This window comes from Solwaraspora sp. WMMD1047, assembly GCF_029626155.1.
In the GTDB taxonomy this organism is placed as follows: Bacteria; Actinomycetota; Actinomycetes; order Mycobacteriales; family Micromonosporaceae; genus WMMD1047.
This window is the reverse complement of sequence record NZ_JARUBL010000001.1, coordinates 2340883-2397458: the sequence shown is the minus strand read 5'-3', so window position 1 is coordinate 2397458 and position 56576 is coordinate 2340883. Positions and strand designations below refer to the sequence as shown.

Sequence of the window (56576 nt, the reverse complement as noted above, 5' to 3'; positions counted from 1 at the left end):
GATCCGGTCGACGAGCGGCCCGTCGGCGATGTCGCCCCGGTAGAAGATCCGGTCCCGGGCGAACTCCGCCCGGCCGGTGCAGAGGTTGTCCAGCACCACCGGTTCGAGTCCGTCGTCCAGGCAGGCGGAGGCGATCGTGCTCCCGATGAAGCCCGCGCCACCCGCGACCAGAACCTTCACGCCCTACCTCCACGCCGTTGCCGTTGCCGTTGCCGCTGCCGGCCGGTTGCCGTTGTCGGGGTCAAGGTACCGCGCCGGTCGGCCGCGCCTACGCGGGTACGGCTCGCCTGCGTACCCGCGAGGTTGTGGCCCGGACCACAGCGGGGCCGGCACCATCGGTAGTTACCGGCTAGTAGCATTGGGGGACCACGCCCACGCCGGCAAGGAGGCTCACCAGTGCCCCGTGAAGTCCGCGACGTCGTCTTCGTCGACGGTGTCCGTACCCCGTTCGGCAAGGCGGGCGGCATGTACGCCAACACCCGCGCCGACGACCTGGTCATCCGCTGCATCCGCGAACTGCTGCGCCGCAACCCGCAGCTGCCGCCGGAGCGGGTCGACGAGGTGGCGATCGCCGCCACCACCCAGATCGGGGACCAGGGCCTGACCATCGGCCGCACCGCCGCCCTGCTCTCCGGCCTGCCCAAGACCGTCCCCGGCTACTCGATCGACCGGATGTGCGCCGGTGCGATGACCGCCGTCACCAGCGTGGCCGGCGGGATCGCCATGGGCGCCTACGACGTCGCGATCGCCGGCGGCGTCGAGCACATGGGCCGGCACCCGATGGGCGAGGGCGTCGACCCGAACCCGCGCATCCTGGCCGAGAAGCTCGTCGACCCGTCCGCCCTGGTGATGGGCTCGACCGCGGAGAACCTGCACGACCGGGTCCCGCACATCACCAAGGAGCGCACCGACGCGTTCGCGCTCGCTTCTCAACAGAAGACCGCCAAGGCGTACGCCAACGGCAAGCTGCAGGAGGACCTGGTCACCGTCGCGGTGCGCGACCCGGAGACCGGCTGGGGCCTGGCGACCGTGGACGAGGCACCCCGGGACACCTCGCTGGAGAAGCTGGCCACCCTCAAGACCCCGTTCCGCCCGCACGGCAAGGTCACCGCCGGCAACGCCGCCGGGCTCAACGACGGCGCCACCGCCAGCCTGCTGGCGGCCGAGGAGGTGGCCCGCGAGCTGGGGCTGCCGGTCGGCATGCGGCTGGTCTCGTACGGCTTCGTCGGGGTGGAGCCGGAGGTGATGGGGATCGGCCCGATCCCCTCGACGGAGAAGGCGCTGCGCATCGCGGGGCTGACCATCGACGACATCGGGCTGTTCGAGCTGAACGAGGCGTTCGCCGTGCAGGTGCTCGCCTTCCTCGACCACTTCGGCCTTGCCGACGACGACCCCCGGGTCAACCAGTGGGGCGGCGCGATCGCCATCGGGCATCCGCTCGCCTCGTCCGGCGTGCGGCTGATGACGCAGCTGTGCCGGCAGTTCGCCGAGCACCCCGAGGTCCGCTACGGGCTGACCGCGATGTGCATCGGCATCGGCATGGGCGGCACCGTGATCTGGGAGAACCCGAACTGGGAGGGCGACAAATGAGTGACCAGCACCCCGGTGAGGTGGTCACCAAGGCGCTGCTGCGGCAGGTCGCCGTGCCCGGGCTGGACCGGCCGGCGGCGCTGATCACGCTCGACAACGGCCTGGACCACAAGAAGCCGAACACCCTCGGCCCGGCCGGGCTGGCCAGCCTCGACGCCGCCATCACCGAGGCGCTCGCCGCCGACCCGGCGTTCATCGCGGTCACCGGCAAGCCGTACATCTTCTGCGTCGGCGCCGACCTGACCGGCCTGCCGCTGCTGGCCGACCGGGAGCAGGCGCTGGAGATCGGGCGGCTCGGCCACCGGGTCTTCGCCCGGCTCAAGGACAGCCAGATCCCGACGTTCGCCTTCGTCAACGGCGCGGCGATGGGCGGCGGCCTGGAGCTGGCGCTGCACTGCCACTACCGGACGCTGTCCGGCGGGGCGGCGGCGCTGGCCCTGCCCGAGGTGTTCCTGGGGCTGATCCCCGGCTGGGGCGGCACCCAACTGCTGCCGAACCTGATCGGCATCCCGGCCGCCGCCCAGGTGATCATCCAGAACCCGCTGACGCAGAACAAGATGCTCAAGCCGAAGCAGGCAGCGGAGATGGGCATCGCCGACGTGCTGCTGGAGCCGGCCGACTTCCTGGAGCGGTCGCTGGAGTGGGCGGCCGGCGTGGTCCGCGGCCAGGTCACGGTGACCCGACCCGAGGTCGACAAGGAGATGTGGGACGGGGTGCTCTACTTCGCCAAGCAGACCCTCGACCAGCGGCTGCACGGCGCGGTGCCGTCCGCGTACCAGGCGTTGGAGCTGTTGGGCCTGGCCCGGGACGCGGATTTCGCCGCCGGCACGGCGGCCGAGGACGCGGCGCTCGCGGATCTGATCTTCAGCGAGGAGCTGCGCAGCGGCCTGTACGCCTTCGACCTGGTGCAGCGGCGGGCCAAGCGGCCGGCCGGCGCACCCGACAAGGGGCTGGCCCGGCCCGTCACCAAGGTCGGCATCGTCGGCGCCGGTCTGATGGCCTCGCAGCTCGCGCTGCTCTTCGCCCGCCGGCTGCAGGTGCCGGTGGTGCTCACCGACCTGGACCAGGGCCGGGTCGACAAGGGCGTCGGGTACGTGCACGCCGAGATCGACAAGGCGGTCGGCAAGGGCCGGATGGACGCCGGCACCGCCGCCACGCTGCGCGCCCTGGTCAGCGGCTCGGTCGACAAGGGTGCCTTCGCCGACGCCGACTTCGTGATCGAGGCGGTCTTCGAGGACCTCGGCGTCAAGAAGCAGGTCTGGGCCGAGCTGGAGAAGATCGTCTCCCCGGAGGCGATCCTGGCCACCAACACCTCGTCGCTGTCGGTGACCGAGATGGCCGCCGACCTGGAGCACCCGGAGCGGCTGGTCGGCTTCCACTTCTTCAACCCGGTCGCGGTGCTGCCGCTGCTGGAGATCGTCCGGGGTGGCCGCACCGACGACGCCACCCTGGCCACCGCGTTCGCGGTCGGCAAGGAGCTGCGCAAGTCGTGCGTGCTGGTCGCCGACGCCCCGGCGTTCGTGGTGAACCGGCTGCTGACCCGCTTCCTCGGCGAGATCCTCACCGCGATCGACGCCGGCACCCCGCCGGAGGTCGCCGACAGCGCACTGGACCCGCTCGGCCTGCCGATGCGCCCGCTCGCGCTGCTGCAGCTGGTCGGGCCGGCGGTCGCTTACCACGTGGGCGGGACCCTGCACGCCGCGTTCCCGGACCGGTACGCGGTGAGCGAGAACCTGAAGCGGATCGCCGACTCCGGCAAGCCGCTGCTGGTCGACGACCAGCTCAACCCCGAGGTGGCCGAGCTGCTCGTCGTCGGTGACGCGCCGCTGACCGCCGAGGAGGTACGCGCAAAGGCGCTGGACGCGCTGGCCCAGGAGACGCGGTTGATGCTGGACCAGGGGGTGGTCGCCGACCCGCGCGACATCGACCTCTGCCTGATCCTGGGTGCCGGTTGGCCGTTCCACCTGGGCGGGATCACCCCGTACCTGGACCGGACCGGCACCGCCGAGAAGGTCACCGGCCGGCGTTTCCTGCCCCCGGGCGTGGCCAGTCTGCCCGGCTGACCGGGGCCGCACGCGGTAACGGGGGCGGGGCTGAGCCCCGCCCCCGTGGTGTACCTGGCGCGGCCCGCCACCGTTCCCGCCCGGTCCCGGATCCGCTACCGTCCACGGAATGTCGGACGTCGATGTCGCCGAACCGCCCCGCGCGCGTTGGCTGGACCGGCGCCGCGATCTGGCCTGGTGGCTGCTGACGCCGCTGGCCACGCTGATTGTCACCCCGGTGCTGGTCTGCGTCGCCACGATGGCCGCACCGTTTGTCGGCGACATCGACCGGCCACCGACCCTCTGCGCGGACGCCCTGGCCGACAACACCTGCGAGGAGACCACGCTGGCGATGTTCGGTGCCCACGGGGTGTTCTTCGTGGTGGCGTGGGCGTTGCTCTGGTTGGTGCCGTGGTGGCGTGGACTGCGCGTACCCCGGCTCCTGCTGGCGGTCGTCGCGGCCGGCGCGCTGGTGGCCGTGCCGTTCCGGATGGCCGGCTGACGACCCGGCTTCTCGGGACTTACGGCACTGTGTCCGGCGTCCGGAAGGAGCGATCCTCGCCATGAGACACAAGGTCGAAGTGCCCGAGCTCGGGGGATCCGATGGCGCGATGGACGTACTCAGACGATGAACTGCGGACCATGTACGCGGGCGGGCGCGGGAACGCGACGGCCCGCCGGTTCGCGCGTTTCTGGGCGGTCGTGCTCGGCGCCGGCCTCTCCTCCCGGCGCTGGGTGACCCTTGAGGTGGTCGGACGGCGCCGCGTTCGAGGCGATCGCCGCCGACTATCCCGTCTTCCGGGTCGAACCCGCCGGAACTTAGGGCCGGGGGTGCGGCGGCTAACCTGCTGTCGTGACGAGTGCCGAGCTGGATGAGTTGATCGTGGCGGACGCCGAGGCGCTGCGCGAGTGGCTGTCGACCAACCACGCCACCTCGCCGGGCGTCTGGCTCGCCCTGACCAAGAAGGGCGGCACGGTCACCACGCTGACCTGGCAACAGGCGGTCGACGAGGCGCTCTGCTTCGGCTGGATCGACGGGCAGGCGCGCAAGCGGGACGAGCAGAGCTCCTGGATCCGGTTCACCCCACGCCGGGCGCGCAGCTCCTGGTCACAGCGGAACGTCGCCCACGTCGCCCGGCTGGAGGAGCAGGGGCGGATGCAGCCGGCGGGCCGGGCGGCGGTGGAGGCCGCGAAGGCGGACGGCCGGTGGGCCGCGGCCTACGCCCCGCCCTCGGAAGCGGAGGTCCCGGAGGATCTCCTCGCCGCGATCGCCGCCGACCCCGCCGCGCAGGCCATGTTCGACGTGCTGACCAAGACCAACCGGTTCGCCCTCATCCACCGGATCAACGCCGTCAAGCGGGCCGAGACCCGGGAGCGGAAGATCGGCGAGTTCGTCGCGATGCTGGCCCGGCAGGAGACGTTCTATCCGCAGAAGGCCCGGCCGGCGGAACCGCCGCCGTCCTGAGTGTGCGCACCGAGCAGGGGGACCACATGCGCGTCGTACGCGTCATCGCCGACCTTCGGGTTCCGGACGTCGAGGCGGCTCGGGGCTTCTACACGGGCTTTCTCGGGCTGGCGGACGAGGAGTTCAACCTGGGCTGGGTGGCCCGATACACCGCTCCCGAGAGTGGGGCGGTCGTCCAGCTCGTGACCCGCGACGCGACGGCGCCCGAGGACCCGGTCATCTCCGTGCAGGTGGATGACGTGGACGCCGCCTACGAGGAGGCGCGGAAGCTCGGCTACGACATCGTGCATCCGCTGACCACCGAGGCGTGGGGCGTACGCCGCTTCTTCGTCCGGGCACCGGACGGCAACGTGCTCAACGTCGCGCAGCACCGGGGCTGAACGCGTGCTTCCTGCCGGACTTTCAGGAGCGCCAGGTCCGGCGGCTGCTCCGCACGGGCTGCCCGTGCCCAAGATCGGCGCCGAGCCGGCATGAAGTCCACGTCGAACCGACAATCGCGGAGTGCGATATGACTCTCCGGCATAATTATGCCTCGGTGGTATATTGCCCATTCGGCATATTGTGTCGAGTCGACGCTGCGCATGACGGTGTGAAGGTCAGAGCACGGCAACGAGGCGGAAGCGCTCCAGCACGGCTGGCGTGTCGTCGTTCACGATGAAGTTCGGGTTGCCCAGCCATCCCCGGTAGTCCGTTCCGTGCCAGAAATTTTCGTGCCCTGCCCGCCAGGCGGCCACTGATTCGTGGCCTTCGCCTTCGTCGCGGGCGTGGTCGAGATCGACGTCGCCGAGTCGGCTGACCCGCACCTCGGTCAGTTCGACTACCGCGACCCGCCGGCCTGCGGAGTCGACCACAGCCGCCTGGGTTCCCACGACCGGTAGCGGTTCGCCGTCGATCTCGTAGTCCTGGAGCAGACCGGTGGTGGTGGACTTGGTCCCGTCCAGCACGGCAGCGACCAGCTTGTCGCGCAGCGGGCCTGGGAAGGCGAACTCGAAGGTGGGCAGGTCGGTGGTCATCGGACGAGGGTAGCGCTGCAGGATCTCGACCCTGACATGCCGAGGTGGCCGCCGACAGTCAGACGTCACCCCCGCTTCTGCCACGTCATAGCGCGCCCACCTCACTGTTCTGCCGATGAGAGCACGTCGGTGGATGGATGATCTATCCTGATCAGCGTCGTAGTCTAGTTGGTTTTACTTGATCTATCTAGCGGACTAGGCTAGAGTCCATGAAGCGGGTCGACCTCATCAAGAAGATCGGTGCAGCGGCAGCCAAGGCGGGCAAAGAATTCGTGCTGCTTCGGGAAGGCGGTAGTCACTCGATCTTCAGGTGCGGCGGCGAGAAGATCGTCATACCCCGACACAGGGAAATCAACGAACATACCGCGCGAGGCATCATGAGCGACCTCGATGACCAACTTGGGGAGGACTGGTGGAAATGACGACCTACTCCGTGTCCTGCCGGCGGGTCGGCAACTGGTGGGCCATCAGCGTGCCCGAACTCAAAGGCGTCCACACCCAGGCCCGCCGGCTCGACCAGGTCGCCGCCATGGCTCGCGAGGCGATCGCGTTGCTGCTCGAGATCGACCCGGCCGCAATCAGCATCGAGGTACACCCAGAGCTTCCCGGAACAGTCGTGGCAGCACTGGACGCCCGGCGGACCGCTCGGGACGCCGACGAGAAGGCCGAACAAGCGACCACGACAGCCGTACGGGCACTCCTGGGCGACGGATACACCGTCCGAGATGCGGGTGCCCTGCTGGGACTGTCGCCCCAACGCATCTCACAGATCGCCGCCCAGAACACCACACGTCCCACGTCAAGCGCGGCGTAACACTGCCGGATACAAACTGCCGAACCTCACCGTTCTGCCGCACGGCGGGCGCGGAGGGGCAGTTCAGTCGAACCAGTTGAACAGCAGGTCACCGAGCCGGCTTGGCTGGTGGTAGGAGACATCCCGGCGCTCTTCTTCGGTAAGGAGTTGCAGGTGTCGCTCGTGGAGTGGCTGGTTCAGCTCTGCCGTGGTGGCGACCCGCAGCCCTGCGCGGCGGTAGATCTCCCAGCCGGGGACGTCAACGAACACTGAGTGGATCATGTGGGGATCTTGCTGTTCGGCTCCAGCGACCAGGAAGACAGCAGAGGTGAAGAGGATGCTCAGCGGCTTGTCATCACGCAGTCGCACACCGACCCGGTAGTGGTTTCGGCCCACCGTCGGCTCCTCCACCGACGCCGTCACCACACCGTCGAGCGCCCTGGTGCTGTCATACACCATTGCCAGCCAGGCTGCACCGGCCGTCCGATCCAGGTGCGGTTTGGTAACTCCCGCTGCAGCAGTCGAATGATCTCCACGCAGAGATCATCCGGCATCGCGGCGCAGACGGCGAACCTCAGGAGAGGACGCCTCCACGTGCGTCGAACCCAGCCCTTCCTGCCCGCATCTGCCGCGATGTGCTCTTCAGTGTGGGCGACGGCGGTGCTGGTCACCAGTGGCGTGGTGCGGCGCCCGGTACAGCATGGCGTCGGTGGCTGGCGCCACAGGCTCGGTCGAGGACGAGCTTCTCCTCGGCGGAGTTGTGACGCCGCGGGCTGTTGAAACGGTCAGCAGCTTTTCCGGCGGACCGCCTGCCATGCCGCACCGAGCAGCGTGAGTATCCGGTACAGCGCGTACATTGCCCACAGGGTGGCCAGGACTACGCAGGTGAAGACAATCGCGCTTCCCAGGTAGCGGGTGGTCTCCAGCATCCAGCCACCAGCCAGCACGACCGAGCCCACGACGACGGCCCAGGCCAGGATGCGGCCGGCTTTGGTCAACGACATCCACAGGCGGGCGCTCTCGGCACCGCCTGACACCGGCGGGTCGCCGGCTGGGGACTGCAGGGCGAGGCTGTCGATGTCTCGGGCGGCGGCCCGATCGGCCTCCTGTGGCGACTCCCGCAGCACTGCTGACAGTGCGAGCAGGTCGGCGTGGTCGCGAAGCCGTCCGGTCCGTGGATCGCCGAGCAGCATCACGGCGTGCGGGAATCCGAGCAGCCACGCCTTGCCGTGGCCTCGTTTCGCCCCCGGTGGCAACACCACCGCGTTACCGCCGTGCATGTCGTACCGGAAGGTGCTGTCACCGATCACGTGGATCAGTTCCGTGCCGGCGATCGTCATCTCGGTGTCGACCAGGCCGGTGGCATTGCTGAACAAAGTGACGAACTGAGCGTAGGCGGCGACGACCGCGAGCAGGCCCAGGACCGCGACCACAGCGCCGAGCAGTTCGTACAGTCCCGCCGCGAAGCCGGTGAGCAGCAGCGCGGGGACGACGGCGAACAGGTACCAGCCGACGAACAGCAGGAAGCGCCGCCGGTTCAACCAGCGCTGCGTCCGCACACCCTGTGCACCAGGTGGGAAGGCAGGGAGCACCGGTCCGCCGTTGAGCCGTTGCCGGGCGTCCTCGCTCATCAGCATCACGTTGAGGTGGTGGACCCGTACCTCAAGGCGGTCGCCGGCCAGGCTCGCCAGGTCGCGGACGAACTGCTCCTCCTCGATCTTCGGTTCGGACAGGTCGAACAGCCGTACCGCCGGTCGTCCATCCACGGTGGCTTGCAGGTCACTGGGCGCGTCCAGGCTGACGCTCGGGTCCGGTATCAGGTAGAGCGCGGGAACCGGCCGGCGGTGATTCCGCCCATCCGTCTCCCGGTTCTTGATCACGACCGCTGAGATCTCGGCCCATCGCAGGTCACGTCGGTATCGGCCGATCCGCACCGCCCAGCCGTTCCGGTCGACATCGACCTGAAACCGCTGCAACGCGTACTGGAGTAAGAGGCCGGCCACGAGCAGGACGATCAGCGTCAGCACGCCAATGTAGAGCCGCCCGGACACCGAGCCGCCACCAGTGAATTGCAGGCTCACCAGGTAACCGATGAACCACACCATCAGCGCCGCGAAACCCCCGAAGAACAGGCGGGAGCTGACCGAGCGGCGCAGATTCACCGGCTCATCATCATCGAACCGGGCAACTCTCGACGTCGTCAGCGGCCAGCTGGGTCGCCGGTCCGGCAAAGCCGCTATGCCGTCACGAACCGGAACTGACGACCATGGCATCCCGCAGACCGGTGGTGAAGCTCGTCCAGGAGTACGGCGAGAAGCGCAGCACCGGACCCACCGGGTCCTTCGAGTCCCGCACCCCGACCACGTCGGCCAGCTCTGCGACCTCGACACAGTTGGAGCCGCTTGCGCTGCTGCGCCTGCTCTTCCGCCACACGGCACGGCCGAGGTCAGGGGTGATCATGTGGCACTCCACGTGGCTAGCTGGGATACCCGTCCACCACCTGGGTCAAGAAGTCAGCAGACCTGTCGGGGTCGAGCGCCTTCGCCCGCAGGTGGTCGAACATGAGTCTATGTCGCGCCACCTGCTCGTCCTCTTCCAGCAGCGCGGTGGTCGCGTCGTTGTCGACGTAGACGATCGTCGGGTCGAGCACCGGGTCGGCGTAGTCGAGGATCGTGAACGGTCCGCCCATCGCGGCGTGCGCTCCGGCGGTGAACGGCAGGATCTGGATCTCGATCGTCGGGTGAGCGCAGGCATCGATCAGTCGAGCCACCTGCGCTGTCATGACGGCGGGGCCGCCTACGATCCGTAGAGGCTCGAAGGTGCTGATCGCGGACGCCTCGGCACCGAAGCCGACATAGTCGTCAGGCAGCACATCGCCGTACGCGTTCCACCAGCCCTTCAGCCGGGCCTGGCGGGCGAGCGTGCCCAGCGCCTCGCGGTCCTCGGCCGATGCCCGGTAGATCGTCAGCAGATCGTGGACGTTCTGCTGGGTGATTCGCTCGTCACGCTACTCGGCGTGCTGGCCAGGGTGACTGCCCCGCACGCGATCGGGGACATCGGCCGGCGGGTGGGGCGGTGGGTCATGAGCCGGGGCTGCGAGATGTTGCTGTTCAGCATCAACGACGCGCTCCCGTTCGGGCAGGTGTGCCGCTCCCTGGCGGGTGCCGTCTACGCCCGATTCATCCGCATGGGCCGATGATCGAGCGGCTCGCCGGGCCTCCTTCGTCGCCGGATCGGGCCACCGTGCGTCCACGGTCGCGTTCAGCTCGGCACCGAGCAGCACGGCCAGGGCGGTGAGGAAGAAGAACAGCAGGACCGCGATGGGTGCGGCCATCGGCCCGGTGTCGCCGCGCAGACCGGACGACATGTACGCGCGGAACGCGACGCTGCCGCCCACCCAGACCAGCAGGGCGAGCACCGCCCCGGGAAAGTCCCGCCGCCAGCGGGTACGGGTCGGCACCGACACGTGATACAGCGAGGTCAGGGCGACCAGCGACAGGACGCAGAGCACCGGCCAGTAGCCGATGGTGACCAACCACTCCAGGTCCGGGCCGGGCAGTCCGGCCAGCAGGCGGGCCAGCAGGTCCGGGCCGAGGACGAGCAGTGGCAGCAGGACCGCGCCGATCACCAGGGCAGCCAGATAGAGGCCGAGGGCGAGCAGCCGGGTACGCCAGAAACTGCGTAGCCCACCCATGTCGTAGGCCAGGGTGATGGCGGAGACGTAATTACTGAGTGCAGCCGACCCGCTCCACAGGGCCAGCAGAAGCCCGACCGAGAGCAGACCGGTGTTCTCCTCCAGCAGCGCCGCGACGATCAGCGGCTCGACGACGTCCCGCATCGTCTGCTCGGTGAAGATGCCGTCCGCCCAGTTGAGCAGCGCGGTGGACACCTGGTCGGACGTGTCCACGCCGATCGCTTCGCCCAGTTCGCCGCTGAGGAGCAGGAGCGCCAGCAGCAGCGGGGGCAGCGAGAGTATGGTCCAGAAGCTGGCCTCGGCGGCGAGGCCGTGGATCCGGTCGGCGATCGCGGCGCGGACGGTCTGCATGGCCAGGTCGGCGCCGGTCCGGACATGGTCCCGGGTCTCCCGGCGCAGTCTCTGCCCAACCGCGTCCGGCCACCTCATCGGGGTTTCGTTCCCGCCGACTCCGGACGCCAAACTCCCTGCTCCTGCACGGTACGGCTAACGCCGACGCATCACCGCGACGACGGTGCGGTTGGCCATGGTGAAGCTGGCAAGTTCCCAGCCGATCTGGCCGAGCATCTCGACCGCGCTCATCACCAGCGGAATCTGGCTGTCCGGGGTACCAAGCTTGGCGACCTGCAACACCGCGAGATGCCGGTAGGGATAGGCGGACGGGTCGAATTTCCGGTCGACCACGTCGCGCGCGGTGACGGTCAACGTCTGGCGGATGTCGGTGCTCATGCCCGGCACGGTAACAAGCAGTCCAGGGTGCGGCGTGCCGGTCGGTGGGAACCATCGGCCGGCTCTGATGCCGTCGGCGTAACATCGAAGGGTGTCTCCGGCGCGCTGCATTGAGGACGAAGTCCGCGCCGTATCGCCCGTCAGCGAGGATGGTGAGGCCCGGATGACCTCTGGTCGAGGACAGTTGGCTGACAGGTGTTGGCCGGCGGGCACCGACTGAGACGCCGCCAGCCATGCCGCGAACCTACTATCACGACGGGTGGATCCGGATCACCACGTCGTCCGTGTGGGTCGACGGCCGGCGGTACGGCCTTGACGAGATCAACGACGTCCGCCGCCAGCGGACTGCGGTCCTGGGTCGACGGGTGTGGGTCGCGGTCGGCATCCTGGCGCTCGCCACCCTGCTACTGGCGGGGCGCCTGATCACCAGCATCGGCTGGTGGACGGCCGGCGGGGGGCGCTACCAGAGCCTACTCACCCCGGGACGGGGGAGGTTCGCGCTGGTCGCGGTCGCCGTTGTGCTCGTCGCCCTACTCGGCGTCCTGGGCGGGGCCCTGGCTCTGCACGCGGTCGAGGACATCCGGCGGCATGGTCGGCGGCTGGAGCTGTGGGCCACCATCCGGGGCTGCCGGACGTTACTGCTCAGCACCAATGATGCGGTCCGGTTCGGGCAGGTGTGCCGCTCTCTGGCGCGGGCTCTCGACGACCGACCCACCTGAGTGTGGAGCAGCCGAGGCGTGGCCGCCACAGTCGGGCCGATGTCTGGCCGACGTCGTGGTGCGGTCCGATCACCTTCGAGACGATGAAGGATCTGGCCGAAGGAGGAGTTGGCGTGCGAGAAGAGCTGCGGGTACTGGTCCACTCACCGTCGGCGGCCGTGATGGCGGGCATCGTATCCGTGCTCGGCGACGACCCGCGCCTGGCCGTCATCGACCGCGTTTCCCATCCACGGGAGCTCACCGGCCACGCCAGACGATCTACATCGGACATTGCTGTGGTGCACGGGGTGGATACCCGGCTCGTGATCGCCTGGCGTCGGCGGGCCGGCTGCCCGGTGGTGCTGGCGGTCGATGACGACTGGTGTGGGGCCGAGGTGCTGCGGGCCGCGCGGGGCGGGGTGACGGTGCAGGTTTCGGTCGACTCCGACCTGCGGCAACTGCCGGCCGCCTGCGCCGACGCGTACACCGGGCGGCCGTACCTCTCCCCCGGCCTGACCCGGGGTCTGCTGCTGCACCTCGCCGGCCGCCAGCGGACCGACCAGGTCTGTCCCGAGCTGACCGCGAAGGAGTCGCAGGCGCTGCGGCTGCTGGCGATGGGCAACTCGATGGACGACATCGGACAGCGCATGCACATCGGCACCCGGACGGTGAAGCACCACCTCGGCAACGTGTACCGCAAGCTCGACGTCGCTGGTCAGACGGAGGCGGTTGTCCTCGCGTACAGGCAGGGATTGGTCGCGTAGCCGGCCGGCGGGTGCCCCGGTGGCCGGCGGCGCGGCCGTACCCGGGTCCGTTGTGGCGGAGCGGAGCCGCCGGAAGTCTGGTTGCAGAGCCAGGATGACGACGGGGTCGTCCCGGCGTGACCAAAGAATGGAGAAGCCCATGCGGCGACTCACAGTCCTTGCGACGACTCTCGCGATGGCGGGCGGTCTCGGCCTCGCCGCCGCGTCCCCGGCGCAGGCGGCCTGCGGTCAGATGGATCTCTACCGCGATCCGAGCACCTACGTCTGGCTGAACTGGAGCTCCGGATCGACGTACACCCGGATCGAGCCGCACGGCGGCGTGCTGGGGACGCGCGCGATCATCTCGCGCTACGACTCCGGCATCCGGTACTACTACGGCAGCTTCGAGATCAACCCGCACTCGTACGGGGACGACCGCTCGTACATCTCCGCCACCAACGGCACCCACGCGGGGAACTTCTACGCCCAGGAGGGCGACTCCGGGGTGAACTCGCTCTACAACGACTACAACTACTGCAAGCCGGGCGTGTAGCCACCATGTCCCCCACCATGGTGGGCCGTACCTCTCCCCGACCGGGGAGAGGTACGGCCCGGAACCGACTCCTCCCGCTGCTCGCGCTGCTGCTGGTGGTGGCGGCCGGTTGCGCCGGCGCCGACGAGCCCACCGAGGACCCGTGGCGGCCGGAAGTACTGGCATCGCTCGACCGGGCGCAGACGCCGTTCGGCCGCGACGCGATGCGCGACGGCCTGATCACCGCCGACGAGTACGCCGCCGCGTCCCAGCGGGTCGCCGACTGCGCGCAACTGCACTCCGCCCCACTGGTGCTGGAGGACCGGTACGGGCTCACCATCTTCTCGTCGGCCGACCACAACTACGCCGAGGTGCTCGACCGGTGTGAGACCGGCGATCTCGGCACCGTGCGGTCGCTCTACGAGGCCCGCTACCAGGACCCGAACCGGGAGGGCGACGTCGTCGTCCTGCGGTGCCTCCGGGCGGCCGGCCTCATCACCGACGACCAGCTGGAGACCGCGGAGCCACTCGGCGACCTGCTCGACCGGCTGATGACCGACGACGCGCCCGAGGCGCAGCTCGGTCTGGTCGACCGCTGCCTGTACGACCCCGCGGGCAGGTCGTGGCGGTGAGGCGCTACCCGCGGCCCAGCCCGGCCAGCTCCGCGAGCATCTCGTCGGCCTCCGCCGCGCCGAGCGCGCGGTAGAGGTCGGCGGCCCGCTTGTAGTGCTCGACGGCGTCGACCTGGTCGCCGCGCGCCCGGCCGGCGACCGCCAGACCGCGGTGGGCGCGGGCCTGCTGTTCGAGGCTGCCGGCGGCGGACTCCAGGGCGGCGGCGTGCTGCACCGAGGCGACGTCCGGCCGCCCCCTGGCCCGGGCCACCTCGCCCAGTCCGTTGTACGCGCTCGCCACCCCCGCCGGGTCGCCGATCCGGCCGAAGATGGTCAGGCTCGCCTCGAAGTGGTCGGCCGCCCGGTCGGTCTGCCCGGCGGTGGTGTGGGCGACCCCCAGGCAGTCGAGGGTGGTCGCCTCGCCACGCAGGTTGCCCAGCCGTCGGTAGAGGTCCAGGGCGCGGCCCAACCGGTCGGCGGCCGCCGCCGTACGGCCGCGCAGCATCTCCACCTTGCCGAGGTTGTGCAGGGCGTTCGCCTGCCCGGTGCGGTCACCCGCCTGGGAGAAGAGGGCGAGGGCGCGGTCGAGGTGATCGGCGGCGGCCCGGGACCGGCCGCGCAGGTGCTCGGTCACGGCCAGGTTGTTCAACGCCCGCGCCTCGCCGGTCACGTCGGCGTTGTCGGCGGCCAGCGCCACCGCCTCCTGCTGGACGCGCGCGGCGCTGTCGTACCGACCGAGCCGCCGCTCGACGACGCCGAGGCTGTTCAGGGCCCGCGCCCGCCAGACGCCGTCCTGGCACAGCTCCAGCGACCGCCGGAAGCAACCGGCCGCCTCGTCGAGTTCGCCGCGCCACAGGTGCGCGGCGCCGAGCCCCAGCAGCGCCCGGGTCTCGGCGGCCCGGTCGGCGCGCAGCACGGCGGCGTCCCGCGCGTTGCCGTGGATGCGCAGCGCGTCGGCGTTGTGCCCGCCGTCCAGGTAGCGGTACAGCGCGTCCGACAGCCAGCTCGCCCGGTCGGCCCAGCCGTCCACGTCCCGGGCGGCGGCGGCCGAGGCGAGCAGACCGCGTTCGTGGTCGAGCCACCGGCGCGCCGCGTCGGGATCGTCGAACCGCAGCTCCGGCGAGCCGGCCGGCGGCGCCGGTCGGCGGGCCGACTCGGCCGGGTAGAGCACGTCCAGCGCGGCCGCCGCGGCGGCGAGGTGGAAGTCGTACAGCCGGCGCAGGGCGGCGGCGGGGCGGTCGGCCGGGTCGTCGCCGCGGTCCGCCAGGCTGGCGGCGTAGCGGCGCAGCAGGTCGTGCATGTCGTACCGGTCGCGGCCGGCCACCAGGACCAGGTGGGACCGGGCCAGCCGGCCGACGATCTCCCGCGCGGTGCCGGGGTCGACGCCGCAGAGGGCGGCCAGGGCGTACGCGTCGAAGGTCGACCCCGGATGCAGGCCGAGGAGCCGGAACGCCCGCACCGCCTCCGGCGCCAGCCGGCGCAGCGACCAGGAGATGACCGCGCCGATGCCGCCGGGCTGGGCGCCCCGGTCGAACATCGACAGTCGGCTGTGCCGGTCGCGTAGCTCCGTCACCAGGTCGTCGAGCGGCGACTCCGGCCGGGCGACGGCCAGCTCGGCGGCGATTCGCAGGGCCAACGGCAGGCCGGAGCAGAGTTGGGCGAGGTCGCGGGCGGCGTCCGGGGCCACGTCGACCCGGGGACCGATGAACCGGCGCAGGAACTGCGCCGCGTCCGACGGCGGCAGCGGGCTCAACTCGATGCGGTGGCTTCCGTAGAAGGCCACCAGGCCCGGCAGGCTGTCCCGGCTGGTGACCAGCACCCGGCAGGACGCCGTGCCGGGCAGCAGCGGCACCACCTGCTCCTCGGTGGCGGCGTTGTCCAGGACCAGCAGCAGGCGCCGGTCCGCCACCTCGGTGCGGTAGCGCGCCGTGCGCTGGGCGAGGTCGACCGGGATCTCGTCGGCGGCGACGCCGAGGCCGGTGAGCAGCGCCGTCAGCGCGTCGCCGGCGGGCATCGGCCGGGTGGGGTGGTAGCCGCGCAGGTTGAGGTAGAGCTGTCCGTCCGGGAATCCGACCCTGGCCCGGTGCGCCCAGTGGATCACCAGCGCGGACTTGCCCACTCCGGGCGGGCCGGTCACCGTCGACATGACGAGTGCGGTCGGCTGGTCGCTGATGCCGGACAGCACCGCGTCGAGCCGGTCGATCTCGCGTCGACGGCCGGTGAAGGGGAACGCGTCCGGCGGCAGCTCGGCCGGCACCTTCCGCTCGGTGCGGGGCTCCGGGTCCGTCATCGCGGGGTCCGCAGTGGCGGGGTTCGCCATCGCGCAGAAGGCGTCGCGTTCGCTGCCGCGCAGCCCGAACGCGTCGGCGAGCAGCCGCACCGTCGGCAGGCGTGGCTGCGAAACCCGGCCGGCCTCCAGCCGGCTGATGGCCCGGGCGCTCAGCCCGGTGCGGGCGGCCAACTCCTCCTGGGTCAGACCCAACCGGAGTCGATGCCGCCGTGCGACGCTGCCGATGGTGTCCGAGCCCACCCGGTACTCACGCACTCCCCGCTAGATCACCACCGATCGGCCGGGCCGGTCTGGCGGTGGATGGCAGGAGGAGTCAATCCCCCGCCCTTCTCAAGGTATAGCCGACCGGGGGTCTTGCGGCAAGGCCCACCCTGTGCCGCAGAATCGTCGGCCGAGGCCACCACCTGCGGAAACGGGGACGTGATGAGCGAGCGGTACGTGTGGGGACTGTCCGAGGTCGACCGGACGCGGGTCGCCGAGGTCGGCGGCAAGGGGGCACAGCTCGGGGAGCTGTCGCGAATCGACGGCGTCCGCGTACCGCCGGGTTTCTGCGTGACGACCGGCGCCTTCCGGCGGGTCCTGGCCGGCACCCCGGCACTCGGAGATCAGGTGGACCGGCTGTCGCACCTGGACGTGCACGACCGGCCGGCGATCGAGGTTCTCAGCGCCGAGATCCGCCGGACCATCGAAGGGGCCGCCGTTCCGGGCGACGTGTCGGCGGCGATCAGCGGCGCGCTCGAACGGCTCGGCGGGCAGGCGGCGTACGCCGTGCGGTCGAGCGCGACCGCGGAGGATCTGCCGACCGCCTCGTTCGCCGGCCAGCACGACAGCTACCTCGACGTGGTCGGCCCGGCGGCGGTCCTGCGGCAGGTCAGCCGGTGTTGGGCGTCGCTGTTCACCGAGCGGGCCGTCACCTACCGGCTGCGCAACGGCTTCGACCACCGGGCGGTCCAGCTTGCTGTGGTCGTACAGCGGATGGTTTCTCCGCGGGCGGCGGGCGTGCTCTTCACGGCCGACCCGGTGAGCGGCAACCGCCGGATCGCCGCGGTGGAGGCCAGCTTCGGGCTCGGCGAGGCGCTCGTCGCCGGCCGGGTCAACCCCGACACCTTCCGGGTACGCGACGACGAGATCGTCGCGGCGGCGGTCGACCCGGAGCGGCCGGCGCTCACCGAGGAGCAGGTGCTTCGCCTGGTGCGGCTCGGGCGCCGGATCGAGGCGCACTTCGGCCACCCGCAGGACATCGAGTGGTGCCTGGTCGACGACGACTTCCAGTTCGTCCAGAGCCGGCCGATCACCACGGGATTCCCGGTCCCCGAGGCCGGCGACGACGCGAACCATGTCTACGTCTCCGTCGGCCACCAGCAGATGATGACCGACCCGATGCGGCCGCTGGGCATCTCCATGTGGCAGCTGACGGCCATGGCGCCGATGCACGAGGCCGGCGGGCGGCTCTTCGTCGACGTCACCGGTCGGCTGACCGCACCCGCGAGCCGCGCCGCCCTGCTGGCGGTGATGGGGCGGGGCGATCCGCTGATCAGGGATGCCCTGGAAACCATCCTCGACCGCGGCGACGTCATCCCGACGATGCCGGACCCCTCCCCCGGCGGGCCACCAACCAGCGGGCCACCAACGAGCGGGCCGCCGGCGGGTGGAGCGCCCGGTCCGATCCCCACCGATCCGGGCATCGTCGACGAGTCGGTCCGGCGTAGCCAGGACTCGATCGCCGCCCTGCGGCGCGACATCGCGACGGTGACCGGGCCGGCACTCTTCGACTTCCTGCTGGCGGCGTTCGAGGAGCAGAAGCGGGTCCTCGCCGACCCGCTGAGCATGCAGGCGATCATGGCCGGGATGGACGCCACCTGGTGGCTCAACGACACGCTGTACGAGTGGCTGGGCGAGCGGAACGCGGCCGACACGCTCACCCTCTCCGCCCCCGGCAACATCACCTCGCAGATGGGGCTCGCGCTGCTCGACGTCGCGGACGTGATCCGCCCGTATCCGCAGGTGGTGGCGTTCCTGCGGAACGCCGCGGACGACGGCTTCCTGGCCGAGCTGCCGAAGCTCCCGGGCGGAGCCGAAGCCCGCGACGCCATCGCGGGCTACCTCGACCGGTACGGCATGCGCTGCGTCGGCGAGATCGACATCACCAGACCGCGGTGGAGCGAACGCCCCGGCACCCTGCTGCCGGTCATCCTCGACAACGTCCGGCTCTTCGCCCCCGGCGAGGCCGAGCGGCGCTTCGAGCGGGGCCGGCGGGCGGCGGCACGGAAGGAACGGGACGTGCTGGCCAGGCTGCGCGCGCTGCCGGACGGGGAGCGGAAGGCCACCGAGGCCAAGCGGATGATCGACCGGGTCCGGACCTTCATCGGCTACCGGGAGTACCCGAAGTACGGCATCGTCACCCGCTACCTGATCTACAAGCGGGCGCTGCTGGCCGAGGCCGACCGCCTGGTAGCGGCGGACGTGCTCGCCGACCGGGAGGACAGCTACTACCTCTCGTTCCAGGAACTGCACGACGTGGTACGCACCGGGCAGGTCGACCACCAGCTCATCGGGCGGCGGAAGGAGGCGTTCCGGTCGTACCACGCGCTCACCCCGCCCCGGGTGCTCACCTCGGACGGTGAGGCGGTCGCCGGGGCGTACCGGCGCGACGACGTGCCGGCCGGGGCGCTGGTCGGGCTGCCGGTCTCCGCCGGCACCGTCGAGGGCCGGGCGCGGGTCATCCTGGACCTGGCGCGGGCCGATCTGGCGGCCGGCGACATCCTGGTCACGGCCCACACCGACCCGAGCTGGTCGCCGCTGTTCGTCGCGATCGCGGGTCTCGTCACGGAGGTCGGCGGTCTGATGACCCACGGCGCGGTGATCGCCCGGGAGTACGGCCTGCCCGCCCTGGTGGGGGTGGAGCACGCCACCCGGCTGATCCGCGACGGGCAGCGGATCAGGTTGCACGCGACCGACGGGTACGTCGAGATCCTGTCGTGACGGCGCGCGGGTGGAAACGGTCGACGGCCGCCCCGGCCCGCGCGTGCCGGTTCAACCGTCGACGGCCGCCACCGCCCGCTGCCGGGCCAGCAGGCCGGAGACGCCGTCGGCGCTCATCGGCCGGGCCAGGTGGTAGCCCTGGCCGCGGGTGTAGCCGAGCTCGCGCAGCACGGCCACCTGCGCGGCGTTCTCCACCCCCTCCGCCACGGTTTCCAGGCCGAGCGCGCGGGCGAGCTGGATCACCGCGCGGGCCACCGCCTGTCGGGCGTCGGCGGCGGCGACCAGGCCGTCGTCGATCTCGATCCCGTCGACGAAGGACTTGTCCAGCTTCACGACGGAGGCCGGGAACGCCCGCAGCAGGCTCAGCGACGACTCGCCGGTGCCGAAGTCGTCGAGCGACAGGCGGATCCCCAACCGGTCGAGCGCGAACAGGGTCCGGGAGACCTGCTGACCGCGCAGCACCGCCGACTCGGTCACCTCGAGCACCAGCCGCTCACAGGGCAGGCCGCTGTCGGCGAGCGCGGCGGTCACGTCGGAGACGAAGTCGGGGTCGTGCAGCTGCCGCGCGGAGACGTTGAGCCCCGCCTCCGGCAGCGCGTCCGGCCCGAACTCGGCCGCCCACGCGGCGGCCTGGCGGCAGGTCTCGCGCAGCACGAACCGGCCCAGCGCGACGATCAGGCCGGTCCGTTCGGCGGCCGGAATGAACTCGGCGGGGCTGACCAGGCCGCGGGTGGGGTGCTGCCAACGGACCAGCGCCTCGACCCCGACCACCCGACTGTCGGCCAGCCGCAGGATCGGCTGGTAGACCACCCGGAGTTCGTCGTTGTCCAGGGCCCGCCGCAGCTCGCCGCCGAGCTGCATGTGGGCCAGGATCGGCTCCCCCATCCCGTCGGTGTAGCGGACGAAGCCCGCCTTGCCGCGCTGTTTCGCCGTGTACATCGCGACGTCGGCATCCCGCAGCGCCGAGTCGACGGTGGCGCCGGACCCGGCGGCGGCGATGCCGATGCTGGCCTGCACCAGCAGCCGGTGTTCGCTGATCGGGTGACCGAGCGCGGCCAGCAGTCGGCCGGCCAGCTCCTCCGGGTCGGCGGCGACGCCGGTCAGCAGGACGGCGAACTCGTCCCCGGCGACCCGCACCGGCAGGCCGGCGTCGCCGACCTCGGCCCGCAGCAGCCCGGCGACCGAGACCAGCAGCCGATCGCCGACCTCGTGCCCGAGCAGGTCGTTGACGGTCTTGAAGTCGTCCAGGTCGACCAGCAGCACGGTGGCCGGTTCCGCCGCGGCCAGCGCGGCCGCCAGCCGGTCCCGGAACAGCGCCCGGTTGGCCAGTCCGGTGAGGCCGTCGTGGCTGACCTCGTACTGCAGCCGCTCCTCCTGGAGGCGGGTGCTGCGCAGCAGCCGGGCGTTCTCCTGGAACGCGATGAACTGCCGCGCCCCCACCAGCGCGGTGACCAGCACGGCGGTGACCAGCACCACCCGGACCGGCCAGCTCACCGGCGCGCCGAACGCGACCGCGAGCAGCGGCACGTCGACCGCCAGCACGGCCAGGTAGGGCAGCAGCACCCCGCTGCGTCTGTCTTCACGGCGAACCCCGAGGCTGGCCCGCCACTGCGCCGCGACCGCCAGCGTGGCCAGGACCGGGGTCAAGGGCATCACCACCGCCTGGGCGGGGATGCCGGCGACGTACCCGAACCGCACCGCGAGCACGGCCACGATCCCGGCGGTGACCCCGCCGCTGGCCGCGATGAGGCGGAGCGCGGCCCGGTCCACCGGGCCGCCCGCGACGTACGACACCTTCGTCGCGGCGCCGAGCGCGACCAGGAAGGCGAGTCCGACCAGCGCCATCGCCTGCCGGCTCCACGGTTCGCTGGCGTCGACCATCGGGGCCAGCCCGGCGTAACACAGCAGGGTCGCGCAGCCGAGGAACGCGATCGTGCGGTCGAGCAGGACGCGCCACCGCTCGGTCCCACCGGGCTGCACGACGGGCACCCGGGCCACCGCCCAGCTGGCCAGCAGGAAGCCGGCCGCCACGCAGGCCGCCGCCGGCAACGGCATGCTGCGGGTGCGGGCCTGCGCGGCGTGGGTCAGCATGTCCACCGCCAGCCAGCCGTAGCCGATGGTGATCGCGGCGGTGGCGACGAGCAGCGCCCGCCAGAACCGCCGGGCGACCGGGTCGAGGCCGACGCTGCGGAGCAGGTGCCAGACGGCGGTGGTGACCAGCGCGCCGCCGGCCGGGACGAAGACGTATGCGATCGCCTCGGTGCCGGCGCCGACCGTGAACGACGCCGCGCACCAGGCGGTACCGAGGAGCGCGACGGCGACGGTGGCCGCCACGTACCGGCGGGCGGCGGGGCAGTCCCCCGCGCCGGCGACCTCGACCGCCGGGCCCGCCGTCGGCCGGAGCGCCTCTCCCGTCACGGCCCCGACAGTAGCCTGCCCACTGTGTACGGTGTCTCACCCGAACGTGTGGGGGACCCCGCCGAGCCGTCGATCCGACCGTCGACGGGTGCGCCGGTGGTGACCGGCGCACCCGCCGGGTGCCGGTGGCGCCTCGGGTGGTGCCGGCCCGGTCAGAACGGGCTGAGCACCAGGCCGGCCGCGCGGGGGTCGCCGTCGTGCACCAGCGACTCGAACGCGCCGACGTCGTCGAAGGCGAAGGCGTACGCCTTACCGTCGCGCATGTTGGCGTGGATGATCCGGGCGTACTGGTTTGTCGGGTTGCTGCGGTAGAAGTCGGCGGCGTTCGTGCTGGGCTGGGTGTGGATGGTGCCGAGGGTGCCCCGGTTGAGCGCCGCGCACAGCGTCCGGGAGATCGGCCCGACCACCTGGTCGTTGGGGGCGGGCAGGTCCCCGTCGCAGCCCCAGACGCTCGCCGAGGAGGGGCGGTTGAACGAGGCGACCACCTGGCCGGCGCCGTTGGTGAAGGTCATCACCCGGCCCGAGGTACGCCCGTAGTAGCGGAGGTCGGGTCGGTCGCCGAAGGGCACCACGGTCAGCGTCCGGTTGGTGTACGTGTTCCAGGCGGAGGTGATGTAGGAGTCCAGGTAGGTGGGGCTGAACAGGCCGGCACCGGCGGCCTTGCCGGGTGCCAGCACCCGCAGCACGGTGCCGCCGGCCCGGGTGTGCACGGTGCCCGCCCAGCCGGCCTGGGACCGGATCCCGTTGATGATCGCGTTGCGGCCGTTGGCGACCACGTCGCCGGTCCGCTTCGTCACCCCGTTCGAACCGGTGACGGTGACCGCGTGCGGGGCGGCGAACATGTCCACCTGGGAGCTGTTGAGCCACAGGCCGGCGTCGTTGTAGGTGAACTCGCTCCAGTCGAACAGGATGTCCCGGTTGGGGTCGCCGGCCGCCCAGGGGGCGGGCTGCACCAGGCCGGTCGGGGTGAGGAAGAACTTCAGCTTCTCGGCGAAGGAGAAGTAGACCCGGCCGGAGAAGCCGCGCGGGAACCGGATGGTGGCGGTGCCGCCGTTGGTGGGTCCGGGGATCGAGGCGTCGGGTGCCGGCGACGGCGGGATCTGCCCGCCGGTCCAGGCGATGAAGGTGCCGGCCTGGTTGACGTAGCCGAGCCGGCCGGAGGAGAGCTGTACGCCGATCACGTACAGGTGGACGGCTCCGGCCCGGCCGGAGTTGTTGGTGACGGTGACCGGCAGCAGCGCCGGGCCGACGGCCTGGGCGGCGGGCGCGGCGGCGACCAGGGCGGTCGGGACGGCGGTGGCCAGTGCGGCCGCGATGGCAAGCAGCCTTCTTCGGACGATCATGAGAACTCCTCCGCTCGGTGGTGGGCGGCCTCGACTTCGAGAGAGCGCTCTCAGCGTCCAACTGTAAACAACATTTGTCAATAGATGTACGGCGATGCGGTGACTACTTGGAGTTCGGGCCGATGCCGCCACATCTCAGCGCCGAGCCCACGCCGCCGCCCGGTGGGGGCTGAACCTTGTCGCTCCGCCGGCCACCGGACATAGCGCCGCGAGCAGGTACGCGCCCATCCAGGATGGACCGCCCGTCCTGTTGCCGCGCATACTTCCGCGGTGCCGCACCGATACGAGTACGACGTCGCCGTCACCTTCGCGGGAGAGGACCGGCAGTTCGTTCAAGCGGTTGTCCGGCAGGTCACGGACGCCGGCTACAAGGTGTTCTATGACCAGGACGAGCAGGTCGCGCTCTGGGGGGAGGAACTTACGGAGTACTTCCCGAAGGTTTACGAGCAACGCTCCCGGTACGCGGTCATGTTCGTCTCCCGGCACTACGCGGCGAAGCCGTGGACGAGGTTGGAGCGTCGCAGCGTCCTCGCCCGCGCTTTGGAGCAGCAAACGCCGTACCTCCTTCCCGTCCGGCTGGACGCCACGCAGCTTCCCGGGGTCAGGTCGACCATCAGCTACCTCGACGGGTCCGTGATCGGAGAGCACGGGGTGGCGGCGGCGATCTGCCAGAAGCTCAATGGCGGATCCGCCCAGGGCGGCGGGCTGTTCAACGGCTATGTGCCGCGCAGCGAGCACGAGGCGACGATCCTCGTCGGTGAGCGTCCCGCCGCCTGGGAGTACCTGCTCTTCTCCTACACGCTGGTCCGGGACATCGAGCGGCTCCACGAGAAGTACCTCGACTTCGGCATGGGATTCGCCCAACCCACCGAGTTCGTCAAGGACCTGGACCTTCCCGGTCTGGTGGCCCGGGAGTCGGCGATGATCCAGAGTGCTCTCCGGAACTTCTCTACGGTGCTCTCCGACCGGGTGCAGCGTTCCGCGTTCGGCGCTCCCGGCGAGGCCGGCAACCTCGACCAAATTCTCCACATGGCCAACCGGTACGTCTCCGTCTACGAGTCGTTCATCGACTGGGCCGCCAGACTTCGCGGCTACGCCACTTCGTCCGACGAGGCCCACGCCGTACTACAGGCACTGGCGCTGTTCGCCCACCAGCCCGTCGAGCGGCTGCGGAGCTTCGCGTACGAATACCGGGCCATCGCTGACACTCTGCGCGCGAGGCTTGACGCAAGCGAGAAGGTGATGCTCCAACTTGACGTTGCGCTGGACATTCCTCCGGAGTACTCGGCACGATTCGATCAGGCTTTCAAGTCGTACAAGTGGTCGGTCGGCATCTGAGCCAGAGGACCGCCAGCGTCCGGCCCGATCAGATGTTGGTGAGCCGTTCCATGCTTTCCGGGTAGCGGGCGCCCTGGACCTCGATCTTCGCCGCCGCGGCCTCGATGTCGGCCAGGTCCGCGGCGGTGAGCTCGACCTCGGCGGCGCCGATGTTCTCCGCCAGCCGATGCAGTTTGCGGGTGCCGGGTATCGGCACGATGGTGGGCCGCTGGGTGAGCAGCCAGCCGAGCGCGATCTGCGCCACCGTGGCGTCGTGCCGCCCCGCGATGGCGCCGAGCAGGTCGACAAGCGCCTGGTTGGCCTGGCGGGCGCCGCGGTCGAAGCGGGGCAGGGTGTTACGCATGTCGCCCTCGGCGAACTGGGTGTCGGGGCTGATCGCGCCGGTGAGGAAGCCCCGGCCGAGCGGGCTGAAGGGCACGAACCCGATGCGGAGTTCGTCCAGGGTCGGCAGGATCTCCTGCTCGGGGCGGCGCCACCAGAGCGAGTATTCGCTCTGCACGGCGGTGACCGGCTGCACGGCGTGCGCGCGGCGGATGGTGCCGGCGGCCGCCTCGGAGAGGCCGAAGTACCTGACCTTGCCGGCCTCGATCAGCTCCTTGACCGTGCCGGCGACCTCCTCGATCGGCACCTCGGGATCGACCCGGTGCTGGTAGAACAGGTCGATCGTCTCCACCCGCAGCCGCCGCAGTGAGGCATCGGCGACCCGCCGGATGTTCTCCGGCCGGCTGGACAGGCCGCTCTGCCGACCGTCCCCGTCGAAGGCGAAGCCGAACTTGGTGGCGATGACGACCCGGTCGCGCAGCGGTTCAAGGGCCTCGCCGACGAGTTCCTCGTTGACGAACGGGCCGTACACCTCGGCGGTGTCGAAGAAGGTGACGCCACGCTCGACCGCGGTGCGGATCAGCGTGATGCTGTCGGCGCGGTCGGGTCCGGGACCGTAGCTGTCGCTCAGGCCCATGGCGCCGAAGCCGATGGCGGACACTTCCGGTCCGGCGGTGCCGAGCCTGCGGGTGCGCATGTCGGTGGTCCTTCCACGGTCACGGGATCGGGTCGGAGTGCCACGGTACGCCGGGACACCCCACCGCACGGCGGCACTCCGACCTCCGGCCCGGCCGGTGGACTCAGTTCCCCACGCCGAGGTCGGCCATGAAGGCGGGCGGATACCGGTCCCCGCGCGCCGCCCCGGCCGGCACCGCCTTCTCGATCTCGGCGAGGTCGTCCGGGGTGAGGGTCAGCTCCAGCGCGGGCAGCGCCTCGGCCAGCCGCTCACGGGTACGGGCGCCGACCAGCGGCACGATCTCGTCGCCCTGCGCCGCTACCCAGGCGATCGCGAGCTGGGCGACCGTGCACCCCAACGCCCCGGCGACCCGGCGCAGCGCCTCCACCAGGCCGAGGTTGTGCTCCACGTTGCCGACGGCGAACCGCGGGCCGAGGCCGCGCAGGTCACCGGGGCGGTTCTCCGCCCCGGCACGCCAGTGCCCGGAGATGAGACCACGGCTCAGGACGCCGTACGCGGTCATTCCGATGCCCAGTTCCCGCAGGGTCGGCAGGACCTCCGCCTCCACCGCCCGGGACAGCAGCGAGTACTCGATCTGCAGGTCGGTGACCGGGTGCACGGCGTGCGCCCGGCGGATCGTGGCGGCGTCGACCTCCGACAGGCCGAGGTACCGCACGTACCCGGCGTCGATCATCTCCTTGATCGCGCCGACCGTCTCCTCGATCGGCACCGCCGGGTCCAGCCGGGCCGGTCGGTAGATGTCGATGTGGTCGGTGCCGAGCCGGGTCAGCGAATAGGCCAGGAAGTTCCGTACCGCTTCGGGCCGATTGTCCTGCCCACCGAACTCGTGGCCGGGCCCTCGCAGCGCCCCGAACTTGACGCTCAGCAGGTAGCTGTCCCGGTCCCGGCCACGCAATGCCTCGGCGACCAGCAGTTCGTTGTGACCCATGGCATAGAAGTCACCGGTGTCGATCAACGTGACGCCGGCGTCCAGCGCGGCGTGCACGGTCGCGATGCTCTCCGCGCGGTCGGCCGGACCGTAGGCGCCGTTCGACATGCCCATCGTGCCAAGTCCCAGCGCGGAGACGGCCGGTCCGGTCCGGCCCAGGGTTCGTGTCCGCATGACGTTCTCCTTCGTCGTCGAGGTCGCCACCCACCCTGCGCCCGCCCCAGGCGGCGCGGGAGCGGAGCGTTCATCGTGGGAGCGCCGCTCCCTGGATCGGGTCGCCCGACACGGGGCAGCATGGCGCCATGCAGCGTGACCAGCTCGCCGACTTCCTGCGCCGCCGTCGCGCGGCGATCCGCCCGACCGAGGTCGGCCTCGCGGACGGCCCACGCCGCCGGACGAAGGGTCTACGGCGGGAGGAGGTGGCCATGCTCGCCGGCATGTCGGTGGACTACGTGGTACGCCTTGAGCAGGGCCGCAGCAGTCAGCCGTCGACCCAACTGCTCGGCGCCCTGGCCCGGGCGCTACGCCTCTCCGAAGACGAGCGCGACCACCTGTTCCACCTGGCCGGCCACCAGCCGCCGCCCGCCGACGGGGTGGCCCGGTTGGCCCGCGCCGGGCTGGTGCGGATGCTCGACCTGCTCGGCGACACACCGGCGCTGGTCGTGTCCGACCTGGGGGAGATCCTCGCCCAGAACCGGATGTCCGTCCTGCTGAGCGGTGATCACACCAGGTTCTCCGGTGACCGGCGCTACACCGCGTACCGCTGGTTCACCGAGCCGGCCGCCCGGACCGTCAACCCGCCCGAGGAGCACGAGTACAACGCGCGTCGGCTCGTGGCCGACCTGCGCGCGGCCGTGGGCCGACGGTCCGGCGATCCGACCGCCGCCGCGCTCGTCGAGCGGTTGCGGGGCGCGAGCGCCGAGTTCCGGCGGCTCTGGGCCGAGCACGAGGTGGCGGTCCGCCGCGCCGACCGCAAGACCCTGCTGCAGCCGCGGGTCGGGCGGCTGCTGATGGACTGCGAAACCCTTGTCACCCCCGACCAGCGTCAACTTCTGCTGGTGCTCACGCCGGCCGACCCCGAGGCCCGCGAGCGGCTGGAACTGCTGCGGGTGCTGGGGATCGAGGAGTTCCCCGCGACACCGGCCGGGCTGGTCACCGGGCGGGGGTGAGCCGGCTCAGCGGTTGGTGCGGCGTTCCCAGGTGCTCGCGGAGCTTCGGAAATGACGGACATCCTGCCGCACCGCCGGGGTGGTCCGGGGGCCCGTCGGGGAGGATGGACACCATGACCGCTGACGCTCCCGCCGTACCCGATCCGCTGACGCCCGTCGACGAGAACTGGCAGCGCGGGCTCGCCATCGTCGCCCACCCCGACGACCTGGAGTTCGGTGCCGCCGCGGCCGTGGCCCGCTGGACGCGGCAGGGCAAGGAGATCATCTACGCGCTGCTCACCAGCGGCGAGGCCGGCATCGACGGGATGGATCCGGCCGAGGCGGGACCGCTGCGCGAGGCCGAGCAGCGGGAGTCCGCGGCGATCGTCGGGGTGCCCCGGGTCGACTTCCTCGGGCTGCCGGACGGGGTGCTGGAGTACGGCGTCGAGCTGCGCCGCGTCCTGAGCCGGGTGATCCGGACCCACCGGCCGGAGATCGTGATCACCAACAACTTCCGGGACAGCTGGGACACCGCCGGCGACGCGTTGAACATGTCGGACCACATCGTCACCGGCCGGGCGGTGCTCGACGCGGCCCGCGACGCCGGCAACCGCTGGGTGTTCCGGGAGCAGGTCGACGAGGGCCTGCCGCCGTGGAACGGCGTGCGGGAGGTGTGGGCGGCCGGTTCGCCGCGGTCGAAGCACGCGGCCGACACCACCGAGACGTTCCAGCTGGGCGTCCGGTCGCTGGAGGCGCACGCCGCCTACCTGCGCGGTCTGGGCTCCGGGGACTTCGACCCGGAGGAGTTCCTGGAGGGCTTCTCCCGGCAGACCGGCACCCGCCTGGGGGTCCGGCACGCCGCCAGCTTCGAGGTCTTCCGGCTCGGCCTGTTCTGAGGCCGACCACGGGTCAACCGCCGGGTCGGCGGTGCGGTGCCGCGGCCACGTGCCGCAGGAGGGCGTCGGAGATCTGGTGCAGTGCGGCCAACTGGTCATCGGTGAGGGCCTGCACCACGTGCCGGTGTACGGCCTCGTCGTAGTGCCGGCGGGCCTCGCCGGCCAGCCGGCGGCCCTGCTCGGTGAGGCGGACCACCGCACCCCGGCCGTCCTCCTCGCAGGTCTCGCGGACCAGCAGGCCGCGGGTCTCCATCCGGCGCAGTTGGTGGGAGAGCCGGCTCTTCTCCCACTCCAGGCCGCAGCGCAGGGCCAGGGACCGGACCAGGCCGTCGGCCTGTTCGTCGACGGCGACCAGGATCTCGAAATCGGCCTCCGACAGGCCGGTGGCCCGGGCGAGGTCGCGGCCGATCGCGCCGGTCAACCGGACCCGCATCCGCTGGAAGGCGGCCCAGGCGTCAGCCTGGGCCGGGACGAGCGGGCTGGTCGTCATGCCACCACTCTAGTTGACACATCAACCTGGTGTTAGGCTGGTTGACGAATCAACCAAGAGTGCTCCTGGAGGCGGTTCATGGCCGACACCCGGCAGCCGGCACCCGGTCACCCGGTGCTGGTGGGAATCCTGCTCCCACCCGGTGACCCGGCCGAGGCGGTGGAGCTGGCCGTGGCCAGCGAGCGGCTCGGCTACGACCTGGTGATCGTCTCCGACGACGCCGGGACGGGCGACGACGGGACGGGCGCGGACAGCTGGGCGACGCTGGCCTGGATCGCCGCCCGCACCGAGCGCATCGGGCTGGTCGCCGCCGGCCTGGACGTGACGCTGCGGCCGCCTGCCGTGCTGGCCCGGGCCGCGGCGAGCCTGGACCTGCTCGCCGGCGGCCGGGTCACCCTGGCGCTGCGGCCAACCGCCGGCGCCGCCGACGCGGTGGCGGTGCTCCGCGGCCTGTGGGACACCGCCGCGCGCAGGGCGTACCACCCGGGGTCGCACCACCGGCTGGCCGGCGCCGAACCCGGGCCGGCGCCCGCCCACGACCTCGCCGTCTGGTTCGGCGGCGCGGACCCGGCCGGCGTCGAGGTCGCCGGGAAGCTGGCCGACGGCTGGCTCGGCGCGCTGGACCCGGCCGCCCCCGAGGAGCTGGCCGGTCAGCTCAAGCTCCTCGACGAGGCCGCGACCCGGGCCGGCCGGGACCCGCGCGAGCTCCGCCGGGCGGTCACCGTCTCCGGGGTACGCGCCCAGCCCGCCGACCTGGCCGCCGTCGTGACTGAACACGCCGTCGGCGCCCTCATCCTGCGTCTGGACGGGACAGCCCCGCGCCGGCAGCAGCTCGACGAGTTCCCCGCCGGCCTGCCGCAGGCCATCCGGCAGGCCCTGCCGGCCGCACCCCGCCCGCGGCCGATGCGCCGCGCCGACGTCCGCGCCAAGCGCCGCGCCGGCATCGACTACGACGGGCTGCCGGCCTCGCTCGCCGACACCGCCGTGGAGCCCGGCGACCTCGGCTACGGCCGGGCCCGCGCCACCTACCTGCGCGGCGGCGCGCCGGGACTGGTGCTGCGCCCGCGCACGGTCGGCGAGGTGGTCGACGCGGTGGCGTTCGCCCGCCGGCACCCGCACCTGCCGCTCGGCGTGCGCAGCGGCGGACACGGCGTCAGCGGCCGGTCCACAAACGACGGCGGCCTCGTCATCGACCTGGTCGCCCTGGACCGGATCGAGATCCTCGACGAGGCGTCCCGGCTGGTCCGGATCGGGCCCGGGGCGCGCTGGAAGCAGGTCGCCACCGCGCTGGCCCCGTACGGCTGGGCGCTGAGCTCGGGCGACTACGGCGGCGTCGGGGTCGGTGGGCTGGCCACCGCCGGCGGGATCGGCTTCCTGGCCCGCAAGCACGGGCTGACCATCGACCACCTGCGCGCGGTCGAGTTGGTGCTGGCCGACGGGTCCCTGGTCCGCGCCACCGAGCGGGACAACGCCGAGCTGTTCTGGGCGGTCCGGGGCGCGGGCGCCAACTTCGGCATCGCGGTCGCCTTCGAGTTCGTCGTCGACGAGGTCGCCGACGTCGGCTGGGCGCAGCTGGCGTTCCAGGTGGCCGACCCGGCCGCGTTCCTGGTCGACTTCGGGCGGGCCGTCACCGCCGCGCCGCGCGAGACCACGCCGTTCCTGCTGATGGGTCCGACCGCCGGCCGGGGCGAGACGGTCGCCCAGGTGATGGCGATGGTCGCCTCGGACGACCCGGCGGAGGTGGTGGCGCAGCTCCAGCCCTTCGCCGAGCTCGCCCCGCTGGTGCAGCAACAGGTGGTCATCGTCGGCTACGCGGCGGTGATGAACATGTTCCCGGACACCCCGCACGCCGGGCGCGGCGAACCGGTGGCCCGCTCCGGGCTGGCCGCCGCCCTGACGCCGCAGCTCGCCGCGGCCAGCGCCGACCTGCTGGCCAGCGGAGCCGTGCACTTCTTCCAGATCCGCAGCCTGGGCGGCGCGACCACCGATGTGGGGCACGACGCGATGGCCTACAGCCACCGCGACGCCGGCTTCCAGCTCACCGCGTTGGGCGGCAACGACCAGCGGCTGGACCGGCAGTGGGCGCCGCTGCGGCCGTACCTGATCGGCAGTTATCTCAGCTTCGAGACCGGCACCGGGCCGGACCGGCTCGCCGAGGCGTTCCCGCCCGCGACCCTGGCCCGCCTCCGTAGGCTCAAGATCGAACTAGACCCCGGGAACCTGTTCCGGGACAACTTCAACCTCACCCCGGACCGCGCTCCCACCCGGAGGCAACCATGACCGACTACGGCCACGACCTGTTGTTCGGCACCTTCGTCACGCCCACCAACCAGCCGGTCGGCCACGCCGTCGAACAGGCCGTGGTGGCCGACCGCGCCGGGCTGGACCTGGTCACCTTCCAGGACCACCCGTACGTGGCGAAGTTCCACGACACCTGGACCCTGATCGGGTACGCCGCCGCGCGTACCGAACGGATCCGGCTGACCGCCAACGTGACGAGCCTGCCGCTGCGGCTCCCCGCGGTGCTCGCCCGCAGCGTCGCCACCCTCGACCTGCTCTCCGGTGGGCGGATCGAACTCGGGCTCGGCGCCGGGGCGTTCTGGGACGGCATCGCGGCGATGGGCGGGCGCCGGTTGTCCCCCGGCGAGTCGATCGCCGCCCTGGAGGAGGCGATCACCATCATCCGGGGCATCTGGGACGCCGACCAGCGCGGCGGGCTCACCGTCGAGGGCGAGCACTACGCCGTCCGGGGCGCCAAGCGCGGACCCGCGCCCGCCCATCAGCCCGCGATCTGGGTCGGCGCCTACAAGCCCCGGATCCTGCGGATGACCGGTCGCGCCGCCGACGGCTGGCTGCCGTCGGTCCAGTACCTGCCCGGCGGCGTCGCCGACCTGGCCGAGCTGAACCGGCACATCGACGAGGGCGCCCGGGCCGCCGGCCGCGACCCCGGCAGCGTACGGCGACTGCTCAACATCACCGGTGAGTTCACCGCCGCCGGGCGGGGCTTCCTGCAGGGTCCGCCGAGCCAGTGGGTGGAGCAGCTCGCCGAGGTCACCCTCACCTACGGCACCAGCGCCTACCTGCTCGCCTCCGACGACACCGCCACCACCGAGTTGTTCGCGGCCGAGGTGGCGCCCGCGGTCCGCGAACTCGTCGGCCGGTCCCGCCCCGGTCCGGGTTAGGTACAGCACGGCCGGCATCGATGTCTCCGACTGGGGTACCGTGCACAGCCATGCCTCCCGAGCTGGATGTTCCCGGCCTGCCATTCCCGCTCACCGCCGAGTTCACCTCGACCTTCGACGCCGGGGTGCTGCTGCTCTGGGGCGACGAGCGGCAGTGGGGCAAGCTCTGCTTCGAGCGCTCCCCCGCCGGCGAGCCCATGATCGTCTCGGTGATCTGTCGGGGCGTCGCGGACGACGCGAACGCCTTCGTCGTCGGCGGGCGGTCGGTGTGGCTGCGGGTCAGCCGGATCGACCGGGCGTACGCCTACCACGCCTCGGTCGACGGGAAGACCTGGCAACTGGTCCGCTACTTCCACCTCGACGACCTCACCGAGGGGCACCGGATCGGCTTCGAGGGGCAGTCACCGATCGGCGACGGCTGCGCCGTCACCTTTGCCGAGATCTCGTTCGTCCCGGACCGTCTCGCGGAGCTACGCGACGGTTCGTGACCTTGTGCGGGCTCCCGCCGGAATACGCAAAGCCTTGACGACTGTCGATGTCTGGCGCATCGTCGGGGTATGCCAGGCGAGAGGTCCACTCAGGTACGTCGGCGACTGATGTCGGTGCTGCTGGCGGCGGTCCTTCCGGCGGCAGGACTCGCCGTCCTGTTGACCGGGGTCGGCGCCGGACCTGCGACCATCGCCGCCCACGCGTTGCCCGTGGCTCCGGCGCTCATGACGGGCACCCCGAGCACCACCCCGTACCCGCCAACCGCACCCACGAACCTGACCGCGACGGCCGTCACCAGCCGCTCGGTGACGCTCACCTGGACCGCCTCGACCCGCGGCTGCTGCACCATCGTCGGCTACGACATCATCTCCTTCCGGGCCTTCTACGACGTCGGCTCGACGGCCAGCGTCGGCGACGTCACCACCGCCACCATCACCGCCGACATCCTGCCGGCCACCCAGTACCAGTTCACGGTCGTCGCCAAGGACTTCCAGGGCCGCCGCTCGGCGCTGTCGAACGAGGTCACCGTCGTCACCCCGCTTACCGACACCGGCCCGGACACCACCCCGCCACCGGCGCCGACGAACCTGACCGCCTCGGACGCGACACCGACCGAGACCGTGCTCACCTGGTCACCGCCCGCCGACGTCGCGGACGTGACCGGATACCAGGTGTACCGGTTCGACGGGGTGTTCGTCTCCACCCTGCTCGCCACCGTGACCGGCACCAGCCACCCGGTGACCCTGACGAACGGCCGCAACAACTTCTACGTCCGGGCCCGGGACGCGGCCGGCAACGTCTCCATCGCCACCAACACGCTGCGCCTGCCGGGCTCGGGTCCGACCGAGCCCCCACCGACACCGCCGCCGACCACTCCGGCGGTGGACCCGGTCTCCTGCCGGATCACCTACACCACGCAGGCGCAGTGGGCCGGCGGCTTCGTGGCCGGGCTGACCGTCCACAACACCGGGACCGCCCCCATCAGCGGCTGGCTGCTCACCTTCGCCTACCCCGACGACCAGCGGATCAGCTCGGTGTGGAACGCGACGCACGCCCAGTCGGGCGAGGCGGTGACACTGCGCGACGTCGGCTGGAACGGGGTCATCCCGGCGGGCGGCAGCGTCTCGTTCGGCCTGCTCGGCACCTGGACCGGCGCCAACCGCGCACCCACCGGCTTCATGGTGAACGACTCGGTGTGCACCGGATAGGAAACCGCAACGCCGTTACACGTCAATCTATTGCCCGGGGAAGGTCGAGTCATGCCCGATTTCCGCTCTACAGTGGCTGGTCGTCGACTGGTGCCGGCGCTGCTGGCCGCGGTCGTCGGGCCGGTCGCGGTCTTCGGATCGGTGCTGGTGGCCGTACCCGGCGCGGGCACCGGACCGGCGGCGTGGGCCGCACAGCCGCCGGCGGCCACCGCCGAGCCGAGCCCGACGCCGACACCGACGCCTGGCGACCCGCCGGGCGCCCCGACCAATCTGGTCGCCACCGAGGTCCGGACCGACTCGGTGACGATCAGCTGGACCCCCGCGACTCCCGGCTGCTGCCCCATCGCGGAATACCACCTCAGCGTCCTGCCGGCCTTCAGCGACGTCATCACCCCGTACCGGCTCGGCGGCGACGCAACCAGCCTCACCTTCCGGGCCTGGCCCACCTCCGAGTTCCGCATCTCGCTGTCGGCACGCGACACCCAGGGGACCTACTCCCCCGGCGCGACGCTGCGCGTGGTCACGCCCGCCACCGACACCGGCCCGGACACCACCCCGCCGCAGGCGCCCACCGACCTGGCCGCCCGCGACGCAAGCGGGTGGGGCGCCGAGCTGACCTGGTCGGCGGCGACCGACGACGTGGGCGTGACCGGCTACCAGGTGTACTGGTTCGACGGCTGGTACACCTCCAGGCTGCTGGCCACCGTGACCGGGACCAGCCACCGGGTCAGCCTGGCGCCGGGCCGCAACCTGTTCTACGTCCGCGCCGTGGACGCGGCCGGCAACGTCTCGCTCGCCACTCCGACGATCAGCTTCACCGGCACCGGACCGCAGACCCCGACCCCCTCGACGACCCCGGTGCAGCGGACCTGCCACGTCGACTACGCCGTCTCGGCGCAGTGGCGCGGCGGGTTCATCGCCGAGGTGACAGTCCACAACGTCGGAGCCGCGCCGGTGGACGGCTGGACGCTCGCCTTCGACCTCACCGACGGCCAGCGTGTCAGGTCGGCCTGGAACGCCCGGTACACCCAGTCCGGCGCCACGGTCACGGCCCGGGACCTGCGCTGGAACCGGCTCATCCCGGCCGGTGGCAGCGTCTCGTTCGGCATCATGGCCTCCTGGACCGGCGGCAACGCACCGCCGACCGGGTTCACCCTCAACGGCGGGGCCTGCGCGACCGGCTGACCGGGTACCAATCAACCCAGGATCACCGGGTTGGCCAGGGCCGCCATCTCGCCGTTGCGGTGGCGTACCTCGACCCGGACGAACAGCGACTCCCCGGCGGTGGTGGACCAGCGGAGCGCGCCGGCGCCGTGCCGGGGCAGGGTCGCCCGGCGCGCCTCGCCCCGGTCGGTGTGCAGGCTCACCACCCCACGGGGTACGCCGGCCACCTCCACCGCGAACACGACCGGCTCGTCCCGGGTGGCCGTCAGCCGGTCACCCGGTCCGGCCCGGCGTCCGCCGGCCGCGGCCGTCACCGACAGCTCGATGCCCGCCATCTGGGCGACCCAGCACCGGCCGGCGCGCAGACCCGCCAACACCCCGTCGGCGCTCAGCTCGTCGGCGAGCACCACGGTGTGCGGTTCACCGATCTGGTCCGCCAGGTGCACGTCACTGTTGCCGATCGCCGGGCGCCACCGTCCGCTCCGGACCGCAGCCGCCAGGCCGTCCGCCCACTCCGCCAGCGCCGCCTCGTTGTCGGCGTTCCACGGCAGGTCGGAGGCCCACCGGCCGTTCCACACCTCCACCGCGTCGAATCCCTGCTGCGGATATTCGAACCGGCCGGACGGATAGGGCGCGTACGGGTGGGCCACCACCGACAGGCCGCCCGAGCTGCGTACCCGGTCAAGCTGCCGGTCGATGCCGCCGTCGCCGGCCCGGTGACGCCAGTCGACGACGGCGCCTCGGGGCACGCCGAGCGCCAGCCAGTGGCCGGTCGCGGTGACCACCTCCTGACCGGCGATCACCAGCAGATCGTCACCGGCCGGTTCGGCCCAGACGGCGTGGCCGTCCGCCGTGTTGTGTTCGGTGGTCACGATGAAGTCCAGACCCGCCCGGCGGGCCGCGACCGCGAGTTGGTCCGCCGTCAACTCCCCGCCGGTGGAGAGCACCGTGTGGACGTGGCAGTCGCCCCGGTACCAGCCGCGCCCGCGACCGGTCACCCGGTCGGCCGGAAATCGCGGTTCGTCGCGGGTCGGTGCGGGCTCCCGGGTCGCCATCGTCGGCGGGCTACCGGACCCGATCCCCGTACCCCCGGCGTCTTGACAGTCATCGATGTCCGATGGATCGTCGAGGGATGCGGGGAATCAGCTCCATAGTGGCGAGTCGTGGTTTGTTGTCGGGCCTGCTGGCCGCCGTCGTGCTACCGGTCGCGGTGTTCGGCTCGGTGCTGGTGGCCGTACCCGGTGCCGGAGCCGGACCGACGGCGTGGTCCGCCACGAAACCACCGCCACCGACTCCGACACCACCGGCCCCGCCGCCGCCGACGTCACCGCCGACGCCCACGCCGAGCCCGACGGGCAGCGACCGGCCCACCACTCCTACCAACCTGGCCGTCGTCGCCGTCCGATCCAACTCGGTCACGCTGAGCTGGACCGCCTCGACACCCGGCTGCTGCCCCCTCCTCGGATACGACGTCGGCGTCTGGCGGGCGTTCAACGACGTCATCAGCCTGAGCCACGTCGGCGACGTCACCACCGTCGTTTTCACCAGCGGCATCCGACCGGCCTCGCAGTACACCATCCAGGTGTACGCCCGGGATGTCGACGGCCGGACCTCGTCCGCGTCGAACTCGGTCCTGGTCATGACCCCCGCCACCGACACCGGGCCGGACACCACCCCGCCGCAGACACCCGCCGACCTGGCGGCCCGCGACGTCACCGGGTCGAGCGCCGAACTGACCTGGTCGGCGGCGACCGACGACGTGGGCGTAACCGGATACCAGGTGTACCGGTTCGACGGCTGGTACACCTCGACCCTGCTGGCCACGGTGACCGGCACCAGCCACCGCGTCGACCTGGTGCTGTCCCGAAGAAACATCTTCTACGTGCGGGCCGTGGACGCGGCCGGCAACCTCTCGATCGCCACCCCGACCATCACCCTCGAGGCAACGGCCACGCCCACCCCGGCGCCCCCGACCTGCCAGGTCAGCTACGCCGTGCAGGCGCAGTGGAGGGGTGGGTTCATCGCCGAGGTGACCATCCACAACCTCGAATCCGCGCCGGTCGACGGCTGGACCCTGACCTTTGCCTACTCCGACGGCCAGCGCGTCCGGACCGCCTGGAACACCCGGCACGCCCAGTCGGGCGCCACCGTCACCGCCCGCGACCTGCGCTGGAACCGGACCATCCCGGCCGGCGGCAGCGTCTCGTTCGGCATTCTCGGCACCTGGAGGGGCGGCAACGCGCCACCGGCCGGCTTCACCCTCAACGACAAGCCCTGCGCCACGGGCTGACCCGGGCCCGCCCCGGGGCAGGTGACGGGGATCAGCTCGGTCCGCGTTCGGCGTCGCTGCGTTCGACGCAGAACTCGTTGCCGGCCGGGTCGGCGAGCACCACCCAGCCGGTGCCGTCCGGCCGGCGGTGGTCGGCGATCCGGGCGGCGCCCAGCCCGACAAGTCGCTCGACCTCCTCGTCCCGGGTCCGGTCGGTCGGCTGCACGTCGAGGTGAAGCCGGTTCTTCGTCGACTTGCCCTCCGGTACCCGCAGGAACAGCATCGACGGCCCGGCGCCCTCGGTGGCGACGATCAACACCTCGTCGTCATCCGGCTGGTCGTCCGGATGCACCGGGTAGTCGAGAACCGCTGACCAGAAGCCAGCGAGCTGGTACGGCTCAGCGCAATCGACATCGATGTGCCGGATACGTGCGGTCATCCGATGAACACCCCAATAGGACCAACTGCCGGGTACGTCGTCTGGAGCGCCAACGCTCGCAGGCGCGCCTCAGGAGCGCAACCGAAAATCGCGAGCCACGGTCGGCGCACCGCCCTCGGCAAGCCGGTACTTGTCCTCTTCGGCGAGGAGGATCAGCGCTGGCGCTCCTCCTCGGCCGAGCTGTACGCCGATGTCCCGGGCGCGGAGGTCAAGCTGCCGGCGGGGTTGGGCCACTCGCCCATGGTCGAGGACCCGACCCGGACCGCCGAACTGCGTGGTGTCTTCGCCCGTTCCGTGTTCAGCGGCGGTGCCGGCAGCGCCTAGCCCGCGGTCGCGGGCTTGATCAGCGGTGCGTCCCGCGACAGTTCCCGAAACCCGAGGCCGTGGTACAACCCGCGGGCCGCCGGGTGCGCCGGCGCGCCCAGGCAGACGACCGTCGCGTGGGTGGCCCCAACCGCCCGCGCCAGCCGCATCCCCCGCAACATCAGCGCCCTGGCCAGCCCGCGCCGCCGGTAGTCCGGATGGGTGCCGACCGGCTCGAACTCGACGGTCCGGTTCGCCTGGTCGAGCCACATGATGGTGGAGGACGCCATCGTGCCGTCCGGCGCCTGCACCAGGAGGTGCAGATCCCCGCGGTAGGCCGCCGTCCGCCGGACGTCGGAGTAGCTCCGGGCCGAGTACGTCGAGCCGGTCCAGGCGTCCACATGCGCCCGGACCGCGGCCTCCGGTCCGGCCTCGTCGGCGGTGCGGAACCGGAACCCGGCCGGCAGCGCCGGCTGTTCCACCTCGGTGAGGTCCCGCTCGTTGAGCTGGGTCCAGTCGCCGGCGTCGCCGAGCGTCGCCTGGTCGGGCAGGTAGCCGTGCGCCGCCCACCGCCGCAGCGCGACCTCCTCGGCGGACGTCGGCGACGCGGTGCGTTCGAGACCGGCCGCCACCTGGTCGTACCAGTCGATCACCTCGTCGACCAGTTCGAGGTGGTCGGGATGGACCTGGTAACTCAGCGAGGCGCCGGTGACGGCCGTGACCGGTCCGTCGGTGCGCCGCACCTGGCGCGGCAGGAAGGCCCAGCCCCAGGCGACCAGATCGGGGCCGGAGAACCACAGCCGACGCGGCCAGGTCGCGCCGTAGAGAGCGCAGCCCTGGCCCCAGACCCAGGCCAGTTCCCCGTACGAGGCGCCAGCGCTGATCTGGTCCGGGCGGAGGGCGGTGACCCGCTGCGCCAGACCCTGCATGAGCGGGATGTCCGCGGCGGTCAGGAGCTCGAAGCCCGTCATGGTGCGCCACTGTGCCAGTTCCGCACGGCGCCGACGAAACGGTTTCTCACCGGTCGCCCGCGCAGCCAGGCACGCGCAGCCACGCCACCCGCGGCCATGCACACGGAGCGCGAACGGATGTACGCGACACGCCGCAATCCGTACGGTTGTCCCGAACCGAAACCTTCGACCGCGAAGATGGGCGGCGATCGGGCCGGCAGGCCCGTGCGATCGAAGGGACCGCACGAAGGTTAAGGAGCAACCGGTGCCCCTCGCACAGCTACGCCGCGTCCGCTGGGCCGTCCGCGCCACCCTGGCGCTGGGCGTGGCCGCCTCGGTGGCGGCCAACGTTCTGCACGCCCAGGACAACCCGGTCAGCCAGGCGATCGCCGCCTGGCCGCCGCTGGCCCTGCTGCTCACGGTCGAGCTGATCTCCCGGGTACCGGTGCACCGCCGGAGCCTGGCCGCCGCCCGGTTGGCCGCGACCGCCATCATCGCCGGCATCGCCGCCTGGGTCTCCTACTGGCACATGGTCGGCGTCGCCGCCCGGTACGGCGAGACCGGCGCCTCCCCGTACCTGCTGCCGCTCTCGGTGGACGGCCTGATCGTGGTCGCGAGCATCTGCCTGGTCGAGCTGGGCGGACACATCTCCACCGCCGAGGCGGCCGCCCGCTCGGACGCGCAGGCGGCCGACCGCACGCCGGGTCCGGCGGGCATCGGGATGGCCGAGGCGCCGGCGGCCGACCCACCTGCGGCGGCGGTCGAGCGGGCTACCCCGCCGGCGCCCCGCCCGGCCGGGAACGGCCGGGCGCCCGCGAAGGTGGGCGCCGCCACGAAGGTGAACGGTTCGTCGGCGGTGGTGGAGATGGCCGGTTTCCAGCCGACCGCGACCCGGTCCGCCCGGCCGAAGCCGGCGGCCCGCCCCCGCCGGCCGGTCGCCGAGACGGCCGCGCTGGCCGCTGCCATCCAGGCGGACCGGCCGGAGGCCAGCGAGGTCGACGTCGCCCGTGAACTCGGTATCACCCCCGCCCGGCTGCGCGCCGTCCGCCGCCAGGCCCGCGACCACGAGTTGGCCGCCTGACGCCAGCCTGTTGCCGCCGCTCGCCCGGTGCCTTCACCAGGAACGTTCGTGAACGTGGCCAGGCGGCTCGGGTAGCGGGTTGGTCCGTCCGAAGGTGATCTCGTGCTGATCCGGTAACCGCCGCAGTCGCTCCCGGCCGAGTTGTGGGCCAGGTGGTCGGCGGGCTGGCGGGGGACGGCCACCCGCCCACCGAGGGTCCAGGCTGGCCATCCCCGCGTCACGGTGAGCGGTGGTCAGGGCACTAGATCATGCGGCGCCGTACCCGCCACACCACCACACCGATCAGGACCGCCGCGACGGCGACGAACAGGGCCGCCTCGATGAGCTGGAACGTCCAGAACCGGTCGGCCGGATGGTAGACCCCGAACTGCTGGATGCCCCGCGCGTGTAGGAACTGGTTGAGGTTGGTGCCGGCCCGATTGGCGGCCTCCTCCAGCTCGTGGTACTCGGTCCAGCTCAGCCTGCGCCCGGCCGCGTCTGCGTAGCCGTCTTCGATCATCCAGTCAGCGTTGCTCGGTACCGGCCGGTGACCCGCCCGGTCTTTCGAGCCGCCGGCGGGGACCGGCTCCCTGGTGGTGAGCGGGGTGGCGTACGCGGGACGGGCCAGCAGCGCCACCGCCATCCGGGCGGCGAGGAACGCTCCGAACGCGACGCCGAACGCGGGCAGGCTGCGCCGCAGGATCGCCCCGGCGGCGGTGGCGACGCCGAACGCGAACAGCGCGTACGCCACCGGGACGAGTCCCTCCAGGTCGAAGGCGTCGTACTGGAACCGCCCTTCCCACGCGTCGAATGGCTGACGGAACCAGGTGAGCACCGCGGTGAACAGCGCGGTGAACATGACGGTGACGCCGGCCAGGCCCGCGAGCTTGGCGGCCAGCCAGCGCATCCGCGGTACGGCCTGGGTCCAGGCGAGCTGCCAGGTGCCGCTCTCCAGTTCGCGCGCGAGCAGCGGCGCACCGAGGAACGCACCGACGACGACGGGGACCAGGTAGAAGGCCGCCAGGAGGTTCTCGACGTACCCGTACTCCTCGTCGAGCCGGCGGAAGGAGGCCGCGCAGCCCTCGTTGAGACCGGCCTGTCCCGCACACCGGGCGGGACCGCCGGGGAACAGGTCGTGGGCCTGCGTCCCGAGCACGAGCAGGGCAATGCCGAACATGCCGACAAGCAGCCCCAGGACGCAGACCTCGGCCCGGTGCTGGCGCCAGATCAACCACGTCATGCCGCCACCCCCGACGTGACCGCGGCGCCCGGCTCGGACGGCCGCCGCAGGTACGCCAGCACCAGGTCCTCCAGCGCGACCGGCTGGGCCTGCCAGCCGGGCGCGGTGGTGATCGCGCCGTCGCGTACCAGCAGGGTCGTGTGCCGGTCGCTGTGGACGGCCTGCACCACGGTGCCGGCCTGGTCGAGGTCGGTGGCCGTGCGCGGGCCGACGAGCAGCCGGTGCTCGGCGAGGAGGGTGTCGATGTCACCGGTGAGCGTGACCCGGCCATGATTGAGCACGATCAGGTGGTCGCAGACGCGCTCCAGCTCGTGCACGAGGTGGGAGGAGAACACGACGGTCACCCCGCCTTCGGCGACCGCGCCCATGAGGACCTGGAGGAACTCGCGCCGGGCCAGCGGGTCGAGGCTGGCCACCGGCTCGTCGAGGACGAGCAGGTCCGGTCGCTTCGCCAGGGCCAGGGCCAACGCGACCTGGGCCTGCTGACCACCGGAGAGCGTGCCGGTTCTGCGGTCGAGTGGGATGCCCAGCTTCGCCAGCCGGCGCTCGGCCAGCCCCTGGTCGAACCGCAGGTTGCAGGCCCGGCCGAAGCGGAGCATCTCGGCGACGGTGAAGCGCTTGTACAGCGGGTGGTCCTGGGCCAGGAACCCGACCCGGGACAGGGTGTGCGGGGTGCTGGCGGTGACGTCGTGGCCGAGAACCTCCACGGTGCCCGTGCTCGGTGCCAACAACCCGACGACCAGGCGCAGCAGCGTGGTCTTGCCCGCGCCGTTCGGCCCGACCAGGGCGATCACGCCGCCGGCTGGCAGGGTCAGGGTGCAGTCGCGCAGTGCCCAGCCCTTCCGGTATCGCTTGCCCACACCGTCGGTGCGCAGCGCGAACCCGCTCTCTGTCACGCCACGTCCTCGTTCCTGGTTTGCCGGTGGTCGTTCCTGGTCTGCTGGTGGGCGGAAGCAAAGAGCGCGTCGACCGCCTGCTCGTCGAGGCCGGCGGCGTAGGCCCGGCGCAGCCAGGTTTCCAGGCCGCGGCGCAGCGACGTGTACGTCGATGCCGGCATCGCGGCCGACTGCTGCTCGTTGACGAACGTGCCCCGGCCGGGCCGGCCGGTGACCAGGTTCTCCTGCTCCATCTGCCGGTACGCCTTGGCGACGGTGTTCGGATTGATCGCCAGCTCCTCGACCACCTCGCGGATGAGCGGGAGGCGGTCGCCGGGTTGGAGGAAGCCCAGCAGCACCGCCTGCCGGACCTGCTGGACGAGTTGCAGGTACGGCGGCACGCCGGAGTGGGTGTCGAGCCGGAAGACGAACACGGTAGCCCCTTACTGCTTTACTAGGATCATAGTAAAGCAGGGTGCGGCGGCGACAAAATCAGCGACGGACGCGATGGGGCGGCTGGCCGCGTGGACCGTGGCTGGGGCACGTATCGGTACGGCGGTTCAACCGACACCGTGAACGTGTGTGGTCAGGGCACTAGCCGGTGCCGGCGGGTGGGGTCTCGGAAGGTGCGCCAGGTGAGGTGACGGCGGTGAGCGGGGTGGTCGGGGTGGCCACCGCGGCCGTGGCGGCCACCACCGGGGTGGTGCCGGCCGCCGGCAGCCGGACCGTCACCTCCAGGCCGCCGCCGGGCTGGGCGACCGCGCTGACCGTGCCGCCGTGCGCGTCGCAGACCGCCCGGACGATGGAGAGCCCGAGCCCGGAACCGCGCGCCCCGGTCCGCTCCCGGCCGCCGCGGCGGAACGGCTCGAACAGCCCCGGCACGTCGGCCTGGTCCACCTCGAACCCGGTGTTTCCCACCACCAGCCAGGACTGGACCTGGTCGGAGCCCGTGTTCACCCAGAGCCGGCCGTGCAGGTGGTTGTAGCGGACCGCGTTCTCGATCAGGTTGCCGGCCAGCCGCTCCAGCAGACCCGGGTCACCCACCACCGGGGACTGCTGCAGTGACGTGGTCACCACCAGCTTGAGCCGTTCGGTCTCGGCCCGCATCGCCGACAGCGCCGAGGCCGTACCGTCGGCGAGGTCGACCGGCACCTTACGCCCCAGCCGGCGCCCCGACTGGCCCTCGCTGCGGGCCAGCACCAGCAGCGCGTCGACCAGTCCGTTGGCCCGTTCCGAGGCGTCCCGCACGACGGTGGCCATCCGGCGGTACTCGGCCACGTCCGCCTCGTCGTCGGCGAGCGTCACGTCGATCTCGGTACGCATCACCGCCAGCGGCGTACGCAGCTCGTGCGAGGCGTTGGCGACGAACCGTTTCTGCGCCTCGAACGCCTCCCCGATCCGGTCCAGCATCGCGTCGAAGGTGCCGGCCAGCTCCGCCACCTCGTCGTCCGCGCCCGAGTAGCGGATCCGCTGGTCCAGCGTGGCCTCGCCGAGCCGCCGGGCGGTGGAGGTGACCTGGTGCAGCGGCCGCAGGGCCCGGCCGGCCACCGCGTACGCGCCGGCCACCCCGACCACGCTTATCGCCAGCAGGGCCACCAGGCCCTTGGCGATCAACTCCTGGGTGGCGTCGTCGGCCGCCTGTTGCTGCCACTGCCGGGCCTCCACGATCCGGCCGTCGGTCAGCCGGACCGTGTTGCCAGGCATCAGGTCGTCGGTGGGGCGCAGCGCGTCGGCGACCAGCAGCCAGGCCAGCACCACCAGGATCGCGCCCGCGCCGACCAGCAGTACCCCGTTGAGCAGCGTCAGCCGCAGCCGCAGGGTGGGCCGGAGCCGGGGCCGACGGCGGCTGAGATAGACCGTCATGCGGTGACCTGACCCGCCTGGTACGGATCGGAAACCCGGTAGCCGGCGCCGACCACCGTCTCGATCAACGGCGGATCGCCGAGCTTCTTCCGCAGGGTCATCACGGTGACCCGGACGGTGGTGGTGAACGGGTCGGTGTTGGCATCCCAGACCCGCTCCAGCAGCTCCTCGCTGGAGACCACCGCGCCGCGGCCCTTCAACAGCTCCTCCAGCACCCCGAACTCCTTGCGGGTCAGGTCGACCGGCGCGCCGGCCCGGGTCGCGACCCGCTTCGCCGGATCGACCACCAGGTCGGCGACCGCCAGCACCGGCGGGGCGGCCGGCGTGGCCCGCCGGCCGAGCGCCTGCACCCGGGCCACCAGCTCGTCGAAGGCGAACGGCTTGGGCAGGTAGTCGTCGGCGCCCAGCTGCAGGCCCTCCACCCGGTCGGCGACCGTGCCGCTGGCGGTCAGCATCAGGACCCGGGTGAGCGTGCCGGAGGCGACCAGGTCGGCGCAGATCTGGTCGCCGTGCACGCCGGGCAGGTCCCGGTCCAGCACCACCACGTCGTACCGGGTGACAAGCGCCATCTCGTGGCCGGCCGAGCCGTCGTACGCGACGTCCACCGCCATCCCCCGCCGGCGCAGGCCACGCACGATCGCGTCGGCGAGGTTGCGCTCGTCCTCCACCACCAGCACCCGCACCGCGACCACCCCTTCGTCGAACCGATCCCGGTCAAAGCTAGCCGCGCCGGGCAACGCCGCCGGCGGGCGGTCAGATCCGCCACACCCCCACCGACCCGTCGAGCCGGCGGCAGATCAACACCCCGGGTTCGGCCGCGCAGTCGCCGACGACGTCGCGCAGCGGCTGCAGTACCCGGACCCGGGCCGCGGCCGGGTCCAGCTCCGCCACCCAGGCGGTGCCGTCCGGGGCGACCCGGACGCCGGTCAGCCGGCCCGCGCCGGCCACCACCCGGACCACCTGCCAGGCGCCCAGCTCGCCCCGGACCTCGCCGGTGGCCGGGTCCAGCACGGTCAGCGGGGCCGCCCCCACCGCCCCGGAGCGGCTGGCCAGCAGCCGGTCGCCGACCCGGGTCAGGTTCTCCCAGCGGCCGTCGGTCCAGACCGTCCGCCCGGTGGCCGGGTCGGCGGCCCGGACCCCGCCGTGCCGGCGGTACAGGCAGAGACCCGCGCCGCACGGGATCGGGCCGTACTCCCGTCCCGGGTCCCGGGTCAGCTGCCATCGGTGGTCCAACCGGTCCAGTCCGTACGCGGTGACGGTCCGACTGCCGTCATCGACGAGCAGCAGGTCGCCGGCCACCCGGGCCGGCAGTGACGCGCCCACCGGACCGCGCCCGGGCAGGTCGGCCGCGCGCAGCACGGCGGCGGCGGCCAGGTCCCGGATCTCGACCCGGCCACCGGGCCGGCTCACCACCAGCGCGGTGGCCCGGACCGGCCCGGACCGGTCGGCCGCCGCGGCCACCTCGCCCGGGTCGCCGGTCGGCCCCCGCTCGTACCGGTAGGACCGCAGCGTGCCGGCCGGCAGCGGCAGCGACCACCGCTGCGCCGCGTCGGCGGCGGCCACCGCCAGCAGCGTGCCGGGCGGATTGTCGGTCACCGTGGTCTGTCCCGGCGCGGCCCAGAGCAGCACGTCCCCGGCGGCCGTCACCCCCTCCAGGGTGGCCGTCCGCCGCCACCGCACCAGACCGGTCGCCGCGTCCAGACCGACCGTCTCCCGGCGCGCGACCGAGCTCCAGTCCACGGTGAGCACCAGCGTCCCGCCGAGCACCAGCGAGTTGCCGAGCGGGCCGGACAGCGGCATCGGCACCCGCCACAGCGGCGCCCCGTCGGGCAGCCGGTACGCCGCCAGCCAGCGGTCGCCGGCCGCCGCCTCGCCGGGCGGATCGGCCACGAAGATCCGGTCGGGCGCGCTGATGGTCAGCGCACCCTGCCGGGCCGGCACCGTCGCCTCGGCCGGCGGGCGGGCCACCGGAGCGGCCGCGGCCACCCCGGCGAGCAGCACCGCCAGGGTGCCGCCGAGCCGGGGCCAGCGCGGCATCCGCCGGACCGCCCGGGTGGCTACCGGCCGGGGCCGCCCGGCCGGCGGCCGGTGGGCGGTCGACGCTGCCGACATCTCACCCAGTTCGATGGCGGCCACGCTGCGCCCCCCTTCCGATGCCGATCCGCGACCGGCCGCCTACCCTCCGGTCGTCGCGGCGATTGTCCCCCCGCGCCGCCGGTCGCGCCGTTGCCGGTCCGGACACCGAAACCGGATCACCCCGGCGAGCGGCGGGGGCCGTCCGGGTGACGGCCGGGTCCGGGCGGCCCACCGGCCCGCCGGGGCCGTCCGGGTGACGGCCGGGTCCGGGCGGCCCACCGGCCCGCCGGGGCCGGCCGGACCAGCCCGCCGGATCGGCCGACCGCCACCTGTACGATGTCGCGTCGTGGGTGTCCCGGTTACTACTGACTCGTCCGATGCCGCACCGGGGACCACCACCCCCCAGCGGTCGCTGTCGCGGCTGTGGCGGCGGCCCGCCCGCGCCGATCTGCTCGCCGTCGGCGTCTACCTGCTGCTGGGTGCGCTCGTCTGCGGCAACCACTGGGCGGACATCCAGGGCCGGGTCTCCTCACACCTGCCCACCGACAACAGCTGGTTCGAATGGCTCTTCTCGCACGGCGCCTACTCCGTGCGGCACCTGACGAACCCGCTCTTCTCCGACCGGCAGAACGCCCCCGACGGGGTGAACATGATGGCGAACACGTCGATGCTGGGCGTGACCCTGCCGATGGCGCCGATCACCATCCTGTTCGGGCCGCAGGTCGCGTACGTGCTCTACCTGGTCGTCGCGATGGCCGGCACCGCGGCGACGTCGTACTGGGCGCTCTCCCGGCACCTGGTGACGTCGCGGGCCGCGGCGTTCGTCGGCGGGGCCTTCCTCGGCTTCGCACCGGGCATCGTGCACCACGCCAACGGGCAGCCCAACTTCGTCTCGAACTTCCTGTTGCCGATCATCCTGGTCTGGGTGCTGCGCCTCGGCGAGCCGGGCCGGTGGCTGCGCAACGGGCTGATCCTGGGCCTGCTGGTCACGTACCAGATCTTCATCAACGAGGAGATGCTGCTGCTCACCGCGCTGGCGTGCGCGGTGATCGTGCCGCTGTGGGCGGCCGCCCGCTGGCGCCGGCTGCGCGACCAGGCGGTGCCGTTCCTGCTCGCCCTCGGTGTCGGCGGCGGGCTGACCCTGCTGCTCGCCGGCTACCCGATCTGGTTCCAGTTCAACGGACCGCAGTCCTACCGGAGTCTGCAGGGCGGGATCTTCCACAGCTGGGGCGAGGACGTGCAGGCGTTCGTCACCTTCGCCCGGGACACCCTGGCCGGCTCGCCGGAGGCCGAGCAGACCATCGGCATGACCGAGCAGAACACCTGGTTCGGCTGGCCGCTGGTGATCGTCGCGGTGCTGGCCGCCGGGCTGCTCTGGCGCCGGTCGCTGGCGGCCCGGATCGCCACCACCGTCGGGGTGCTCTTCGCGGTCGCGTCGCTCGGCCCGCAGCTGCGGATCGGCGGGGAGCTGACCGAGCGGTCCGGGCCGTGGAGCCTGATCCCGCCCGACCTGCCGCTGGTCGAGATGATGATGCCCACCCGGTTGAGTCTGGTCACCGTCGGCGCGGTCGGCGTCCTGCTGGCCCTCGCCTGGGACGCGGTGGCGACGGCCGCCGCTACCAGGCCCGCCACAAGCGTTGAACCGGACCGGTCCGCCACCGCGGCCCAGCCGGACCAGCCGACACGCTCGGCCGGCCCGGAGGGGCCAGCGGACCGGCCGGGTCGCCGATGGTTGCCGGTCGTCGGGTACGCGGCCATCGCCCTCGCGCTGCTGCCGCTGGTGCCCCGGCCGCTGCCGGTGCAGTCGGTCGAACCGCCGCCGACGTTCATCACCTCGGGCGACTGGCGGCCGTACGTGCCGGACGGCCGGACCCTGGTGCCGGTGCCGATCCCGAGCAACGTGCACGGTCTGTCCACGCTGCGGTGGAGCGCGCTGACGCTGCACGAGTTCCCGGTGCCCGGCGGGTACTTCATCGGCCCCGGTCCGGAAGGGCTGGGCCAGTTCGGCGCCCCGACCCGACCCACGGCCGCGTTGATCTACCGCGTGATGGACGGGGTCGAGGAGCCGATCACCGGCGAACAGCGGGCGCAGGCCGTCGAGGACCTGCGGTTCTGGAACGCGTCGGTGGTGGTGCTCGGCGACCACCCGAGCGCCGATGTGCTCCTGCCGCTGATGACCGACCTGCTCGGCCCGGCGCAGCGGGTCTCCGACGTCTGGCTCTGGGACGTCCGCCCGCTGGTGGGTTGACCACCCGGCCGGCTCAGCCGACCAGCGGGCGGACGTCCCACACCCAGGCACCGGAGATCATCTGGCCGGGGCCGAGCAGCAGGTCGACCGTCTCCTTCACCGGGTTGCCGCGGTGCAGACCGCCCTGGACCACCACCGCCGCCCGCCAGTGCCGCAGATCCTCGACGGCCTGCGCGCGGTGTTCGTCGGTGATGACCGGCACCTCACCGGTCGCCGCGACCTGATCCAGCAGGATGGCGGTCGGCCGGTCCGGTGACCCCCAGCGGGCCTGCCGGTCGTCCGGGCCGGCCGGCCCGATGAAGTAGCCGCCCGGGGCGGTGAAGGCCAGCCCGGTCCGCGCCGACCAGTACATCCCGGCGGTCGCCTCGCTCCCCCGGGTCGGCGGCACCGGCACCAGGGTGCGCCCGTCGGGCACGTACTCGCGCCACTGCCCGGTCGCCACGAACTCCGGCACCGGCCAGGCCGGCTTGGTCTGGATCGGCACCGGCGCCGCCGGCAGCAGCGCCGCGACCACCGCCCCGGTCCAGAGCCAGCGGATCGGCACCGCGCCGCCCGGCCGCTGGGCCGGGTCCTCCGGCTGCCGGGCCGCGTCGTCAGGCCGCTGGGCCGGGTCCCCGGCCCGGCGGGCCGGCTCGCTCGACCGGTGGACCTGGTCCAGGGAGATGGCCAGCACGATCGCCACGATCGGTACGCAGATGAGCGGAAACCGGGCCGGCACCGCCAGGTCGATCAGCGGCAGATCCTGCACCAGCCGGTACGGGCCGATCAGGTCGGTCTGCTCGCCGTCGACGCGGATCCGCCCGCCCAGCGACAGCGCGGCGAAGACCACCGCGCAGACCGTCAGGGCCTTGACCAGCGGCCGGCGCCACTGCCAGCTCGCCGCGACCACGCAGAGCCCGATCAGGGCCAGCCCGAAGAACGAGTTCTCCTCGGTCGGGTTGGGTGCCAGCCGGGCCGCCGCGGCGTCGCTGCCGGCCAGCGACTGCCGCGCGTAGCTGGCGTAGGAGGCCAGGTCCAGCAGGTACGAGTGGGCGTTGAACGGCATGCCGCGGTAGTGCGCCGGTCCGAAGAACTGGAACCACAGCGGGTACGCCAGCAGCGCCAGCGCGGTGAGCGCACCGATTCCGAGCCGGGCGAGGAACGGCCGGGCCAGCCGGCGGGCGGCGGCCGGGTCGGCCACCGCGTACGCCACCGTGAACAGGCCGCAGGCCAGCACCAGGAAGAAGAGCACCTCCTCGCCGAGGAAGACCTGGTAGGTGACGACCAGCCCGAGCAGGACCCCCCGGCGGACCACCCGGTCGGTGGCCGGGGAGAAGACCAGCCACAGGATCACCGGCACCAGGAACTGGGCGATCATGTGCAGGTGCGCGGTGGCCTGCGAGATCATGCCCGGGGCGAAGCCGCAGAACAGCCCGCCGATGGCGGCGGCGGTGCGGGTCAGCCCGAGCCGGCGGGCCAGGAAGAGGTACCAGGCCGCCGCCGTGGCGGCGAGCGAGCCGGTCAGCGCGACCAGGAACGCGACCCGCGATCCGAACAGCCACGTGACCGGGGTGAGCGGGATGCCCAGCCCGAACACCGACGTGTTCGCCATCAGGTTCAGCCCGTCCGGGGCGTTGAGCGCGGTGCTGTAGAGCGGGTTCTCCAGGTGCGTGACCGCCCGCGCGGCGCGGGCCAGCATCCATTCGAAGAGGATCTGGTCGTTGTCGGCGTGGGTCATCTCGCCGGGGCGCAGCCAGAGCCGGCCGGCGACGTAGCAGCCGGCGAGCAGGTAGCCGACGAGCACGGCGGCGTCGCGTACCGGCTCGGCCCGCCACCAGTGCGCGCCGCGGTCCATCAGCCCGGGGCGGTGGTCACGGGCCGGACGTCCCACACCCACACGTCGTCGATCTGCCGGCCCGGCCCGGCGATCTGCTGCACCGTGCGACGCAGCGGATCGGCGTTCTGCTCCCGGATCGGCAGCACCAGGATCGCCGCCCGCCAGTACCGCAGTTCGTCCAGGGACCGGCGGCGCTGCGCCTCGGTCATGGTGACGGGTCGGCCGGTGGTCCAGACCCGGTCCAGGATGGTGCCGAGCCCGTTCGGCCGGCCGCCGAACCGGCCCGGGTCGCCGGTCATCCCGTTGCGGGGGGCGAGGAAGTACCCGCCGGGGATCTTGAAGTCGAGGTTCGTGGCGGCGGCCCACCGCATGCCGTGGGTGTGTCCCATCGCCGGCACCGGCACCGGCACCAGCGTCTGGTCGTCGGTGACGTACTCCTCCCAGGCGCCGGAGGTGATGAAGTCCGGCACCGGCGGCCGGGACACCTCCCGCAGCGGCAGCGGCAGCACCGGCAGCAGCGCGACCACCAACGCGGTCACGATGAGCGTGCGGGTGGTCCGCAGGCTGCCGAGCTCCACCGTCCAGGCCCGGTCCACGGCCAGCGCCAGCAGCAGCGCCACCACCACGGAGGTGATCAGGCCGAACCGGGTCGGGACCACCGCGTCGAGCAGCGGCGCGTGGACCAGCCAGTCCCACGGACCCCAGAGCTCGCCCCGGCTCCACCAGGAGACCCGCTCGCCGAGCGAGAGGACGGCGAAGAGCAGGCCGGTGAAGGCGAGTGCCCGGACGATCAGCTCGCGCCGCAGCCAGACCACGATCGCCACGGTGAGCAGCGCGAGGCTCCAGCCGAAGAAGGCGTTCTCCTCGGAGTAGTTCGGCGCCAGCTCGATGTTGGCCCGCCGGTCGCCGCCGAGCGTCGTCGATCCGGGCGCGAAGAACGCGGCCAGGTCGTTGCCGTAGTCGCGGACCGCGTCGCTGAGCCCGTGGTACGCCTGCCGGCCGGCGAACTGCACGTAGAGCGGGTACGCCAGCAGCGCGGTGGCGACCACCGCGCAGACCGCCACCCCGCCGAGCAGCGGCCGCCACGCCGACGCCCACAGTCCGGGCCGCTGGGCCACCATCGCCAGCAGGAATACTCCGCAGGCCAGGGCGGTGAAGAGCAGGATCTCCTCGTTGATGAACGCCTGGTAGGTCACCAGCAGGGCGAGGATCACCCCGTCCCGGACGACCCGGGTGGAGCGGGTCAGCACCAGCACCCGCCAGACGATGAACGGCAGCAGGAACTGGGAGATGATGTTCGGATGCCAGTTGGCGTGCGACAGCATGGCTGGCGAGAAGCCGCAGAACCAGCCGCCGACCATGGCCGCGACCGGCCATCGGACCAGGTGTCGGGACAGGACGTAGTACCAGGCCGAGGCGGTGCCGGCGAGGGCGAGGGTGACCAGCACGACGAAGGTGACCGCCGGTCCGAAGAGCAGGGTCACCGGCACCATCGGGATGCCGAGCCCGAGGATGGCCGTGTTGGCCATCAGGTTGACCCCGTCAGGATAGTTCAACTGCTCGGTGAAGAACGGGTATTCGCCGTGCAGCACGACGCGTACCGAGTGGGCCAGGAAGTACTGCACCTGGGCCGGGTCGCTGCTGTAGAGCGAGGCCACCCGCCCGGCCGGGTCCAGCCAGATCTGGCTGGTCACCCAGACCGCCATCACCAGGAAGAAGCCGTAGACCGACAGGTCGCGGCGCCAGCTCGGCCAGCGTCCGGCCCGGGCCGGCTGGGCGGCCCCGTCGGCCGCCGTAGCCGGCGCGCGGTCCGCCGGCTGGCCGGCATCCGGGCGTACGCCGTTGCTGGGCGCGTCCGGGCGGACGCCGTGGTTGGGCGCGTCCGGGCGGACGCCGTTGGTTGGCCTGGTCGGGTCGTCGGCAGCGGGTGCGTCGGGTCGGGCGCCGACGGCGGGGGCGTCCGAGCGGACGCCGTTCACGGCCGATTCGGACCGCACGCCGTTGGCGGCAGCGTCCGGTCCCGCACCCGCCGGGTCGGACGCGGCCAGGTCCGGATCCGACGGTGCGTCGAGACGGGGGTCGGGAAGCGTCACAGTCGGCGGAGTCTACAGGAGTGCCCGTAACGTCCCGATCCTCGGGGAGCCGCCTCGGCCGGTCGGCCGAGGCGGCCCTCACCAGCGCGTACCCGGCCCGGTTCCGGCGCCCGGTCGGGCTTTGCGCGGTACCGCCCGCGCGGGTCCGGGCGTCTCGTAGGATGTTGCTCTCAAACCGGTCGACCTGATCGGCCAGCCGATTCGATCGGGAGGCGGACGCGTGGGTTCAGTGCGTCATCGCGGCATGCTGGGCGCGGCGGTGTTCCTGGCCCTCCTTGCGACGGGCTGCGACATCGCGATCGCCCAGCCCCCCGAGGCCAGCCTGCGGGCCGGTTACGACACCCGCGACGGATCGCTGGAGGTCTGGCCGGCCCGGGGTGGTCAGATCGGGGACGAACAGGCCCGCGAGGCGGTCACCGCCGCCGTCGAGCGGTGGCGCTCCCCGGTGGACGATCGGGTCCACCTGCCGTCCTCGGGCATCCTCTGGCTCGGCGAGGCCGCCGGTTCCCGGCTGGCGCTGGTGGCCGCCAACGTGCCGGGCGAGTCCGCGTCCTGGCTGCTGCAGCTCACCGGCGAGGGTACGGACTTCTCGGTCGGCCGCGCCGTCGAGTACACCGACCCCGGCTACCTGGTCTACTCCGACGTGCTGCCGGTGCAGCTGCCGACCGGCCGGCACTACCTCGCCTCCACCCGGGTCGAGCGGCTGCTCGGGCCGGACGGCGAACCGGTCGCCTTCACCGACGGGCTCAGCGGGCCGGTGGCGATCCCGGACTGCGCGGCCAGCACGCTGACCGTCGGGCTGCGGGCGACCGAGGCGCTGCCCGACGGCCGGTCCGGCGACAAGCTGATCGACCTCGGCACCGGCATCGACGCGCCGAAGTATCCGCTGGTCAGGGACGACTCCGGCGCGGCCGGCACCATCCTGGCCGGGCTGGACAGCTGCGCGCTGGCGAGCCGGGACGGCCCGTTCGGTGCCATCCCGCACCGGTTCCACGACCGCAACAGCTGGGAGTCGGTGCCGGCCTCCTGGCCGATCGACCGGCTGGCCACCCGGCCGCTGGGCGAGATCCCGTTCGGCGCCGGGCCGCCGGCCGAGCTGGAGCAGCTCACCTGGCGGTCGGACGAGGGCACGATGACCGCGGCGGTGGTGCGGCCGGACAACGGCGCACCGGTCGCCACCAAGTCCGACCGGATCAGTCCGCTGCAGACCTACCAGCTGCCGGTACCGGGCGGCCAGCCGCTGGTGGTGCTGGTCTGGCGGGCCGCCACGGACACCGCCCTGTCGGTGCCGCTCGGCACCGTCCGGCTGGTGGACCGGCCGGGGCTGGTGGTGGTGGAGCGGCCGCCGACGCGGCAGACCTTCACCCTGAACACCGCCGACAAGAGCACCCAACGCCAGGTCGGCGGCGAGGACTGACCTACGGCGGCAGACCGACGCGGTAACCAGCCGACGCGGTACCAGCCGGGGCGGGTTACCGGTCGACGTGACGGACCAGCCGGTGCGCGGTGACCGGCCGACTCGTGGCCGGCCGGTCACCCGGGTCCGAAGCTCAGCTGGTGGTGCGGCCGCCGTTGGTGGAGAGCCGCACCGGTTCGACGGTGCCGCCGTCGAGCTGCGAGATCCAGCCGGTCACGTCGCGCGCCACGTCCTGGGCGGTGAGGCCGAGGTCGGTGAGGAGCTGCGCCCGGCTGCCGTGCGGATGCCAGGCGGCGGGTACGCCGAGGTCGCGCAGCGGCACCCCGACCTGGGCGTCGCGCAGCGCCTTGGCCACCGCGTCGCCGACCCCGCCGGTGCGGACCCCGTCCTCGACGGTGACCACCAGCCGGTGCCCGGCGGCCAGCGTGACCAGCTCGGCCGGCACCGGCCGGACCCACCGCGGGTCGACGACGGTGACGCCGTAGCCCTGCTCGGCGACCCGGGCGGCCACCTCCATGCCGAGCTGGCCGAACGCGCCGACGGCGACCAGCAGCACGTCGGTGCGGGCGGACTCGGCGAGCACGTCGACCGGCCCGACCCGGCGCAGCGCCGGCAGGTCGGCGGCGACCGCGCCGGTCGGGAACCGGATGATCGTCGGCCCGTCGTCGACGGCGACCGCCTCACGCAGCTCCTCGCGCAGCGTGGCCGCGTCCCGGGGGGCGGCGATCCGCAGGCCCGGCACCGCACCGAAGACCGACATGTCCCAGATGCCGTAGTGGCTCGGCCCGTCCGGGCCGGTGATACCGGCCCGGTCCAGCACGAACGTCACGGGCAGCCTGTGCATCGCCACGTCCAGCAGCACCTGGTCGAAGGCCCGGTTGAGGAAGGTGGCGTAGACCGCCACCACCGGGTGCAGGCCGCCGAGCGCCAGCCCGGCCGCCGAGGTGGCCGCGTGCTGCTCGGCGATGCCCACGTCGTACACCCGCTGCGGGTACTTGCGGGCCAGCGACGCGATGCCGGTCGGCTCGGCCATCGCGGCGGTGATGCCGACCACGTCGGGGCGTTCGTCGGCGATCGCGACCAGCTCGTCGGCGAAGACGTGCGTCCACTTCACCGACGGCGCGGCCAGCAGCTTGCCGGTCTCGACGTCGAAGGCGCTGCTGGGGCCGTGCAGGCAGTCCGCCTCGTCCTCCTCGGCCGGGCGGTAGCCGTAGCCCTTGCGGGTCACCGCGTGCACGATCACCGGGCCGCCGAAGTTCTTCGCGGCGCGCAGCGCCCCCTCGACGGCGGCGACGTCGTGCCCGTCGACCGGGCCGACGTACTTGATGCCGAGGTCCTCGAACATCGCCTGCGGGGCGACCGCGTCCTTGATGCCCTTCTTCACCGCGTGCAGCACCTCGTACATCGGCTTGCCGACCAGCGGGGTCGAGCCGAGGGCCTCCTTGACGGTGTCGAGCACCTTCTCGTAGCCGGGGTTGAGCCGCAGCGAGGAGAGGTGGTCGGCGAGGCCGCCGATGGTCGGTGAGTACGACCGGCCGTTGTCGTTGACCACGATGATCAGCGGGTTGCGGGCGGCGGCGATGTTGTTCAGCGCCTCCCAGCACATCCCGCCGGTAAGCGCGCCGTCACCGACCAGCGCCACCACGCTGCGCGCCTCGCCGCGCAGGGCGTACGCCTTGGCCAGGCCGTCGGCGTAGGAGAGCGCGGTGGAGGCGTGCGAGTTCTCGATCAGGTCGTGCTCGCTCTCGGCCTGGCTGGGGTAGCCGGAGAGGCCGCCGCGCTGGCGGAGCCGGTCGAAGCCCTCCTGCCGGCCGGTGACCATCTTGTGCACGTACGCCTGGTGCCCGGTGTCGAAGAGGAACCGGTCCCGGGGCGAGTCGAACACCCGGTGCATCGCCAGGGTGAGCTCCACCACCCCGAGGTTGGGTCCGAGGTGGCCGCCGGTCCGGGAGACCTTCGCCACCAGGAAGTCCCGGATCTCCGCGGCGAGGAGGTCGACTTCCTCGCCGGACATCCGCTTGACGTCCTGCGGGCTGCGTACCCCACCCAGCAACCGACCGCCGACGTTCTTGGCCGTACCGTCCTGCACCGTCATACCGCGCCCTCACCCCGGTTCAGCTGGCTGGTTCGCTCCCTACACAGGCTCATAGCGGGTGAGTCTATCGGGGTAAGCCGACCGCGCAGCCCGGCCGCGAGCGGCCGGACCCGCAGGTGGCCCCGGACGCGTACCATGACGGCCGATGTCCGAGGCGCGCAGCTCCGACCGGTACGCGGCCGGCCAGCTGCTCGGTCTCGTCCTGGTGCTGCTGGTCGCGTTGCCGCTGCTGCCGCTGCTGCTGTTGATCATCATCTGGCTGCGGCTGCGCCACCGGCGGCCACCGGACCGGCCCGGCTGACCGGTCAGCCCGGCGGGGTCAGCAGCCCGACGCACTCGACGTGCTGGGTCATCGGGAACATGTCCAGCGCCCGGAGCCGGGCCAGCCGCCAGCCGGCCGACCGGAACTCCCGCACGTCCCGGCCGAACGCCGCCGGGTCGCAGGCCACGTAGCAGATCGCCCGCGCACCGCAGCCGAGCAGGTCGCGGACCACCTGGCGGCCCAGCCCGGTGCGCGGCGGATCCAGCACCACCAGGTCCACCGGCCCGGCCACCCGGCGGCGGGCCAGCGCGGTCTCCACCCGGGCCGCGACCACCTCGACCGAGGGCAGGTCCCGCAGGTTGTCCCGGGCGGCGGCGACGCCGACCGGCGCCGACTCGACCAGGGTGACCCGGCCCGCCGGCCCGACCCGGTCGGCCAGCGCGGCGGCGAACAGCCCGGCGCCGCCGTACAGGTCCCAACAGGTCTCCCCCGGGCGCGGCCCGAGCAGCTCCACCACCGTGCTCGCCAGCGTCTCCGCCGCCGCCGGGTGGACCTGCCAGAACGCCTCCGCCGGCAGGGTCCACTCCCGGCCGGCGGCCCGCTCGCGAACCGTCGCCCGACCCGCCGGGTCCGCCCGGGTCCCGGCGCCCCGGGGGTACGCGACCACGTCGCCGGCGCCGGCCGCCACCGCCTCGACGGCGTCGGCGTCCGGCCAGCGCCGCGCGGCCCGCGCCGGCAGGTCCCCGATGGCCGGGCTCGCGATCAG

52 protein-coding genes and 1 pseudogene (2 of these 53 only partly in view) are annotated in these 56576 nt (G+C 72.5%); 26 read left to right on the top strand and 27 right to left on the bottom strand.

Annotated features, from left to right (window positions below; translation table 11 throughout):
• Positions 1 to 180: the 5' end (the start) of a UDP-glucose 4-epimerase GalE gene (galE, locus tag O7627_RS11075; protein WP_278093408.1), read on the bottom strand. 822 nt of this gene lie to the left of the window's left edge; only the first 180 of its 1002 coding nucleotides appear in the window; the start codon lies at positions 178 to 180; its stop codon lies off the left edge, out of view.
• A 216-nt stretch (positions 181 to 396) separates the two neighbouring features.
• Between galE and O7627_RS11070 the strand changes: the two genes are divergently transcribed.
• The 5 genes from O7627_RS11070 to O7627_RS11050 all read left to right on the top strand — a co-directional run bounded on the left by O7627_RS11070 (position 397) and on the right by O7627_RS11050 (position 5477).
• Positions 397 to 1590 carry an acetyl-CoA C-acyltransferase gene (locus O7627_RS11070; protein WP_278093407.1) on the top strand — a complete coding sequence of 398 codons (1194 nt, stop codon included), beginning with the start codon at positions 397 to 399 and terminating at the stop codon, positions 1588 to 1590.
• Positions 1587 to 3653 (top strand): 3-hydroxyacyl-CoA dehydrogenase NAD-binding domain-containing protein, encoded by a 2067-nt coding sequence (locus O7627_RS11065; protein WP_278093406.1) that lies wholly within the window; start codon positions 1587 to 1589, stop codon positions 3651 to 3653. Before O7627_RS11070 ends, O7627_RS11065 begins: the two co-directional genes overlap by 4 nt.
• A 109-nt stretch (positions 3654 to 3762) precedes the next feature.
• Positions 3763 to 4134 carry a hypothetical protein gene (locus O7627_RS11060; RefSeq protein ID WP_278093405.1) on the top strand — a complete coding sequence of 124 codons (372 nt, stop codon included), beginning with the start codon at positions 3763 to 3765 and terminating at the stop codon, positions 4132 to 4134.
• A 351-nt stretch (positions 4135 to 4485) separates the two neighbouring features.
• A complete protein-coding gene (locus tag O7627_RS11055; RefSeq protein ID WP_278093404.1) occupies positions 4486 to 5097 on the top strand; it encodes a YdeI/OmpD-associated family protein in 612 nt (203 codons plus the stop codon).
• Between the two features lie 26 nt (positions 5098 to 5123).
• Positions 5124 to 5477, top strand: a complete 354-nt coding sequence (locus tag O7627_RS11050) for a VOC family protein (RefSeq protein ID WP_278093403.1) — start codon at positions 5124 to 5126, stop codon at positions 5475 to 5477.
• 216 nt (positions 5478 to 5693) lie between these two features.
• Here the strand turns inward: O7627_RS11050 and O7627_RS11045 are convergent, their stop codons facing one another.
• Positions 5694 to 6110 (bottom strand): ASCH domain-containing protein, encoded by a 417-nt coding sequence (locus O7627_RS11045; protein WP_278093402.1) that lies wholly within the window; start codon positions 6108 to 6110, stop codon positions 5694 to 5696.
• A gap of 209 nt (positions 6111 to 6319) precedes the next feature.
• Here O7627_RS11045 and O7627_RS11040 point away from each other — a divergent pair, with 209 nt between their 5' ends.
• Entirely contained in the window at positions 6320 to 6532 is a 213-nt protein-coding gene (locus O7627_RS11040) for a hypothetical protein (protein ID WP_278092690.1), read from the top strand.
• Positions 6529 to 6924 carry a type II toxin-antitoxin system HicB family antitoxin gene (locus O7627_RS11035; RefSeq protein WP_278093401.1) on the top strand — a complete coding sequence of 132 codons (396 nt, stop codon included), beginning with the start codon at positions 6529 to 6531 and terminating at the stop codon, positions 6922 to 6924. The genes O7627_RS11040 and O7627_RS11035 overlap by 4 nt, the downstream gene beginning before the upstream one ends.
• 63 nt (positions 6925 to 6987) lie before the next feature.
• Here O7627_RS11035 and O7627_RS11030 read toward each other — a convergent pair whose 3' ends face one another.
• The 6 genes from O7627_RS11030 to O7627_RS11005 all read right to left on the bottom strand — a co-directional run bounded on the left by O7627_RS11030 (position 6988) and on the right by O7627_RS11005 (position 11326).
• A complete protein-coding gene (locus O7627_RS11030) occupies positions 6988 to 7362 on the bottom strand; it encodes a hypothetical protein (protein WP_278093400.1) in 375 nt (124 codons plus the stop codon).
• A gap of 326 nt (positions 7363 to 7688) precedes the next feature.
• Positions 7689 to 9065 (bottom strand): hypothetical protein, encoded by a 1377-nt coding sequence (locus tag O7627_RS11025; protein WP_278093399.1) that lies wholly within the window; start codon positions 9063 to 9065, stop codon positions 7689 to 7691.
• 82 nt (positions 9066 to 9147) lie between these two features.
• Positions 9148 to 9363, bottom strand: coding sequence for a DUF397 domain-containing protein (locus tag O7627_RS11020; protein ID WP_278093398.1), 216 nt, complete (start codon positions 9361 to 9363; stop codon positions 9148 to 9150).
• Positions 9364 to 9379: 16 nt separating this feature from the next.
• A complete protein-coding gene (locus O7627_RS11015) occupies positions 9380 to 9775 on the bottom strand; it encodes a DUF5753 domain-containing protein (protein WP_278093397.1) in 396 nt (131 codons plus the stop codon).
• Between the two features lie 135 nt (positions 9776 to 9910).
• On the bottom strand, positions 9911 to 11026 hold the full coding sequence (locus O7627_RS11010) for a YihY/virulence factor BrkB family protein (protein WP_278093396.1): 1116 nt from the start codon (positions 11024 to 11026) through the stop codon (positions 9911 to 9913).
• A gap of 57 nt (positions 11027 to 11083) precedes the next feature.
• Positions 11084 to 11326 (bottom strand): hypothetical protein, encoded by a 243-nt coding sequence (locus tag O7627_RS11005; RefSeq protein WP_278093395.1) that lies wholly within the window; start codon positions 11324 to 11326, stop codon positions 11084 to 11086.
• Between the two features lie 233 nt (positions 11327 to 11559).
• On the opposite strand from O7627_RS11005, the gene O7627_RS11000 reads away from it, so the two are divergent.
• The 4 genes from O7627_RS11000 (at position 11560) to O7627_RS10985 (ending at position 13931) form a co-directional block, all read left to right on the top strand.
• Positions 11560 to 12045: a DUF6232 family protein gene (locus O7627_RS11000; RefSeq protein ID WP_278093394.1), complete on the top strand. Its 486-nt coding sequence runs from the start codon at positions 11560 to 11562 to the stop codon at positions 12043 to 12045.
• 113 nt (positions 12046 to 12158) lie between these two features.
• Complete coding sequence (locus O7627_RS10995; protein WP_278093393.1) at positions 12159 to 12788, top strand: response regulator transcription factor; 630 nt, start codon at positions 12159 to 12161, stop codon at positions 12786 to 12788.
• Positions 12789 to 12927: 139 nt separating this feature from the next.
• Positions 12928 to 13320 carry a hypothetical protein gene (locus O7627_RS10990; protein WP_278093392.1) on the top strand — a complete coding sequence of 131 codons (393 nt, stop codon included), beginning with the start codon at positions 12928 to 12930 and terminating at the stop codon, positions 13318 to 13320.
• Positions 13321 to 13337: 17 nt separating this feature from the next.
• The gene (locus O7627_RS10985) at positions 13338 to 13931 is read left to right on the top strand and encodes a hypothetical protein (protein ID WP_278093391.1); all 594 of its coding nucleotides are present in this window, start codon (positions 13338 to 13340) and stop codon (positions 13929 to 13931) included.
• Positions 13932 to 13935: 4 nt separating this feature from the next.
• Here O7627_RS10985 and O7627_RS10980 read toward each other — a convergent pair whose 3' ends face one another.
• Positions 13936 to 16440: a tetratricopeptide repeat protein gene (locus tag O7627_RS10980; protein ID WP_278098245.1), complete on the bottom strand. Its 2505-nt coding sequence runs from the start codon at positions 16438 to 16440 to the stop codon at positions 13936 to 13938.
• A gap of 183 nt (positions 16441 to 16623) precedes the next feature.
• On the opposite strand from O7627_RS10980, the gene rph reads away from it, so the two are divergent.
• On the top strand, positions 16624 to 19182 hold the full coding sequence (rph, locus tag O7627_RS10975) for a rifamycin-inactivating phosphotransferase (protein ID WP_278093390.1): 2559 nt from the start codon (positions 16624 to 16626) through the stop codon (positions 19180 to 19182).
• A 51-nt stretch (positions 19183 to 19233) separates the two neighbouring features.
• Here rph and O7627_RS10970 read toward each other — a convergent pair whose 3' ends face one another.
• Complete coding sequence (locus O7627_RS10970; RefSeq protein ID WP_278093389.1) at positions 19234 to 21600, bottom strand: EAL domain-containing protein; 2367 nt, start codon at positions 21598 to 21600, stop codon at positions 19234 to 19236.
• A gap of 152 nt (positions 21601 to 21752) precedes the next feature.
• A complete protein-coding gene (locus O7627_RS10965; RefSeq protein ID WP_278093388.1) occupies positions 21753 to 22943 on the bottom strand; it encodes a beta-1,3-glucanase family protein in 1191 nt (396 codons plus the stop codon).
• Between the two features lie 270 nt (positions 22944 to 23213).
• On the opposite strand from O7627_RS10965, the gene O7627_RS10960 reads away from it, so the two are divergent.
• Positions 23214 to 24281, top strand: coding sequence for a TIR domain-containing protein (locus O7627_RS10960; protein WP_278093387.1), 1068 nt, complete (start codon positions 23214 to 23216; stop codon positions 24279 to 24281).
• A 28-nt stretch (positions 24282 to 24309) separates the two neighbouring features.
• On the opposite strand, the gene O7627_RS10955 is transcribed toward O7627_RS10960, so the two are convergent.
• Both O7627_RS10955 and O7627_RS10950 read right to left on the bottom strand, forming a co-directional pair.
• On the bottom strand, positions 24310 to 25299 hold the full coding sequence (locus tag O7627_RS10955) for an aldo/keto reductase (protein ID WP_278093386.1): 990 nt from the start codon (positions 25297 to 25299) through the stop codon (positions 24310 to 24312).
• A gap of 103 nt (positions 25300 to 25402) precedes the next feature.
• On the bottom strand, positions 25403 to 26401 hold the full coding sequence (locus O7627_RS10950; protein ID WP_278093385.1) for an aldo/keto reductase: 999 nt from the start codon (positions 26399 to 26401) through the stop codon (positions 25403 to 25405).
• 128 nt (positions 26402 to 26529) lie between these two features.
• On the opposite strand from O7627_RS10950, the gene O7627_RS10945 reads away from it, so the two are divergent.
• Together O7627_RS10945 and O7627_RS10940 are read left to right on the top strand one after the other, a co-directional pair.
• A complete protein-coding gene (locus O7627_RS10945) occupies positions 26530 to 27396 on the top strand; it encodes a helix-turn-helix transcriptional regulator (protein WP_278093384.1) in 867 nt (288 codons plus the stop codon).
• A 113-nt stretch (positions 27397 to 27509) separates the two neighbouring features.
• A complete protein-coding gene (locus O7627_RS10940) occupies positions 27510 to 28271 on the top strand; it encodes a PIG-L family deacetylase (RefSeq protein WP_278093383.1) in 762 nt (253 codons plus the stop codon).
• 13 nt (positions 28272 to 28284) lie between these two features.
• Here O7627_RS10940 and O7627_RS10935 read toward each other — a convergent pair whose 3' ends face one another.
• Entirely contained in the window at positions 28285 to 28761 is a 477-nt protein-coding gene (locus tag O7627_RS10935) for a MarR family transcriptional regulator (protein ID WP_278093382.1), read from the bottom strand.
• A gap of 78 nt (positions 28762 to 28839) precedes the next feature.
• Here O7627_RS10935 and O7627_RS10930 point away from each other — a divergent pair, with 78 nt between their 5' ends.
• From O7627_RS10930 to O7627_RS10910, 5 genes are all read left to right on the top strand, one after another.
• A complete protein-coding gene (locus tag O7627_RS10930; protein ID WP_278093381.1) occupies positions 28840 to 31041 on the top strand; it encodes an LLM class flavin-dependent oxidoreductase in 2202 nt (733 codons plus the stop codon).
• On the top strand, positions 31038 to 31943 hold the full coding sequence (locus O7627_RS10925; RefSeq protein WP_278093380.1) for an LLM class flavin-dependent oxidoreductase: 906 nt from the start codon (positions 31038 to 31040) through the stop codon (positions 31941 to 31943). The genes O7627_RS10930 and O7627_RS10925 overlap by 4 nt, the downstream gene beginning before the upstream one ends.
• Positions 31944 to 31993: 50 nt before the next feature.
• The gene (locus O7627_RS10920) at positions 31994 to 32431 is read left to right on the top strand and encodes a DUF1349 domain-containing protein (protein ID WP_278093379.1); all 438 of its coding nucleotides are present in this window, start codon (positions 31994 to 31996) and stop codon (positions 32429 to 32431) included.
• A gap of 69 nt (positions 32432 to 32500) precedes the next feature.
• Positions 32501 to 33640, top strand: a complete 1140-nt coding sequence (locus O7627_RS10915; protein ID WP_278093378.1) for a cellulose binding domain-containing protein — start codon at positions 32501 to 32503, stop codon at positions 33638 to 33640.
• Positions 33641 to 33712: 72 nt separating this feature from the next.
• Positions 33713 to 34825, top strand: coding sequence for a cellulose binding domain-containing protein (locus tag O7627_RS10910; protein ID WP_278093377.1), 1113 nt, complete (start codon positions 33713 to 33715; stop codon positions 34823 to 34825).
• A gap of 11 nt (positions 34826 to 34836) precedes the next feature.
• On the opposite strand, the gene O7627_RS10905 is transcribed toward O7627_RS10910, so the two are convergent.
• Entirely contained in the window at positions 34837 to 35859 is a 1023-nt protein-coding gene (locus O7627_RS10905; RefSeq protein WP_278093376.1) for a CehA/McbA family metallohydrolase, read from the bottom strand.
• Between the two features lie 77 nt (positions 35860 to 35936).
• Here O7627_RS10905 and O7627_RS10900 point away from each other — a divergent pair, with 77 nt between their 5' ends.
• Complete coding sequence (locus tag O7627_RS10900) at positions 35937 to 37094, top strand: cellulose binding domain-containing protein (protein WP_278093375.1); 1158 nt, start codon at positions 35937 to 35939, stop codon at positions 37092 to 37094.
• 31 nt (positions 37095 to 37125) lie between these two features.
• On the opposite strand, the gene O7627_RS10895 is transcribed toward O7627_RS10900, so the two are convergent.
• Positions 37126 to 37512: a VOC family protein gene (locus O7627_RS10895; protein WP_278093374.1), complete on the bottom strand. Its 387-nt coding sequence runs from the start codon at positions 37510 to 37512 to the stop codon at positions 37126 to 37128.
• A 3-nt stretch (positions 37513 to 37515) separates the two neighbouring features.
• Here O7627_RS10895 and O7627_RS10890 point away from each other — a divergent pair, with 3 nt between their 5' ends.
• The gene (locus O7627_RS10890; protein ID WP_278093373.1) at positions 37516 to 37836 is read left to right on the top strand and encodes a hypothetical protein; all 321 of its coding nucleotides are present in this window, start codon (positions 37516 to 37518) and stop codon (positions 37834 to 37836) included.
• Here the strand turns inward: O7627_RS10890 and O7627_RS10885 are convergent.
• Positions 37833 to 38786: a GNAT family N-acetyltransferase gene (locus O7627_RS10885; RefSeq protein ID WP_278093372.1), complete on the bottom strand. Its 954-nt coding sequence runs from the start codon at positions 38784 to 38786 to the stop codon at positions 37833 to 37835. The genes O7627_RS10890 and O7627_RS10885 overlap by 4 nt on opposite strands.
• A 244-nt stretch (positions 38787 to 39030) precedes the next feature.
• Here O7627_RS10885 and O7627_RS10880 point away from each other — a divergent pair, with 244 nt between their 5' ends.
• The gene (locus O7627_RS10880; protein ID WP_278093371.1) at positions 39031 to 39846 is read left to right on the top strand and encodes a DUF2637 domain-containing protein; all 816 of its coding nucleotides are present in this window, start codon (positions 39031 to 39033) and stop codon (positions 39844 to 39846) included.
• Between the two features lie 241 nt (positions 39847 to 40087).
• On the opposite strand, the gene O7627_RS10875 is transcribed toward O7627_RS10880, so the two are convergent.
• The 6 genes and pseudogenes from O7627_RS10875 to O7627_RS10850 all read right to left on the bottom strand — a co-directional run bounded on the left by O7627_RS10875 (position 40088) and on the right by O7627_RS10850 (position 45939).
• A complete protein-coding gene (locus O7627_RS10875; protein WP_278093370.1) occupies positions 40088 to 41065 on the bottom strand; it encodes an ABC transporter permease in 978 nt (325 codons plus the stop codon).
• Complete coding sequence (locus tag O7627_RS10870; protein WP_278093369.1) at positions 41062 to 41961, bottom strand: ABC transporter ATP-binding protein; 900 nt, start codon at positions 41959 to 41961, stop codon at positions 41062 to 41064. Before O7627_RS10870 ends, O7627_RS10875 begins: the two co-directional genes overlap by 4 nt.
• Entirely contained in the window at positions 41958 to 42374 is a 417-nt protein-coding gene (locus O7627_RS10865; RefSeq protein WP_278093368.1) for a GntR family transcriptional regulator, read from the bottom strand. The genes O7627_RS10870 and O7627_RS10865 overlap by 4 nt, the downstream gene beginning before the upstream one ends.
• 274 nt (positions 42375 to 42648) lie before the next feature.
• Positions 42649 to 43803 (bottom strand): annotated as a pseudogene (locus tag O7627_RS10860) (HAMP domain-containing sensor histidine kinase); the annotation flags it as partial.
• Positions 43800 to 44486 carry a response regulator transcription factor gene (locus O7627_RS10855; RefSeq protein ID WP_278093367.1) on the bottom strand — a complete coding sequence of 229 codons (687 nt, stop codon included), beginning with the start codon at positions 44484 to 44486 and terminating at the stop codon, positions 43800 to 43802. The gene O7627_RS10855 and the pseudogene O7627_RS10860, both read right to left, overlap by 4 nt.
• Positions 44487 to 44556: 70 nt before the next feature.
• The gene (locus O7627_RS10850) at positions 44557 to 45939 is read right to left on the bottom strand and encodes a PQQ-binding-like beta-propeller repeat protein (protein WP_278093366.1); all 1383 of its coding nucleotides are present in this window, start codon (positions 45937 to 45939) and stop codon (positions 44557 to 44559) included.
• Positions 45940 to 46291: 352 nt separating this feature from the next.
• Between O7627_RS10850 and O7627_RS10845 the strand changes: the two genes are divergently transcribed.
• Positions 46292 to 48127: a hypothetical protein gene (locus tag O7627_RS10845; RefSeq protein WP_278098244.1), complete on the top strand. Its 1836-nt coding sequence runs from the start codon at positions 46292 to 46294 to the stop codon at positions 48125 to 48127.
• A gap of 13 nt (positions 48128 to 48140) precedes the next feature.
• Here the strand turns inward: O7627_RS10845 and O7627_RS10840 are convergent, their stop codons facing one another.
• Complete coding sequence (locus tag O7627_RS10840) at positions 48141 to 49997, bottom strand: hypothetical protein (RefSeq protein ID WP_278093365.1); 1857 nt, start codon at positions 49995 to 49997, stop codon at positions 48141 to 48143.
• Complete coding sequence (locus O7627_RS10835; RefSeq protein WP_278098243.1) at positions 49961 to 51922, bottom strand: hypothetical protein; 1962 nt, start codon at positions 51920 to 51922, stop codon at positions 49961 to 49963. Before O7627_RS10835 ends, O7627_RS10840 begins: the two co-directional genes overlap by 37 nt.
• Before the next feature lie 334 nt (positions 51923 to 52256).
• Here O7627_RS10835 and O7627_RS10830 point away from each other — a divergent pair, with 334 nt between their 5' ends.
• Positions 52257 to 53453: a hypothetical protein gene (locus O7627_RS10830; protein WP_278093364.1), complete on the top strand. Its 1197-nt coding sequence runs from the start codon at positions 52257 to 52259 to the stop codon at positions 53451 to 53453.
• Between the two features lie 133 nt (positions 53454 to 53586).
• On the opposite strand, the gene dxs is transcribed toward O7627_RS10830, so the two are convergent.
• Entirely contained in the window at positions 53587 to 55548 is a 1962-nt protein-coding gene (gene dxs / locus O7627_RS10825) for a 1-deoxy-D-xylulose-5-phosphate synthase (RefSeq protein ID WP_278093363.1), read from the bottom strand.
• A 145-nt stretch (positions 55549 to 55693) separates the two neighbouring features.
• On the opposite strand from dxs, the gene O7627_RS10820 reads away from it, so the two are divergent.
• On the top strand, positions 55694 to 55849 hold the full coding sequence (locus O7627_RS10820; RefSeq protein WP_278093362.1) for a hypothetical protein: 156 nt from the start codon (positions 55694 to 55696) through the stop codon (positions 55847 to 55849).
• A 4-nt stretch (positions 55850 to 55853) separates the two neighbouring features.
• Here the strand turns inward: O7627_RS10820 and O7627_RS10815 are convergent, their stop codons facing one another.
• Positions 55854 to 56576 carry the 3' portion of a TRAM domain-containing protein gene (locus O7627_RS10815; RefSeq protein ID WP_278093361.1) on the bottom strand. The gene runs 519 nt beyond the window's last position, so 723 of the gene's 1242 nt are visible here — the last part of the coding sequence; its start codon lies off the right edge, out of view; it ends in the stop codon at positions 55854 to 55856.

Coding starts and splice junctions, on each gene's coding strand:
- O7627_RS11065 (WP_278093406.1), top strand. CDS start 1,587: ATGAGTGACCAGCACCCCGGTGAGGTGGTCACCAAGGCGCTGCTGCGG.
- O7627_RS11060 (WP_278093405.1), top strand. CDS start 3,763: ATGTCGGACGTCGATGTCGCCGAACCGCCCCGCGCGCGTTGGCTGGAC.
- O7627_RS11050 (WP_278093403.1), top strand. CDS start 5,124: ATGCGCGTCGTACGCGTCATCGCCGACCTTCGGGTTCCGGACGTCGAG.
- O7627_RS11045 (WP_278093402.1), bottom strand. CDS start 6,110: ATGACCACCGACCTGCCCACCTTCGAGTTCGCCTTCCCAGGCCCGCTG.
- O7627_RS11040 (WP_278092690.1), top strand. CDS start 6,320: ATGAAGCGGGTCGACCTCATCAAGAAGATCGGTGCAGCGGCAGCCAAG.
- O7627_RS11035 (WP_278093401.1), top strand. CDS start 6,529: ATGACGACCTACTCCGTGTCCTGCCGGCGGGTCGGCAACTGGTGGGCC.
- O7627_RS11030 (WP_278093400.1), bottom strand. CDS start 7,362: ATGGTGTATGACAGCACCAGGGCGCTCGACGGTGTGGTGACGGCGTCG.
- O7627_RS11020 (WP_278093398.1), bottom strand. CDS start 9,363: ATGATCACCCCTGACCTCGGCCGTGCCGTGTGGCGGAAGAGCAGGCGC.
- O7627_RS11010 (WP_278093396.1), bottom strand. CDS start 11,026: ATGAGGTGGCCGGACGCGGTTGGGCAGAGACTGCGCCGGGAGACCCGG.
- O7627_RS11005 (WP_278093395.1), bottom strand. CDS start 11,326: ATGAGCACCGACATCCGCCAGACGTTGACCGTCACCGCGCGCGACGTG.
- O7627_RS11000 (WP_278093394.1), top strand. CDS start 11,560: ATGCCGCGAACCTACTATCACGACGGGTGGATCCGGATCACCACGTCG.
- O7627_RS10990 (WP_278093392.1), top strand. CDS start 12,928: ATGCGGCGACTCACAGTCCTTGCGACGACTCTCGCGATGGCGGGCGGT.
- O7627_RS10985 (WP_278093391.1), top strand. CDS start 13,338: ATGGTGGGCCGTACCTCTCCCCGACCGGGGAGAGGTACGGCCCGGAAC.
- rph (WP_278093390.1), top strand. CDS start 16,624: ATGAGCGAGCGGTACGTGTGGGGACTGTCCGAGGTCGACCGGACGCGG.
- O7627_RS10965 (WP_278093388.1), bottom strand. CDS start 22,943: ATGATCGTCCGAAGAAGGCTGCTTGCCATCGCGGCCGCACTGGCCACC.
- O7627_RS10955 (WP_278093386.1), bottom strand. CDS start 25,299: ATGCGCACCCGCAGGCTCGGCACCGCCGGACCGGAAGTGTCCGCCATC.
- O7627_RS10950 (WP_278093385.1), bottom strand. CDS start 26,401: ATGCGGACACGAACCCTGGGCCGGACCGGACCGGCCGTCTCCGCGCTG.
- O7627_RS10945 (WP_278093384.1), top strand. CDS start 26,530: ATGCAGCGTGACCAGCTCGCCGACTTCCTGCGCCGCCGTCGCGCGGCG.
- O7627_RS10940 (WP_278093383.1), top strand. CDS start 27,510: ATGACCGCTGACGCTCCCGCCGTACCCGATCCGCTGACGCCCGTCGAC.
- O7627_RS10935 (WP_278093382.1), bottom strand. CDS start 28,761: ATGACGACCAGCCCGCTCGTCCCGGCCCAGGCTGACGCCTGGGCCGCC.
- O7627_RS10930 (WP_278093381.1), top strand. CDS start 28,840: ATGGCCGACACCCGGCAGCCGGCACCCGGTCACCCGGTGCTGGTGGGA.
- O7627_RS10925 (WP_278093380.1), top strand. CDS start 31,038: ATGACCGACTACGGCCACGACCTGTTGTTCGGCACCTTCGTCACGCCC.
- O7627_RS10920 (WP_278093379.1), top strand. CDS start 31,994: ATGCCTCCCGAGCTGGATGTTCCCGGCCTGCCATTCCCGCTCACCGCC.
- O7627_RS10915 (WP_278093378.1), top strand. CDS start 32,501: ATGCCAGGCGAGAGGTCCACTCAGGTACGTCGGCGACTGATGTCGGTG.
- O7627_RS10905 (WP_278093376.1), bottom strand. CDS start 35,859: ATGGCGACCCGGGAGCCCGCACCGACCCGCGACGAACCGCGATTTCCG.
- O7627_RS10900 (WP_278093375.1), top strand. CDS start 35,937: ATGCGGGGAATCAGCTCCATAGTGGCGAGTCGTGGTTTGTTGTCGGGC.
- O7627_RS10895 (WP_278093374.1), bottom strand. CDS start 37,512: ATGACCGCACGTATCCGGCACATCGATGTCGATTGCGCTGAGCCGTAC.
- O7627_RS10890 (WP_278093373.1), top strand. CDS start 37,516: ATGAACACCCCAATAGGACCAACTGCCGGGTACGTCGTCTGGAGCGCC.
- O7627_RS10885 (WP_278093372.1), bottom strand. CDS start 38,786: ATGACGGGCTTCGAGCTCCTGACCGCCGCGGACATCCCGCTCATGCAG.
- O7627_RS10875 (WP_278093370.1), bottom strand. CDS start 41,065: ATGACGTGGTTGATCTGGCGCCAGCACCGGGCCGAGGTCTGCGTCCTG.
- dxs (WP_278093363.1), bottom strand. CDS start 55,548: ATGACGGTGCAGGACGGTACGGCCAAGAACGTCGGCGGTCGGTTGCTG.
- O7627_RS10820 (WP_278093362.1), top strand. CDS start 55,694: ATGTCCGAGGCGCGCAGCTCCGACCGGTACGCGGCCGGCCAGCTGCTC.